Below are 55,347 nucleotides of genomic sequence, written 5' to 3' on the forward strand. Positions count from 1 at the left end.
GTGGTCGCGTGCGGGACGCAGGCGGTGCGCCTCGCGCAATTGCAGAAACCGGGCAGCCGGCGCCTGGCGGCAGGGGAATTTCTGCGTGGATTCCCGGTCAGTGCAGGCGAGCGCTTCGACGCCGCGGCGCGCTGATTCGCCGATTGAATTCCGCGGCAACCGCCCCCACTTAAAGGGGCAAATCCCCCGCAACGTCCAAGGAAGGAAAACGGAACATGTTCGGCAACTGGCTCAAGACCTCGATCCTCATGGCGGGCATCGTCGCGCTGTTCGGCGCCGTCGGTGCGATGATCGGTGGGCGGCAGGGCATGCTGATGGCACTGCTGTTCGGCGGTGCGATGAACGTGTGGGCCTACTGGTTCTCGGACAAGATGGTGCTCAGGATGTACAAGGCGCGCCAGGTCGACGAAGCCACTTCGCCCTATCTGTACAACATGGTCCGCGAACTCGCGTTCCGCGCCCAGCTGCCGATGCCGAAAGTCTACATCATCGACGAGGCGCAGCCGAACGCATTCGCGACCGGGCGCAACCCCGAGAACGCCGCCGTCGCGGCGACGAGCGGCATCATGCGCATGCTGTCCGAGCGCGAGCTGCGCGGCGTGATGGCGCACGAGCTCGCGCATGTGAAAAACCGCGACATCCTGATTTCGACGATCTCGGCGACCGTCGCCGGCGCGATCTCGATGCTCGCGCAGTTCGGCATGTTCTTCGGTGGTCGCGACGAGGACCGGCCCAACCTGGTGCTGCAGATCATGGTGATGCTTCTCGCGCCGCTGGCGGCGATGGTGATCCAAATGGCGATCTCGCGCACCCGCGAGTTCGGCGCGGACAGCGGCGGCGCGGCGATCTCGGGGGATCCGGACGCGCTCGCCGATGCACTGGCGAAAATGGAGGCGTACTCGAAAGGTATTCCGATGCACGCCGCCGAGGCGCACCCCGAAACCGCGCAGATGATGATCGTCAATCCGTTGTCCGGTGGGGGCTTGCGCGGCCTGTTCTCGACGCACCCGTCGACCCAGGAGCGCATCGCGCGACTGCGCAGCATGGTCCGCGTCTGAGCCCGAACCCCCCGTAACCTTCGACAACCAGCTCGCCCACGGGCGAGCGAAAGTCCGGAGCATGCCGCTGGCGCGTCGCGATCGTCCGGACACCTCGCTTGTCCGGTATCGTCGAGTATCATCCGTTACTGATAAAAGGGTAGAGGCCGCCGCATTAGGCGGCCGCCTGCTACCAGGAGGGAGGATGCAGCGCGACCACGCCGAGCCGGCGCTCGAGCCGGCGAGAGCCGCGGAATTCAACTGGCAGGCCCATTCGATCCTCGTCGTCGATGACGAGGAGGACACGCGTGGCTTCCTGGAACGGGCGCTGCGTCCGCGCTGCGGCCTCGTCGAGGTCGCGCGCGACGCCGAACAGGCGGCACGCCTGATGGCGCGGCTGCATTTCGACCTGCTGATCCTCGACATCGCGCTGCCGGGCAAATCGGGCCTCGCGTGGCTGCACGAATTGCGCGAACACGGTTTCACGGGCGACGCGATCCTGGTTGCCGCGTTCGCCGACCTCGACACTGCGATCGCCGCGCTGCGCGGCGGCGCCTCGGATTTCCTCCTCAAGCCGTTCCGCGTCGAGCAGATCCTCAATTCGGTCAGGAACTGCTTCCAGCGCGCTCACCTCGCCCGCGAAAACTTTGTGCTGCGGCGCGAGCTTGCCGGCTTGGGCGGCGAGGTCAGCAACGGCCTGGTGGGTCGTTCGGACGCGATGCAGCAGTTGCGTGAAGTGCTGCACCGCGTCGCGCAGACAGCGAGCACGGTGCTGCTGCTCGGTGAATCGGGCACCGGCAAGGAAGTGGCGGCGCGCGCGCTGCACGAGATGAGCCCGCGGGCGCGACGGCCGTTCGTGCCGGTGAATTGCGCCGCGATCGCCGCGGAGCTGATCGAGAGCGAGCTCTTCGGGCACATCCGGGGAGCGTTTACCGGCGCCACCGAGAGCCGCAACGGCCTGTTCCATTATGCCCACGGCGGCACGCTGTTCCTCGACGAGATCGGCGAGCTGCCGCTGGCGCTGCAGACGCGGCTGCTGCGCGTGCTCGAGGAGCGCCGCCTGCGGCCGGTCGGCTCGGAGCGGGAGGTGCCGGTCGATGTGCGCATCATCGCCGCGTCCAACCGCGATCTCGCCACCGAGGTCGCGGCCGGCCGCTTCCGCGAGGACCTGTATTTCCGTCTCGCGGTCGTCGACATCCTGATCCCGCCGCTGCGCGAACGCGCCGAGGACATCCCGGACCTGCTGCATCACTTCATGAACCTGCTGACGGTGCAGCTCGCGGTCCCGGCGCTCGCGGTTCCGGAGGCGCTGCTCGCGCGGCTGGCACACTACCGTTGGCCGGGCAACGTGCGCGAATTGCGCAACTTCGTCGAACGTTCGCTGATCCTCGGCACATTTCCGCCGGAGGCGCCGAACCTGCGCGGCGATGCGCTGCCGGTCGGCGGCGACCTGTCGCTCGGCGAAGTCGAGAAGCGCCATATCCTGCGCATGCTCGAAGCGTGCGGCGGGAACAAGTCCGAAGCGGCACGCCGGCTCGGCGTCTCGCGCAAGACGCTGGAGCGCAAGTGTGCCGAGTGGGACGAATCACTGACCTGAAAGGACCGCGCGCATGAAAGTGATCGGATTCGCCGGCTGGTCCGGCAGCGGCAAGACGTCGCTGATCGAGCGCGTCATCGCCGTGCTCGATGCGCGCGGGCTCGCGGTGTCGCTGATCAAGCACGCGCATCACCGTTTCGACATCGACCACGTGGGCAAGGACTCGTGGCGCCACCGCCGTGCCGGCTGCCGCGAAGTGCTCGTGAGTTCCGCGCGGCGCTGGTCGCTGATGCGCGAGCTGCGCGACGAGCCGGAGCTGCCGCTCGACGCGCTGCTCGGCAAGCTGTCCGACTGTGACCTCGTGCTCGTCGAGGGATTCAAGCACGCCGTCATTCCGAAGATCGAGGTCTATCGCGTCGAAGTCGGCGAACCGCTGCTGTTTCCGCACGATCCGCACATCGTCGCGATCGCCACCGATGCCGACCTCGACACGGCCCTGCCGCGCCTCGACCTCAACGATCCGCAGGCCGTTGCCGATTTCATCGTCGCTTACGCCTTCACAAACGCCTTTACAGCGGCAGCACGTGCCCCAGGGACGTGAGGTCGTAGCCGCCGAGCCGCGCGGCGAGATGGCGCAGGTCCGGCGCGCCGAGCCTCGCGAGCAGCTGCTGGAACAGGTGGCGGAAAAACACTTCCCTGGGTAACGCGACGTCGAGCGCTGCCCAGCCGAGCGCGAGGAACGCGAGCCCGGCTTCCGTCGCGGCGGCGCGGCTGCCGGGAGCGCAATCGGCGTCGTCGCGCGCGAGCAGCGCCACTGCGTCCCGTTCGCTGCGCGCAATTGTGACCGCGCTGCAGTCTTCAACGCGAATGCCGCAGTCCGTCAGCGCCGAGGCGAGGAAATGCTGCGAGCCCGATCCTGCCCGGCGCATCGCCCAGCGCATTTCCTGCCCCGCGAGCTTTTCGAGCGGCTGGCCCGCGAAGCGCGGGCGCAACAGCACGCCCTGTTCGCGCAACGCGACGCGCACGAGCGTCCAGCGCGCGTGGCCGGGATAGCCGCGCAGCAGCGTCGCATGCTGCGCCACACTGTGCTGCGCGTCGCCCCAGTGCAGCAGGCTCAGCTCGACGCGGCGCCGCACGAGCTGCTCGATGCCGGGCACTGCCCCGGTCGCACTGTAAGCGACCAGCGCCTGCGCGCCGAGATCCGGGGCGAGGGCATCGACCGCTGCGGCAAGCAGCGGGTCGCCGCTGCCGGCGATCAGCAGGCGGTCGGTGAACAGGCCTCCGTGTGCCTGTTCGAGCAGCCAGTCGTCGAGGAGCTGGCGCGGGAACAGCCATTTGCCGCCGATGCGCGCTGCCGGAATCTCGCCGCTGTTGGCGAGCTCGTAGAGTTTCTTCTCGTTCAGGTGCAGGTAGGCCGCAGCCTGCTTCGCCGTCAGGCACGGGCTTTCGAGAGCCGCGCCGCTGTCGGTCGCGCTCATCGGTCGAAGCTTTGCAGTTCGCCCCGCGTGTTGATGTTGCGGAACGCGTCTGCCTCGTCGTCGAAGCGCACTTCGACCACTTTCAGCGTCGCATACCACGCGTCGACCTTGCGGCCGCCGCCGGCGAGGTAGGCTTCCAGGTGCGGCAGCAGGTTGCGCCGGCACAGGCAGAACACCGGGTGCGGCTGGTCGAAGGTGCGCGCGACGGCGAGCTCGGCATCGGCGTCGGCGAGCCCGGCATACAGCCGCGCGACGAGGTCGGCCGACAGGAACGGCGAATCGCACGGGGCGGTGGCGACGAGCGGATGTTGCGCGCGCGCGAGGCCCGCGTGCAGGCCGGCGAGCGGGCCGACGAAGCCGCCGATGTCGTCGCCAAACACCGGGTGACCGAAGGCCGCGTAGCGCTCGGCGTTCTGGTTCGCGTTGATGATCAGCTCGTCGACCTGCGGACGCAGCCGTTCGAGCACCCAGTCGACCATCGGCCGGCCGCGCAGCGCGACGAGTCCCTTGTCGACGCCGCCCATGCGCCGGCCTTGGCCGCCGGCGAGCACGACGCCGGTGATTTTGTCGCGCGGCGCGTTCATCGCGTGAAGCGCTCTTCGCCGGTGAACAGCAGGTAGTGCCGCCCCTGCGCGCGCCCGATCATCGTCAGGCCAATGCGCTGCGCGATCTCCCAGCCCATCTGGGTGAGGCCCGAGCGCGAGACGAGAAACGGGATGCCCATCTGCGCAGTCTTGATGACCATCTCCGACGTCAGCCGGCCGGTGGTATAGAAGATCTTGTCGCTGCCGTCGAGCCCTTCGAGCCACATTCGGCCGGCGATCGCATCGACCGCGTTGTGACGGCCGACGTCCTCGACGAACATCAGGATCCCGCAGCCGTCGCCTTCGCCCGCGGCGAGCGCGCAGCCGTGCACCGCGCCCGCCTGCTTGTAGACCGACTCGTGGTGGCGCACCGCTTCCATCAGCGCATACAGCGTCGCCTGCGACAGGCGGCGCTCGGCCGGCAGGCGGATCGTGTCGATTTCATCCATCAGCCCGCCGAATACCGTGCCCTGCCCGCACCCGGTCGTCACCGTGCGGCTGCCGAGGCGCTCGTCGGCATCCTTGATTCCGGAGCGCGTCGTCACCGCGACCGCGTCGGTTTCCCAGTCGACCTGCACCGATGCGATGTCATCGAGGCTGTCGACGAGCCGCTGGTTGCGCAGCCAGCCGATCGCGAGCGCTTCGGGCGCGGCGCCGAGCGTCATCAGCGTGACGATCTCGCGGCGGTCGACATACAGCGTCAACGGGTATTCGCCGGCGATCGGCGTCGGCACGACGTCGCCGGCCTCGTTGTGCGCCGGGATCGTGACCGTCAGCGGCCGGCTGGCATGGCTGAGGATGGGACGGCGCGTGGCTTTGGCGGAAGAGCTGCTCATCGAAGGCGCAAGGTCGCACGGGAAGGTCCCATTCTAGTCTCAACGCGGCCTCCCGCCGCAAGCGCGAAGCACGATTGCCCCTGCCGATTTTCCGTGCGCCGTGACTCACGTATGCTGTGCGACATCCCGCCACGCCGGAGCAAGGCCATGGATCGCTTTCCGATCGCCGTGATCATCGAGCGCCGCCGCCTCGACAACCGCTGGGCCGACGAAGCCTGGGAAGCCGTCGGCGTCGTGCCCGCTTTCGACGATGCGCAGCCGGCGATGCGGCAGATTGTCGCCGAAACCGACCGCGACCAGTTCCGCGTCGGCGGCTTCGCGCTCGAACTGTTCCGCGACGAAGCCGCCAACTATTTCCTCAATCTCAGCTCTCCGGTGCCGAAAGTGTTCGTGATGTGGCGCATGGAAGGCGGCGTCGCGCGGCCGGCAACGGTCACCGCGAGCTACGGCGAAGCGGCGCGGCTGCTCGACTCCGGCGAGCAGGTCGATGGCGTGCCGATGTCGCGCGAGATTGCCGACTGGGTCGGGGCGTTCGTGAACCGCCACTACGAGCCTGCGCCGCGCAAGAAGATCCGGCGCAACGATCCGCTCGCGCAGGATCGCGAAAAACCATGACGACGCCGGCGCGCTTTCTCGAACGCTGGTCGCGGCTCAAGCGCCGCGGAGAGGGGGGGACGGCGTCGGCCGCAGGCGCACTCGATCAGACCGCACCGGGCGAGGAAGCCTCAACGCCAGCCCCAGGCAGTCCTCATGCCGAAGCCGGCGAGCTCGATGCGGGAGCAGCGCGCGGCGCAGACGCGCCAGTCGATCCGGCCGCCGTCCCGTCGCTGCCGCCGATCGACACGCTCGACCTCGACGCCGACTTCACCGGCTTCCTGAAGAAGGAAGTCGGCGAGCCGCTGCGCCGCGCGGCACTGCGCAAGCTCTTCAGCGATCCTCACTTCAATCGCATGGACGGCCTCGACACGTATATCGCCGACTATTCGGTTGCCGACCCGATTCCGCCGGACGTGATGAAACGACTGCGGCAGTTCCGGACTTTTTTCGGCGACGAGGCGGAAGAGGACGGCGGGCGCGCGGAGCCGATGGACCCGGTCGCGGCCGGCGCATCTGCAGCCGAGTCCGTCCCCGAGATCGGGGGCGTTGCGGCCGATGCCGAGCTCGGAACCGGAGCAGACCCCGCCCCGGCTGCTTCTGCCGACGATCCGCTGCCGGCCGACGGGCCTCCGGCTGCGAGCTGCACCACGGCAACGGCGGACGACGATACCGGCAACGCCCGCCCCGATCGCTGAACCGGCCGGCGCACGAGCGATACCGGGTGCGACACTTTGGGGCGCGAAGGACAAATTGTCGCCCGAGCGTCCGGTTCGAGTCTTCCGCCGCGGAAAATCGCTCCGTGGCGGTTCGTATTCTTTCGTGATCAGTGGTATCGCCCGTGCTTATAACGAATACCCCATCGGAAGATCTCAACGATGCCGACAGGCCGCAGGCAGATAAAACTTTGCGATTGCAATCGCAGCTCGACGCTCGACGCGGACGCGCTCGCCAGCGCGATCGGCGCCGACAAGCCGCTCCGGATTCACCATGAACTGTGCCGCCGCGAGATCGCCGTGGTCGAAGCGGCGCTTGCGGACGGCGATGTCCTGGTCGGCTGCACGCAGGAAGCCGCGCTGTTCGCGCAGCTTGCCGCGGACTCCCCGTCGCGCATCGATTTTCTGAACCTGCGCGAGAACGCCGGCTGGTCGGTCGAAGCGCCGGCGGCGACGCCGAAGATCGCCGCGTTGCTCGCCGCGGCGCTGCTGCCCCATGCCGATCCGGTCCCGGGCGTCACGCTCGCGGCCGGCAACGCGCTGCTGATCATCGGCGAAGCGGGCGCGGCGCTCGGCTGGGCCGAACGCCTGCAGACCCGTTTCGAAGCCGCGGTGCTGATGACCGGCGCAACGCCGGACGCGGAACTGCCGACCGAGCGCCGCTATCCCGTCTGGTCGGGGAGCGACGTGCGCATCGTCGGGCATCTGGGCGCTTTCGACGTCGCCTGGACGCAGGACAACCCGGTCGATCTCGACTTGTGCGTGCGCTGCAACGCCTGCATCCGGGCCTGTCCCGAAGGGGCGATCGGCTGGGACTACCAGGTCGATACGTCGCGCTGCCGGTCGCACCGCAGCTGCGTCGCAGCGTGCGGCACAGTCGGCGCGATCGACTTCGCGCGCCGCGACACGACGCGCGAAAGTCGCTTCGACCTCGTGCTCGATCTCTCCTCCGCGCCGCTGATTCGACGCGTCGAGCTGCCGCAGGGCTACACCGCGCCCGGACGTGATCCGCTCGAGCAGGCTCTTGCGGCGCAGGCGCTCGCGGAGCTCGTCGGCGAGTTCGAAAAGCCGCGTTATGTCGCGTTCGATACGCGGTTGTGCGCGCACGGACGCTCGAGAAAGCACGGCTGTTCGAACTGCGTCGAAGCCTGTGCGGCCGAAGCGATCTCGTCCGCGGGCGACACCGTGCGCGTTGACCCTTATCTGTGCCAAGGCTGCGGCAGCTGCTCGACGGTCTGCCCGAGCGGCGCGCTGGCGTCGCAATATCCGCGTGTCGAAGAGCTCGGAATGCGCGTCAGGACCGTGCTCCGAGCGTATCGCGATGCCGGCGGCGAAGCGCCGTGTCTGCTGTTCCATTCGGCCGGTGCCGGGCGGGCGCTGATCGACCGGCTCGCGCGTCGCGGCAAAGGCCTGCCGGCGCGCGTGATCCCGCTCGAGACCTGGAGCGCGGACTCGGTCGGCCTCGAGCTGCTGCTCGGCAGCATCGCGCTCGGGGCGTGCCAGGTCGCGGTGCTCGCGGCCGGCACGCATGATCCGGGCGTGCTGCGCGTTCCGGCTGTCCAGGGCGCGGCGATCCTCGCCGGGCTCGGCTACGCCGGCGAGCATTTCCGCGTCGTCGAGGCCGACGACTGGCCGGAGCTCGAGGCGGCGCTGTGGGACTGGGCGCCCGCAAGAGATGTGAGCCGGCCTGCGGCGTTCCACCTGCCGGGCCGCAAGCGCGACGCGCTGGAGCTCGCGATCCGGCATTTGCTCGGCGTCGCGCCGCAGCCGGTCGCGGAAATCCCGCTCGCCGCCGGGGCGCCGTTCGGCTCGGTTTCGGTCAGCGACGCTTGCACGCTGTGCATGTCCTGCGTCGGCGCGTGCCCAAGCGGCGCGCTGAGCGCGGCAAGCGACGCGATGCGGCTGGGCTTCATCGAGAAAAGCTGCGTGCAGTGCGGCCTGTGCGCCGCGTCCTGCCCGGAAAATGCCGTCACGCTGATGCCGCGCCTGCGTCTCGATGAGTCGGCACGGCGCACCGTGCCGCTGAAGGAAGCCGAGATCTTCCATTGCATCCGCTGTGCGCAGCCGATGGGCGCAAAGCCGCTCATCGACGCGATGTTCACGCGCCTCGCGAGCCACGCGATGTTCGCCGGCGAGGCCGAGCGCCAGCGCCTGCACATGTGCGGCGACTGCCGCGTCGTCGATCTGATGCATAGCGAAAACGGCCTCAAGGCCTGGAACATGACCGAATGAACGCACCGCAAGCCGCCATCCTTCGCGCGCCCGGGTCCGCCCCTTCCGCTTCGCCGCCCGAGAGCGCCGAGGACGCCGCCCGCGCCGAACACTATGCGCTGCTGGCCCGCCTGTTTTTCGCCGCTCCCGATGCGCCGCTGCTCGCCGCGCTCGTCGTGGCCAGCGACGTCTTTGGTGTTGGCGATTCGCCGTTTGGGGTCGCATGGGCGGAACTTGCAAACGCCGCACGGCGTACCGACGCCCAAAGCGTGCACGACGAATACGAAGCACTGTTCCAGGGCATCGGCCGGCCGGAAGTGATGCTGTACGGCTCGTTCTATCTCGCCGGCTTCCTGATGGAAGAGCCGCTCGCGGATCTGCGTGACGACCTCGCCGAACTCGGCCTCGCCCGCCGCGGCGGCGTCACGGAGACCGAGGACCATGTCGCTGCGCTCGCCGAAGTGATGTGCCATCTCGTCATCACCGGCGCCGATGCCGCCGGCCTCGCGCGCCAACGGGCGTTTTTCGTGCGCCATCTGCAGCCGTGGTACGCCCGCCTGGCCGATGCGCTGGCTGCGTCGCCGCGAGCGTCTTTCTATGCCCGGGTCGGCGCGCTGGCGCGGGCGTTCTTCGACGTCGAGCGCGAAGCTTTCGCAATGGATTAGGCCGCTTGGGTCCGCGTTCGCAGGCTCGGGATCGCGAGCCACGGATCACCGGGCGACCAGTTTTGGGAGAAAAAGACATGGAAAGCAACATGCATGACCGGAAATCCGCACTGCAGCGTCGCCAATTCCTGCTGACGCTCGGCACGGGAGGTGCCGCCGCAGCGGCCGCTGTCGCCGCGGCCGCAGGCAAGACGGTGCCCGAAGCGGCGGCAGTCGTCGATGCGGCGGCACCATCGGCGCGCGACGCCGGCGTCAGCGAACACATGCGCCGTTACTACCGCAGCGCGCGGATCTAGGGAGAACACGCGATGCTCATCAAGAAGAATGCGGCGCCCGGTAACGCTTTCCGTCAGTTAGCGAGCCCGGTTGCCCGGCATCTCGGGGAGACGATGGACCGGCGCGCGTTCCTCAGGCGGTCCGGGCTCGGCGCCGGAGCAGGCGTGCTCGCGACGCAGCTGCCGTACAACCTGATCGGCAGCGCGGACGCCGCGAGTCCGGCGGCAGCGCCGGCGACCGGCGGCGGGGAAGGCGAGGAAGTCGTGCGCCGCACCGTCTGCACGCACTGCTCGGTCGGTTGCGCGATCGACGCCGTCGTCAGGAACGGCGTGTGGGTGCGCCAGGAGCCGGTGTTCGACTCGCCGCTGAACCTCGGCGCGCACTGCGCGAAAGGCGCGTCGGTGCGCGAGCACGGCCACGGCGAGCACCGGCTGAAATACCCGATGAAGCTCGTCGACGGCAAATACCAGAAGATCAGCTGGGAGCAGGCGATAAACGAGGTCGGTGACCGGCTGCTGAAAATCCGCGAGGAATCCGGTCCGGACGCGGTGTACTGGATCGGATCGAGCAAGCACAGCAACGAGCAGGCCTACCTGATGCGCAAGTTCGTGTCCTTCTTCGGCACGAACAACATGGATCACCAGGCGCGCATCTGCCACTCGACCACCGTCGCCGGCGTCGCCAACACCTGGGGCTACGGCGCGATGACGAACTCCTACAATGACATGCAGAACGCGCGAGCGATGCTGTTCATCGGCTCGAACGCGGCCGAAGCGCATCCGGTGTCGCTGCTGCACATCCTGCACGCGAAGGAGACCGGCGCGAAGATGATCGTCGTCGATCCGCGCTTCACGCGCACCGCGGCGAAAGCGGACTATTACGCGCGTATCCGCTCGGGGACCGACATCCCGTTCATCTGGGGGATGCTGTACCACATTTTCGAGAACGGCTGGGAAGACCGGGAATACATCCGCCAGCGCGTCTACGGCCTCGACAAGGTGCGCGAGGAAGTCATGAAATGGACGCCGGACAAGGTGCAGGAAGTCACCGGCATTGCGGAAGAGCAGGTCTACACGATCGCCGAGACGCTGGCGAAGAACAAACCCTCGACAGTCGTGTGGTGCATGGGCCAGACGCAACATACGGTCGGCAACGGCAATGTCCGCGCGATGTGCATCCTGCAGCTCGTGCTCGGCAACGTCGGCGTCTCGGGCGGCGGCACGAACATTTTCCGCGGTCACGACAACGTGCAGGGCGCGACCGACGTCGGCCCGAACCCGGATTCGCTGCCCGGCTACTACGGGCTCGCCGCCGGTTCGTGGCAGCACTGGTGTCGCGTCTGGGGCGTCGATTACGAGTGGGTCAAGGGCCGCTACGCGTCCGAAGAGCTGATGACGAAGTCCGGCATCACCGTGTCGCGCTGGATCGACGGCGTGCTCGAGAACCCGGCCGACATCGATCAGCCCGGCGGCAACCTGCGCGCGGTCGTCTACTGGGGGCATGCGCCGAACTCGCAGACGCGCGGCGCCGAGATGGTCGAGGCGATGAAGAAACTCGACACGCTCGTCGTCATCGACCCGTATCCGTCGGCGACCGCGTCGATGGCCGCGATGGTCAGGAAGGACGGTGTCTATCTGCTGCCCGCGGCGACGCAGTTCGAGACCTCCGGTACCGCGACGGCATCGAATCGCTCGCTGCAGTGGCGCGAGAAAGTCATCGAGCCGCTGTTCGAGTCGAAGCCCGACCAGACGATCATGTACGCGTTCGCGAAGAAGTTCGGCTTTGCCGACGAGCTCGTGAAGAACATCAAGCTCGTCAAGGACAAGCAGGGCTGGGACGAACCGGAGCCCGAAGACATCCTGCGCGAGATCAACCGCGGCACCTGGACGATCGGCTACACCGGTCAGTCGCCGGAGCGCCTGAAGCTGCACATGCAGAACATGCACACGTTCGACGTGAAGACCTTGCGCGCGAATGGCGGACCGTGCGACGGCGACTATTTCGGCCTGCCCTGGCCGTGCTACGGCAACCCCGAGCTCAAGCACCCCGGCACGCCGAACCTCTACGACACGTCGAAGCACGTCATGGAAGGCGGCGGCAACTTCCGCGCGAATTTCGGCGTCGAGAAGGATGGCGTGTCGCTGCTCGCCGAGGACGGCTCGGCGTCGAAAGGCGCCGAACTGCAGATGGGTTATCCGGAGTTTGACGACGTGCTCCTGAAGAAGCTCGGCTGGTGGGACGAGCTCAGCGACGCCGAGAAAGCCGCAGCCGAAGGCAGGAACTGGAAGACGGACCTGTCGGGGGGCATCATGCGCGTCGCGATGCAGAACCATGGCATGCATCCGTTCGGCAACGCGAAGGCGCGCGCGCTGGTGTGGAACTTCCCCGACCCGGTGCCGCTGCACCGCGAGCCGATCTACTCGCCGCGCCCCGACCTCGTCGACAAGTACCCGACGCACGAGGACAAGATGAAGTTCTGGCGCCTGCCGACGCTGTACAAGACGCTGCAGGACAAGGTCCGCGACATCTCGAAGGAGTACCCGCTAATCATGACGTCCGGTCGCCTCGTCGAATACGAAGGCGGCGGCGAGGAGACGCGCTCGAACCCGTGGCTCGCCGAGCTGCAGCAGGAGATGTTCGCCGAGGTGAACCCGAAGGACGCGAACGACGCGGGTTTCCGCAACGGCGACTACATCTGGGTCGAGTCGCCGACGAAGGCGAAGCTGAAAGTGCGCGCGCAGGTCACGCAGCGCGTCGCGCCCGGCACGGTGTTCCTGCCGTTCCACTTCTCCGGGTGGTGGCAGGGCAGGGACATGCTCGAGTATTACCCGGAAGGCGCGGCGCCGATCGTGCGCGGCGAAGCGGTCAACACCGCGACGACGTACGGTTACGACTCCGTGACGATGATGCAGGAAACCAAGACGACGCTGTGCCGCGTAGCCAAAGCCTGATGGGGAGGGGAAGAAGATGGCACGCATGAAATTCCTGTGTGACGCCGAGCGCTGCATCGAATGCAACGGCTGCGTCACCGCCTGCAAGAACGAGCACGAGGTGCCGTGGGGCGTCAATCGCCGGCGCGTCGTGACGATCAACGACGGCGTGCCCGGCGAGCGCTCGATGTCGGTCGCGTGCATGCACTGCTCGGACGCGCCGTGCATCGCGGTGTGTCCGACGAACGTCATCTATCACACTGCGGAAGGTGTCGTGCTGCACGACAAGGACGGCTGCATCGGCTGCGGCTATTGCTTCTACGCCTGTCCGTTCGGCGCGCCGCAGTTCCCGAACGGCCCGGCAGCGTTCGGCGCGCGCGGCAAGATGGACAAATGCACGTTCTGCGCCGGCGGTCCGGAAGAAAACCACTCCGAAGCCGAGTTCGAGAAGTACGGCCGCAACCGGCTCGCCCAGGGCAAATTGCCGCTGTGCGCCGAGATGTGCTCGACGAAAGCGCTGCTCGCCGGCGATGCGGCCGAACTGTCCGACATCTTCCGCGAACGCGCGCTGCGGCGCGGCAAAGGGTTCGAGGCGTGGGGCTGGATGACGGCGTATGGCAAGGACAAGGAGGAGGCGAAATGAAGCCGCGTTTTCCGCTCCGTCTCCCGGCAGCCGTCGCGGCGCTCCTGCTGCTGGCCGGCTGCAGCGAAGAGCCGCAGGTCGTGCAGTACGAGCAGGGCAAATACCAGGGCAAGGCCGATTCGCGGCCGTGGGAAGGCGGCACGTTCAATGGCGACAAGGCGGCCTGGGAGCGCGCGCTGCACGAGCGCGTCCGCAGCCAGAACGAATACCAGCGGGTCGAGTGAGGAGAGCGCGATGAGCATGAGCTTCATGCGGCGCGACGGCCGGGGCCTGCTGCTCGCGCTCGCGCTGTGGCTGCTGGCCCTGGCGGCGCCCCCGGTGCTGGCGCAGGCCGAGCCGGGCGACGAACCGGTGCAGCGCCAGCTGCGTGAACAGACCCGGCAGCGCGGAGAGTTCCAGCCGGGCGAAGAGATCCGGGAAAGTGAACAAGTCCGGCAGCGCGAACAGGTCGGGCAGCGCGAACAGACGCGGCAGCGCGAGCGCGAGCGGGCCGGACCGCTGAACGATGCGCCGATGTGGCGGCAGGCGCGCTCCGGCGAAGCGTTCTTCACGACCGTGCGCGGCCCGGAGACCGGCGTGCTGATCCAGAGCGAAGGCAACACCTGGCGTCAGCTGCGCAACGGCCCGATCAAGCAGTACGGCAGCGCCCTGCTGCTGGTCGTGCTGCTCGCGCTCGCAGTGTTCTACGCTGTGAAAGGCATCATCAGGCTGCACGCCGCGCCGACCGGGCGCCGCATCCAGCGCTTCAGCGTGTTCGAGCGGGTCGTCCATTGGGGCACCGCGATCACTTTCGTGCTGCTCGCCGTCACCGGGCTCGCGATCCTGTTCGCCAAGCATTTCGTCGCCCCGCTGCTCGGACATGACGCGCTCGGCGTGCTGCTCGTCGTCGGCAAGAACATCCACAACTACATAGGGCCGGTGTTCCTCGTGTTCACCGTGCTGATGATCCTCGCGTTCGCGCGCGACAACCTCTGGGAGGCGAGCGACCGCGTCTGGATCCGCAAGGGAGGCGGCTTCATCAGCGGCGAACACGTGCCATCTGGGCGCTTCAATTTCGGCGAGAAAGCCTGGTTCTGGGGCGGCGTCGCGTTTCTCGGCCTGATCGTTGCCGGCTCGGGGCTGGTGCTGGACTTCCCGAACTTCGGCCAGCTCCGCGTGACGATGCAATGGGCGAACGTCATCCACGCAACGGCGTCGATCCTGCTGATCGCGATGTCGTTCGCCCACATCTACCTCGGCACGATCGGCCTCGAAGGCGCATATGGGGCGATGAGGACGGGTTACGTCGACGAAACCTGGGCGAAGGAGCACCACGCGCTGTGGTACGAGGACGTGAAGGCCGGCAAGCCGCGCCATTCCTGAATCACGACGTTGCGCGCCGACGCTCCCCGGCTCGCGCGCGATACCTGAATTCCCGTCTTTCCCATCCGCAGCATTCGCGGCTAGACTAGGTCCGCCATGACTTTGTCACCATGTCATGCTCCGTGACCGCAGGCCCCAATCCGAACAGAGGAGAGATCGATGAGCAAAGTTACCCTGGGTGGCAATCCGATCGAAGTCGCCGGCAAGTTCCCGCAGCCGGGCGACACCGCGCCGCCGCTGTCGCTGGTCGGCGCCGACCTCGCCGAGGTCACGCTCGACAACTACGCCGGCAAGCGCAAGGTGCTGAACATCGTGCCGAGCCTCGACACGCCGACCTGCGCGACGTCCACCCGCAAGTTCAATGCCGAAGCGGGCAAGCTCGACAACACGGTCGTGCTGATCATCTCGGGCGATCTGCCGTTCGCAGCGAAGCGCTTCTGCGTCGCCGAAGGCCTCGACAACGTCGTCACGCTGTCGACGCTGCGCGGGCGCGAGTTTCTGAACGATTACGGCGTCGAGATCGCGTCGGGGCCGCTGAAAGGGCTTGCCGCGCGCGCCGTCGTCGTGCTCGACGAGAACAACCGCGTGCTGCATTCGCAACTCGTCGGCGAGATCAAGGACGAGCCCGATTACGCTGCAGCGCTCGCCGCGCTGAAGTAAACATCAGGACGCCTGCCGGCGCCCGCGCAGCGGCAGCAGCCCGACGAGCGCGACGGCCGCGAACGCGGCGCCGGCGATAAAAGTCGTCGCGGAACCATAGGCGTCCCACAGCGCGCCGGCGATAACGCTCGCGGCGAGCAGCGCGAGCCCCCCGACGAGGTTGAACAGGCCGAATGCGGTGCCGCGCAGCGCAGCCGGGGCCGCGTCCGCGACCAGCGCCGCAAGCAGGCCTTGCGTCATCCCCATGTGCAGTCCCCACAGCACGAGCCCGAGTGCAAGCCCGGCGAGGCCGTCGACGAGACCGAGCGCGAGGTCGGCGGCGACCAGCAGCGCGAAGCCGAGCGCGAGCAGCCGCGGGCGGTCGAAGCGATCGGCAAGCACGCCGGCCGGGTACGACGACAGCGCGTAGACGACATTCATCAGCACGAGCACGAACGGCACGAGCGTCGCCGCGACGCCGATTTCCTGCGCGCGTAGCACGAGGAAGGCCTCGCTGAAGCGCGCGAGCGTGAACACCGCCGACAGCGCGACGGTCCACCAGTATTCGGCCGGCAGGCGCCGCAGCTCGGCGACCGACAGCGGCTGGCGCACGATATCGACTCCGGCGGGTCGCGGCGCGTCGTGCACCGCGAACACGATCAGCGCGAACGCGCCGAAAGCCGGCACGACCGCGGCCCAGAATACCAGCGGGATGTTCTCGGACGTCAGCCACATCAGCCCGACTGCGAGCAGCGGGCCGACGAAGGCGCCGACGGTGTCGAGCGATTGCCGCAACCCGAACGCGGCCCCGCGCAGCTGCGGCGGCGCGAGGTCGGCGATCAGCGCGTCGCGCGGCGCACCGCGGATGCCTTTGCCGATGCGATCGACGAAGCGTGCGGCGACGACCCAGCCGAGCGTCTCGGCGAGCGGGAACACCGGTTTCGTGAACGCCGCGAGCCCGTAGCCGATCGCGGCGAGCAGCTTGCGGCGGCCGAGCCAGTCGGACAGCGCGCCGGAGAACACTTTCGTGATCGACGCGGTCGCTTCAGCGATCCCTTCGATGAAGCCGACCGCGAGCGTCGAGGCGCCGAGAGTGGTGACGAGGTAGATCGGCAGCAGCGCGTGGATCATCTCCGACGACACGTCCATCAGCATCGACACGAAGCCCAGTGCCCAGATGCCGGGAGGAAGGCGGCGTCGCGCCGCCGCGCTGGTGCTGCTGTCGTCGCCTGTCGCCATGCCGTCCGGCTCCGTTGCGAGTGGATGAAACCGTCGGCCGGATTATGCCGCGCAAAGCGGTAGCGGCAGCGTTCGCCCCGCCCAGGCGATGCGGGCGGCGGCTCACGGCAGACGGTAACAGACTGTTTGGACGACGTTTTTCCGTGGAACAGGAGTGGGAAACACTGTGCTTTCGCGCCGCAACAGCGTAAAATCCTCGCCCTTCCCGCTCGATCGGCCTTTTCGGCGCGCACTCATGCTCTATCCCTCCCGTTTCGACGTCATCGTGGTTGGCGGCGGCCATGCCGGCACCGAAGCTGCGCTCGCCGCGGCGCGCATCGGCGCGAAGACGCTGCTCCTGACGCACAACATCGAGACGCTCGGGCAGATGAGCTGCAATCCGTCGATCGGCGGCATCGGCAAGGGCCATCTCGTCAAGGAAGTCGATGCCCTAGGCGGCGCGATGGCCGCGGCAACCGATGAAGGCGGCATCCAGTTCCGCATCCTCAACGCGTCCAAAGGCCCGGCGGTGCGCGCAACGCGCGCGCAGGCCGACCGCGTGCTGTACAAGGCGGCGATCCGCCACCGGCTCGAGAACCAGCCGAACCTGTGGTTGTTCCAGCAGGCGGTCGACGACCTTACGGTGTCGGGCGACCGCGTCACCGGCGTCGTCACGCAGATCGGCCTCGCGTTCGAAGCGCCGGCCGTCGTGCTGACCGCGGGGACGTTCCTCAACGGTCTGATCCACGTCGGCCTCGACAATTATTCGGCAGGCCGTGCCGGCGATCCGCCGGCGATCTCGCTCGGGGCGAGGTTGAAGGAACTCGCGCTGCCGCAGGGGCGGCTCAAGACCGGCACGCCGCCGCGCCTGGACGCCCGCTCGATCGACTTCTCGGTGATGCAGGAGCAGCCCGGCGACGACCCGGTGCCGGTGTTCAGCTTCCTCGGCCGTGCGGACCAGCATCCGCAGCAGCTGCCGTGCTGGATCACGCACACCAACGAGGGCACGCACGACATCATCCGCGCGAATCTCGACCGCTCGCCGATGTACTCCGGCGTCATCGAAGGGGTCGGGCCGCGCTACTGCCCGTCGATCGAGGACAAGATCCACCGCTTCGCCGACAAGACGAGCCACAACATCTTCCTCGAGCCGGAAGGGCTGACGACCCACGAGATCTATCCGAACGGCATCTCGACGTCGCTGCCGTTCGACGTGCAGCTCGCGCTCGTGCGCTCGATCCGCGGGCTCGAGAACGCGTTCATCCTGCGCCCCGGCTACGCGATCGAATACGATTACTTCGACCCGAGAAACCTCAAGAGCAGCCTCGAGACGAAGAGCTTCCACGGCCTCTTCTTCGCCGGCCAGATCAACGGCACGACCGGCTACGAGGAAGCGGCCGCGCAGGGCCTTTTGGCCGGCGCGAACGCCGCGCTGCAGGTGGCCGGCCGCGAACCGTGGTGTCCGCGCCGCGACGAAGCGTATCTGGGCGTGCTCGTCGATGACCTCATCACGCGCGGCGTCTCGGAGCCGTACCGCATGTTCACGTCGCGCGCCGAATATCGCCTCTCGCTGCGCGAGGACAACGCCGACCTGCGCCTGACCGAAAAGGGCCGCGAGCTGGGCCTCGTCGATGACGTGCGCTGGGCTGCGTTCTGCGAGAAGCGCGACGCGATCGAGCGCGAGACCGCGAGATTGAAAGCGACCTGGGCGCATCCGGCGCGCGTGCCGGCGGCGGATGCCGAGCGCGTCGTCGGCAAGGCGCTCGAGCGCGAATACCGTTTCTTCGAGCTGTTGCGCCGGCCGAACACGCGCTACGCGGAGCTGATGAGCCTTCCCGGAGCGCCGGAAAACCCCGAGACCGACCCGCAAGTCATCGAGCAGATCGAGATCGCGGCGAAATACCAGGGCTACATCGACCGCCAGCAAGGCGAAGTCGCGAAGCAGCTGCAGGCCGAATCGACGCTGCTGCCGGCCGATCTCGACTACAGCCGGGTGCGCGGCCTGTCGAAGGAAGTGCAGCAGAAGCTGAACCTGCACAAGCCCGGGACGCTCGGCCAGGCCGGACGCATCCAGGGCGTCACGCCGGCGGCGATTTCGCTGCTGATGGTGTGGCTCAAGCGCCGCGACCTGGCTGCGGCAGCGGGCGTGGACGACACCGGACTGCCGGCGCCCGACGGCGAGGGCGAGGCCGCGCCACGGATGCGTCGGGTATGAGCGCTGCAACCCTCGAGCAGGGCCTCGCGGAGCTGGGCCTGCATCTTTCGCCGGAGACGCAGGCACGGCTCGCCGCGTTCGCCGCGCTGCTGCAGAAATGGAACCGGGTGTACAACCTCACGTCGATCCGCGACGCCGGCCAGGTCGTCACGCACCACCTGCTCGATTCGCTCGCGGTGCTGCCGCATCTCGCCGGCATCGCGACGCTCGCCGATGTCGGTTCGGGTGGCGGCCTGCCGGGAATTCCGCTCGCGCTCGCCGCACCGGATTGCCATCCCGCCCTCGCGGTGACGTCGATCGAGACCGTCAACAAGAAAGCGAGCTTCCAGCAGCAGGCGAAGATCGAACTCGGGCTCGCGAACTTCACGGTCGTGAACGAGCGCGTCGAAAACGTCCGGCCGGAGGCAAAATTCGACGCCGTGATCTCGCGCGCTTTCTCCGAACTGTCGGATTTCGTCGGCCTGACCGCGCATCTCTTGCGCCCCGGCGGACGTTTCCTTGCGATGAAGGGCGTGTATCCTCGCGAGGAAATCGCGCGCCTGCCGGCGGGTTTCCGCGTCGTCGAGGGGCACCCGCTGACGGTGCCGAGGCTCGGCGCCGAACGACACCTGATCATCCTCGAAAGGAACTGAATGGCCCGAATCTTCTGCGTTGCAAACCAGAAAGGCGGCGTCGGCAAGACGACGACTTGCGTCAACCTCGCCGCCGCGCTCGCACAGGCCGGCCAGCGCACGCTGCTCATCGACCTCGATCCGCAGGGCAACGCGACGATGGGCAGCGGCGTCGACAAGCGGGCGGTGACGAAGTCGGTGTACCACGTGCTCGTCGGCCTCGCGACGCTCGACGAAGCGTGTGTCACGTCGCCTTCGGGCGGCTACGACGTGTTGCCGGCGAACCGCGACCTCGCCGGCGCCGAAGTCGAACTCGTCGGCCTCGAACGGCGCGAGAACCGCCTGCGCGACGCGCTCAGGGCCTCCGGCGCCGATTACGACCTCGTCCTGATCGACTGCCCGCCGTCGCTGTCGATGCTGACCTTGAACGGGCTGTGCGCGGCCCACGGCGTCATCATCCCGATGCAGTGCGAGTATTTCGCGCTCGAAGGCCTGTCCGACCTCGTCAACACGATCAAGAAAGTGCATTCGAACCTGAACCGCGAGCTGGGCATCACCGGCCTCTTGCGCGTCATGTTCGATGCACGGATGACGCTGCAGCAGCAGGTCTCCGCGCAACTCGAAAGCCATTTCGGCGACAAGGTGTTCCGCGCGATCGTGCCGCGCAACGTGCGCCTAGCCGAAGCGCCCAGCCACGGCATGCCGGGCGTGGTGTTCGACAAGGCAGCCAAAGGGACGCAGGCCTACATGGCTTTCGCCGCCGAGATGATCGAACGTGTCAGAACGCCGTGAGCGACCATGAAGCCGAGCGAAGCTTTGCGCCGCCACCGTGCTGAGATCCTCGCGCTCGCGACTCGTCATCGTGCGCACAACGTGCACGTGTTCGGATCGGTGAGCCGCGGCGACGACAGCGATCTCGATCTGCTCGTCGAATTCGGTCCCGACGCGAGTTTGTTCGACGCTTTTGCGCTTCAGGAGGAACTCGAATCGCTGCTCGCGCTGAAGGTCGAAGTGGCAACGCCGGACGGCCTGCACCCGTTGATCCGGACCGAAGTGATGCGCGAGGCGAGGCCGCTGTGAGCCGAAAGGAAAAGCGCGCGGTTCCGCTGCTGATTGCCGATCTCGTGCAGGCCGCGAGGGAGATCGCCGAATACGCGGCGATCGAGCGAGGGGACTTTCTCGCCAATCGCATGCGGCAGCGCGCCGTGATCCAATGCTTCGAGGTGATCGGCGAGGCGACGAAGAAGCTGCCGGCCTTTTCGGGCCGCACACCCTGCGCTTCCCTGGCGTTACATGGCGGCGTTTCGCGACAAGCTCATTCACGATTATTTCGAGGTCGACTTGGACTTGGTGTGGAACACTGCAACCCGCGAGATTCCCGCAATGATTCCGTTGCTGGAAAAACTCGGCAACCTGCCCATTAAAGACGTTTGAAGATGACCCGATCCAGACTCAAAGGCCTCGGCCGCGGCCTCGACGCGCTGCTTGCCGGGAACCAGGATGACGACGCCGAGCGCGGCGAACTGCAGGCGCTCGCGGTCGGCGACCTGCGGCCCGGCAAGTACCAGCCGCGCACGCGCATGGACCCGGGTTCGCTCGAGGAGCTCGCGGCGTCGATCAAGGCGCAAGGCGTGATGCAGCCGATCCTCGTGCGGCCGGTCAATGGCTCGGCGTACGAGATCATCGCCGGCGAGCGGCGCTGGCGCGCAGCGCAGATCGCCGAGCTCGCCGATGTGCCGTGCCTGGTGCGCGAGATCCCGGACGAAGCGGCGCTGGCGATGTCGCTGATCGAGAACATCCAGCGCGAGGACCTCAACCCGCTCGAGGAAGCGGGCGGCATCCAGCGCCTCATCGACGAGTTCGGCATGACGCACCAGCAGGCTGCCGATGCGGTCGGGCGTTCGCGACCGGCGGCGTCAAACCTATTGCGTCTGCTCAATCTCGCCCGCCCGGTGCAGGAGCTGCTGATGGCAGGCGACATCGACATGGGCCATGCGCGCGCGATGCTGCCGCTCGACGGCGCCGGCCAGATCCAGCTCGCGAACCACGTCGCGGCGCGCGGGCTGTCGGTGCGCGACACCGAGCGCCTCGTGCAGCAGACGCTGAATCCGCGCCAGAAGAAGGCCGAGCGCGAACCCGATCGCGACCTGCTGCGGATCGAAGAGGACATCGCGGACGTGCTCGGGGCGACCGTCAGGATCAAGGCGAACAAGAAAGGCGCCGGCGAAGTGACGATCCGTTTCGGCAGCCTCGACCAGCTCGACGGGTTGCTCGAGAGCCTCGGCGCGTCGAAGAGAGGCGGGTAGGCGGTCACATGGCGGGTCGGACTCGGAGGCGCAGCGAGACGGCTTCGCATTGACTTGCTTGCGGGGTGTACCAGAATGACAGGGGCACGGCTCGCACGCTGAAGCGGCGGACGGGGACGCTTCGATCGGCAGGGAGGACGGCGATGATCTTCCGGCAGCTCTTCGAACCGCTGTCGAGCACCTACACATACCTGCTCGGCTGCGAGGACACCGGCGCGGCCGTGCTGATCGACCCGGTCGTCAACGCGATCGAGCGCGACCTCGCGCTGATCGCCGAACTGCGGCTACGGCTCGAACTCACGCTCGACACGCACATCCATGCGGACCACATCACTGCGGCGCGCCACCTGAAAGAGCGTGTCGGCAGCCGCATCGCCGCGCCGGCGATCGACCGGCTGCCGTGCGTCGAAGTGCCGGTCGAAGAAGGCCGGCCGGTCGCGGTCGGCAGCATTACGCTGCAGCCGCTGCACACTCCCGGCCACACTGACGGGCATTTCGCCTACGTGTGTGGCGACCGGGTGTTTACCGGCGATGCGCTGCTGATCGACGGCTGCGGCCGCACCGATTTCCAGAGCGGCGACGCGGCGGCGCTGTACCGCAGCGTGCGCGAGAAACTTTTCACGCTGCCCGACGAGCACCTCGTCTATCCGGCGCACGACTACCAGGGCCGCCGGGTGTCGTCGATCGCGCAGGAACGCACCCGCAATCCGCGCCTCGGCGGCGAGCGCACGCTCGACGAGTTCCGCGACATCATGGCCGAACTGAAACTGCCCTACCCGAAGTTCATCGACTACGCGGTGCCCGGCAACCGCGAATGCGGCGTCTGTCCGCAGGGGCTGCCCGACGAACTCCAGGCCTACTGCGGACGCATGAGCGAAAGCCGGCAAGGCTAACCGCCGCGACACACACACTGCCGTTCCCCGGGCGGGCGGTGCCCTCCCGGGGAACGGCAGTGCCGGCGTAGCCCGCGCTCTCCGCCGGCGCTTCGCCCGCCCTTCGCCCCTCCCGCACTCCCCGCAACTCCTGCAGCCCCGGCACGCTCCGGTCGATGGCCGCCGCGTGCAGTTCGAAAAATCCCTTGACTTCCCTTCCTTGAAGGCCACAATACCATCCATATGGATGGAGAGGAGATGGTAATGAGCGTACATGAGCTGCGCCCGAAAGCGGGAGAGACGACCGAGAAGATCACGATCAATCTCGGCGTCATCGACCTCGGGCAGATCGATCTGTTGGTACAGGAGGGCTTTTATTCGAACCGCACCGACTTCATCCGCACGGCGATCCGCAACCAGCTCGTCACGCACAACGAAGTGATCCGCAGCACCGTCGCCCGCAAGGCCTTCGTCCTCGGCCTGCAGCACTACACGCGCCGCGATCTCGAAGCGGTGCAGGCAGCCGGCGAGCAGCTCGACATCCAGGTGCTGGGGCTGGCGAGCATCGCCGCCGACGTGCCGCCCGAACTCGCGCTCGCGACGATCGAATCGATCGTCGTGCTCGGCGCGCTGCATGCCAGCGCAGCGGTCAAGGCCGCGCTGGCAGACCGAATCAGGTGACCGCTTTCGCGGTCCGCAAGGAGATTCAAGCCATGAATGCCAGACTCAACCCCAATCTGCTCAATCCCGACCTGCTCGAAGCCACGCGGCTGACGCGCGCCGGTCAGCTGCTCGAAGCGACCGCGCTGATCCAGCGCGCTCTCGGCGGGCGATTCGCGCCGTCGCCTGCCACCGTGCGGGCGGCCGCCACCGCTACGCCCGCTACGGACCGGGCAGGGGAGCCCCCGCTCGAAGGCAGCTGCCGCGTCATCGACATCGGCCCGTTCGTCGCCGACGCCGAGCCGCAGCCCACGCACCGGGATCATGCCGACACGACCGCCAAAGCCGCCGAGCCGGCGGCAGAAGCGGTTGTCTCGCCCCTGACTTCACGCCTGGGGGCGGCGCTGCGCGACAAATTGTTCAAGTTTCGTGGCGCAGTCCCGGCATTCGAGCCGATCGTCCCGGGCGCGGCGCCCGAAGCGCTGCCGGACGGTGCGCGCTTCATCAGCGGCTCCTACACGAACGACGCCGGCACGCGCAGCTACAAGCTGTACGTGCCGAGCAACTATGGCGGCGAGCCGGTGCCGCTGGTCGTCATGCTGCATGGCTGCACGCAGAACCCGGACGACTTCGCCGCCGGCACACGCATGAACGAGCTGGCCGAGCAGGAGCCTTGCCTCGTGCTCTATCCGGCGCAGTCGGCGGGCGCGAACGGGTCGAAATGCTGGAACTGGTTCAAGCCTTCGGACCAGCGCGCGGGGCAGGGCGAGCCGTCGCTGATCGCCGGGATGACGCGCGAAATCGCCGCAAGCTACCACGTCGATCGGCACCGCATCTACATCGCGGGCCTGTCGGCAGGCGGCGCAATGGCGACGACGATGGCGACGACCTACCCGGATCTCTACGCCGCTGCCGGCATCCATTCGGGCCTGCCGCATGCGGCCGCGCACGATCTGCCGTCGGCGCTCGCGGCGATGCAGCAGGGAAGCGCACGCGCGGCCGGTGTCCGGGCGGCGAGCGCCGGGACGAGCCGGGAAACGCCTCACCCCGTGCCGGTCATCGTCTTCCACGGCGACCGCGACACGACCGTTCATCCGCGCAACGGCGAGCAGGTGATCGTGCAGTTTGCGCCTACAGGCGTGCGCACCGGTTCAGCCGGTGCAGGGGCGAAGCCGCGTGCGAGCATCGAACGGGGCCAGGTGCCGAACGGGCGTGCCTACACCCGGACGACCTATCACCACCCGAACGGCTCGCCCCACGTCGAGCAGTGGACGGTGCATGGCGCCGGCCACGCGTGGTCCGGCGGCAGCTCGCGCGGCTCCTACACCGACCCGCAGGGCCCGGACGCAGCGAAGGAAATGCTGCGCTTTTTCCTCGCCCATCCGGCCGGCGGCAAAGCGGCGCCGGAGCCGGGACGCGCGATGTAATCGACGACCGGGCGCTCGCAGGCCCGGCCCCTGCCAGCAATGGCCCGACGCGCCGCAATCGTCATGCGGCATGCGAGTTGGCAGGATGTTCACCGGCCCCCCGCCCGCCCGGCCGCTGACGCGCACCGGGCGGTGCTTATTCGGCGTCGGCGACTTCCTGTTTGCGTGGACGGCGGCTGCGCGATGCGGGCTTGCGCGCCGCCTTGGCGACCGTCTCGGTCGTCACTGCGGGAGCAGGCGGTTCCGCGGGAACCGGACTTTCGGTCGGCGCGCGAGCTTCCGCAGCGGCTTCGGCGGCCGGCGGCACGAGCGCTTCGGCCTTCTTTGCCGCGGGCTTGCGCGGGCCGCGTCCCTTGCGTCGTGCTTCCGGCTCGCGATGCGCTTCCACCGGCAGCGAAGTTCCTTCCGCGACTGCCGCTTCGGTCGGTTCCTGCGCCGGGATCGTCGCAGCTTCTTCAGTCACGTTGAGCGGCGGCGGCACGGCGAATGGCTGTGGCTGCACCGGTGCGGCAGGGGTTTCCGGCTCTGCAGTCTCCTGCGCCAAAGCTGGCGCCGTCGGCTTTACGGCCTGTTTGCGCCCGCCCCGACTCCGACGCCGCGGTTCGTGCTGGACGGCCGGCTCCTCGGCGGCGGGCGCCGCCGTGACGACGGGTTCGGCGGTGACAGGCTCGGCGATGGCAGGTTCGGCGACAACTTCGGGCGAAGCGGGCGCTTCGAGCGAGGGGGTGTCGGCCGGCTTGCGGCTTCCCCGCCCGCGTCGCGACTCGTGCCGGCCGCTCGCCGGCGCGCGCGCTTCGGTGACGATCTCGACGACGACCGGCGCCGGCTCCGCTCCTGCGTCGTGCGCTGCGGCGCCTCCGTTGCTGCGATAGACGTAGGCGCCGGACTTCTCGTCGCGGCCGAATTCGAGCAGGCCGCGCGCCTGCGCTTCTTCGAGCAGGTTGCCGAACGCGCGGAAGCCGTAGTACGACTCGTTGAAACCCGGTTTGCGCCGCTTGATCGCTTCCTTGAGCATCGACGCCCAGATCTTGCCGCTGTCGCCGCGTTCGGCGACCAGCGCGTCGAAAGTATCCACCGCCAGTTCGATCGCCTGCGTCTTGCGCGCTTCCTGCTCGTCCTTGCGGCCTTTTTCCTCGTCGGGCGAGCGCTTCGCCGCGGGCTGTGCTTCACGCGTGTCGCGCTTGGCCGCCGCGCGCTGGCTCTCGCGCACCAGGTCGTCGTAGAAGATGAATTCGTCGCAGTTCGCGATCAGGAGGTCCGACGTCGATTGCTTGACGCCGACGCCGATCACCTGTTTCGCGTTCTCGCGCAGCTTCGACACCAGCGGCGAGAAGTCGGAGTCGCCGCTGATGATGACGAAGGTGTTGACGTGGGATTTCGTGTAGCACAGGTCGAGCGCGTCGACGACGAGCCGGATGTCGGCCGAGTTCTTGCCCGACTGGCGCACGTGCGGGATCTCGATCAGCTCGAAGTTCGCCTCGTGCATCGTCGCCTTGAAGCCCTTGTAGCGGTCCCAGTCGCAATACGCTTTCTTGACGACGATGCTGCCTTTGAGCAGCAGCCGCTCGAGCACGCGCTTGATGTCGAACTTCTCGTAATTGGCGTCGCGCACCCCGAGCGCGACGTTCTCGAAGTCGCAGAACAGCGCCATGCTGGCGGTTTCGTGCGGTGATGCCATGATGTTCTCCAGTGAGGCCCGTGGCGGTACGGGGACAAGCGTCGTTTTTGCGATTATCTCCGAACCGGGCCCGCGGGGTGACGGCGATCGTCCGCGCGCCGGCAGGCGCGGCAGGACAGGGCTTCCGATCTGCGCTGCGGCTCGCTCAGCGGGCGCGCGTCATCCGGCGGCGACAGCGCACGGGATCAGGTGGTAAAAAACTTCCGCCGGCATCGGCCGTCCGAACAGGAAACCCTGCCCCGAGCTGCAGCCGTGGGCGAGGAGGAACTCGTGCTGCGCCCGGGTTTCGACGCCCTCGGCAAGCAGCGACAGGCGCAGGCTGCGGGCCATCGCGATGATGGCCTGGACGATTGCGGTGTCGTCGCCGTCCGCAGGAATACCTTGAATGAATGAACGGTCGATTTTCAGCGTGTCGATCGGGAAGCGCTTGAGATAGGACAGCGACGAATAACCCGTGCCGAAATCGTCGATCGCCAGCGAGATGCCTTGGCGGCGCAGGCTGGCGAGGGTCGCAGCGCTGCCGTCCGCGTCGGCCATCGCGACGCTCTCGGTGATCTCCAGTTCGAGCTGCGCGGCGCTCGCGCCGGTTTCGGCGAGGATGGTGCACACCTGCTCGACCAGGTCGCGCCGACGGAACTGGAGTCCCGACAGATTCACCGCGACTTTCAGGTCCGGCCGCCCGGCTTCGCGCCAGCGCCTGCTCTGCCGGCACGCGGCGTGCAGCACCTGCTCGCCAAGCGGCACGATCAGGCCGGTATCCTCCGCGACGGCGATGAATTCGCCCGGCAGCAGCAGGCCGCGTTGCGGATGACGCCAGCGCACCAGCGCTTCGGCGCCGGTCAGCGCGCCCGTCGCGAGGTGCACCTGCGGCTGGTAATGGACTTCCAGTTCGCCGTTGGCGAGCGCGTGGCGCAGCTCGCTTTCGATCGTCAACCGACGCCGGGCATGGTGGTCCATTTCCGGTCCGTAGAAGCAGTAGTTGTTACGGCCGCGCTCCTTCGCGCGGTACATCGCGATGTCCGCATTCTTGAGCAGGGTCTCCGGGTCGCGCCCGTCGCGCGGCGCCAGCGCGACGCCGATGCTCGCCGACAGCGGCAGTTCGACGGTGCCGATGCGCACGCTTTCGGACAGCCGGTCACGCAGCTTCCCGGCGAGGCGCGCCGCGTCCTCGACGCTCGCAAGGTCTTCGAGGAGCACCACGAACTCGTCGCCCCCGAGCCGCGCGACCGTGTCGCCGGCGCGCAGGCACGCCGACACACGGCTCGCGACTTCGCGGATCAGGCTGTCGCCGACGGCATGGCCATAGCTGTCGTTCACCAACTTGAAGCGGTCGAGGTCGAGGAACATCACCGCCGTCAGCCGTCCCCGGCTACGCGTGATCGCGTGGCTGATGCGGTCGTTGAGCAGGTTGCGGTTGGGCAGCCCGGTGAGGGCGTCGTGGCTCGCCTGATGAATCAGGCGTTTTTCGGCGCGGGTGCGGGCGGTGACGTCGTTCAGCACCCCGATGAAATGCGTGAGGTCGCCCGATTCGTTCTCGACCGGCGCGAGAAACAGCTCGACCGATTGCTGCGCGCCGTTCTCCCGTTCGAGGCTCAGCACCGTGTAGCCTTCGGTGCCGCGGCTGATCGCCTGGCAGATGTCGGTGTACCCATTGCACACTTCACCGGGCACGCCGTCGCGGCAGATGCAGGCCCTGCCCAAGGCGCTGCCGGGAGCGAAGCCGAGGATGCGCTCGAATGCCGGGTTAACGTAGATCAGCGGGTAGTCGGCGCAGCTGGCGTCGGCGATGAACACGCCGTTGACGCTGGACTCGATCGCGCGGTCGCGCAGCGCGATGCTGCGCTTGTCGGCATGGATATAGGTGTCGAGCGTCAGGCACAGGTCGAACACGACGACCTTGAGCAGCGAATCGCAGGCGGCGAGAAACCGGTCGCGCTCGCCGCCCGCCTGGTCCCACAGTGCCGGCAGCATGTCGGCGAGGTATTTGCGGAAAGCCCCGACGTACCATTTCGGTTCGAGGCCGATCTGCGCGTGCACGAGCCCGACCTTGAGGCGCCGCTGAACGTAGTCGAAGCCGTATTCGCCTTCGGTCAGCTCGGCGAAATAGCGGTCGTGCGCGGCCTTGAGCCGGCTCACCGCGTCCTCGTCGTGGAGCAGCGCGGAGAGCGGCGCATAACTGCGCAGGTAGTCGTAGAACGCGTCGGCAAATCCGCTTCGCGCTTCGGCGACGCCTGCGTCCATCGCGCGCAGGCGCACGACGTCCGCTTCGCCGAAATCGAGGAAACGCTTGCGCTCGGCGATCTCGGCGGCGTCCAGCCCCAGCTCGCGGGCGGTATTCTCCATCATCCGTGCGCGGCCGCTTCGGTCGCCGCGAGGCGCGCCTGCAGGCGGGCGTTCTCTTCGGCGAGTGCTGCCCGCCGGGGTTCGGCCGGATGGGAGGCCTTCTTGTAGGTCGCAAAAAACATGGGTTCTTCCGCGGTCGAAAAGGGATGACGCAGTAGGCGGGGTGAGGCAAGAGGCGAGCAGTCTAGTCAGCTATTTCGGGAGTGTCTTGACCACGCGCAATAATCGTCGGGCGCCGCGTGACGGAACGCACGACGGCGGAATTTGCGTCCCCCTGGCCGGGGCGCGCGAGCATCGCGAGCGCGGAAGCGATGCGACAAGTCGCCTGCAGCGCGGTCAAACGGCGTGCGCGCCTGCGTCGGGCAGCGCCGGACTGGAGCGAGGAATGCGGAAACTTTCCGAATACGTCGAGATGGCGGCCACCGAATACCTGCACGAGACGGGCAGGGTCGAACTCGATCCGCGCTGGATCGCCGAGTTCTTCCAGGACCAGGGCGTGCTCGACGACTATCCGCTGCTCGACCTCGTCGCGTTCCATGGGCTCGTGCAGAAAGCGCTCGACGTCAAGTCGGAGCGCGCGAACAAGCAGGCGCAGCGGCACATCGAGAAAGTCATGGATGTCGTCAGGCGCCGGCGGCGCAAGTGACGGCTGCGCTCGCGCGAACCCGGGCGGCGAAATGCGCTCGTAGACGACTGGAGGAAGCACGATAGACTGGCTGGAAAGCGACGCGAACCGGGTTCATGTCGCGCCAGAAGGAGATGATCGAGGGTGAGCCAATCCGGAATATTCGGACTTTTTTCTGTTTTTCTGAGTGCCCCCACGAAACGACTTTGCCGTTTCCTCCCCTCGCGGGGGGCAGGAAACGTTGGGGCGGCCCGGCGTTTTCTTGAGAACCGCGTGGCAGGATGCGGGCGCGTGGTGGTTTTCTGCGTCGCAGTGCTGGGCGCGGGCGCAGCCGCGGCCGAGCCGCTGTGGTTCGACGGCGGACGACCGAATGCGCAGGCGTGGCAGGCCGTCGAGATCCTCGCGGCGGCTGCCGAAGACGGGCTCGACGCGCGCGATTACGATGCTGAAGGGCTGCAGCGCGCGGTTGCCGATGCGGCCGATGGGTGGGCGTGGGCAGACGAGGACGTCGCGCAGCTCGATATCGCGCTGACGGCGGCGATGCAGCGGTACCTGACGGACTTGCGTTTCGGTCGCGTCGACCCGCGCCAGGTTCATGCGAATTTCGTCGCGACGGCCGGGGACGGTTTCGATCCCCTCGTCTACCTGTACGCAGCCGTGATCGAGCGCCGCCTGCCGGATGCGGTGCGTGCTGCCGCGCCGGTGCTGCCGCTTTACGCGAACGTGCGCGAAGCGCTGCGGCGCTACCGCAACCTGGCGCGCGATCCGTCCGGGATCGCGCCGTGGCTCGCCGCGCTGCCGCGTCCGCTGCAGCGCAAGCTGGAGCCGGGGCAAGCGTATGCGGGAATGGCGGTTCTCGTGCAGCGCCTGGTCGCGCTCGGTGACCTGCCGCCCGCCACGCCGGTGCCGCTGTACTACGAGGGCGCGGTCGTCGAAGGCGTCAAGGCTTTCCAGCGGCGCCACGGACTTGCCGAGGACGGTGTCGTCGGCAAGGCGACGCTCGAACAGCTCGACGTGTCGCCGGCTGCCCGGGTGCGGCAGATCGAGCTGACGCTGGAGCGCCTGCGCTGGACGCCGCTGCTGCAGGGGCCGCGCATGATCGTCGTCAATGTCCCGGAATTCGTGCTGCGGGCCTACGAGGCGCGCGATGGGCGAGTCGAAGTCAAGGCGGCCATGAAAGTCATCGTCGGCAGCGCACTCGACACGCGCACGCCGATTTTCGACGAGGACATGCGCTTCATCGAGTTCAGTCCCTACTGGAACGTCCCGCCTTCGATCGCACGGGCGGAGACGATTCCCAGGCTGCGCCAGGACGCGGCCTATCTCGATCAGCAGGGCTTCGAATTCGTCGCCGGCGACGGGCAGGTGATCACGACGTTCGCACCGGAATACCTGGACGCAGTGCTGCGCGGCGAGATGCGCATCCGCCAGCGGCCCGGACCGGCGAACGCGCTCGGTGACATCAAGTTCATTTTCCCGAACAACAACAACATCTTCCTGCACCACACTTCGACACCCCGCCTTTTCGGCAAGGATCGGCGCGATTTCAGCCACGGCTGCGTGCGCGTCGAGGAACCGGTGGCGCTGGCGAGATTCGTGCTGCAGGATGACCCGGACTGGAGCGAAGAGCGCATCCGCACGGCGATGACCCAAGGCGTGTCGAAGACGCTGCGGCTGCGCGAACCTTTGCCGGTGGTGATTGCCTACAGCACGGTCCTGGTCAAAAGCGACGGTCTGGTCTATTTTTTCCGGGACATCTACGGCCACGACAAATTGCTCGATGCCGCGTTGCGGCAGCCCGCCCGCAGCGGCCCGTCGTCTCTTGCGCAGCAGTGAGGGTGCGACACCCGATCCTGACACTGACCCTGACCCTGGAACTTTGCAGATGAAGCAGACCGTGCATTCCCGACGCCATTTTCTCCGTCAAACCGCCAAGCTGGCCGTCGCCGGCGCGGCGCTGCCTTTCGCGCGGCCGGCGAGCGCTTCGGTGCGCGACGCGCGCAGCCTCGCGTTCGACCACACCCACACCGGCGAGCGCGTCTCCGTCGTGTATGCCGTCGGCGAGCGATACGTGCCGGAGGCGCTGACGAAGCTCAACCGTTTCATGCGCGATCATTATTCCGGCGAAGTCGGCCACATGGACCCCCAGCTCTTCGATCTCCTCTACCGGCTGAAGCTCACGCTGGGCTCGCGCGAGTCGTTCCAGGTGATTTCGGGCTACCGCTGCCCGACCACCAATTCGACGCTGCGCAACACGCGCGGCGGCGGCGTCGCCAAGCGCAGCCTGCACATGGACGGCAAAGCGATCGACGTGCGCATCGCCGACACGCCGCTTGCCGACCTGCGCGACGCGGCGCTGTCTCTCGGGATCGGCGGCGTCGGCTACTATCCGCACGACCAGTTCGTGCACCTCGACACGGGCCGCGTACGCAGCTGGTGAGCCTGCGGCGATGGTGCGGCGGCGCCTCGGCCGGGAACCCGGTGGAGATTAACCCGGCAGCCAAATACCGTTCGGGCTGAGCTTGTCGAAGCCTTGGCAGCGCCCTTCGACAAGCTCAGGGCGAACGGTTGTATTTGATTGCCGCCTTGATAAGGATCCGCGACGATATTTCGGCGAAGGCGGGCCGCGACAGCGAAATGCTGCGCTGCGGTGGTTATCATGCGCCACGTCCAACGAAAGCCCGCCCATGATCACGCTCAAGAACGTCACGCTGCGCCGCGGTGCCAAGGTGTTGCTCGACACCGCTTCGGTCACGCTCAATCCCGGTGAAAACGTCGGCCTCGTCGGCCGCAACGGCGCCGGCAAATCCAGTCTGTTCGGCCTGCTCACCGGCGTGCTGCACGAGGACGCCGGCGATTATTCGATCCCGTCGCAGTGGCGCATGGCACAGGTCGCGCAGGACATGCCGGAAACCGCGCAGAGCGCGACCGACTTCGTCATCGACGGCGACACGGTCCTGCTGGCCGCCCGCGCCGAGGTGCACGCCGCCGAGGCCAGCGACGACGGCATGCGCATGGCGCACGCCTACATGGCGCTCCATGACGCCGGCGCGCACGACGCCGAAGCGCGGGCGCAGGCGCTGATTCTCGGGCTGGGGTTTCGCAGCGCCGAGCTCGCGAACCCGGTCAACAGCTTTTCCGGAGGTTGGCGCATGCGCCTGCAGCTCGCGCGCGCGCTGATGTGCCCGTCCGATCTGCTGCTGCTCGACGAGCCGACGAACCACCTCGACCTGGACGCGCTGGTGTGGCTCGAAGCGTGGCTCAAGCGCTACGCCGGCACGCTGGTCGTGATCAGCCACGACCGGGAATTCCTCGATGCGGTGACGCAGGTCACGCTGCACATCGACAACGCCCGGCTGGTGCGCTACGGCGGCAACTACAGCGCTTTCGAGGACATGCGCGCCGAGCAGCTGGCATTGCAGCAGTCGGCACTGGCCCGGCAGCAGGACAGGATCGCTCACCTGCAGAAGTTCATCGACCGCTTCAAGGCCAAGGCGAGCAAGGCGAAGCAGGCGCAAAGCCGCGTCAAGGCGCTGGAGCGGATGGAGCGCATCGCGCCGGTCCTTGCCGATGCGGAGTTCAACTTCGAATTCCAGGAACCGGCCAACCTGCCGAACCCGATGCTGTCGATGCAGGACGCGAGCTTCGGCTATCCGCCGCCGCAGGATGCGGCTGCCGGAACCGCGCCTGCCGTCATCGTGCGCCACATCAACCGCTCGGTGCACGCCGGCCAGCGCATCGGCATCCTCGGCGCGAACGGCCAGGGCAAGTCGACGCTGGTCAAGACGGTCGCCCGCACGCTCGACGTCCTCGGCGGCGAGATCACCGAAGGCAAGGGCCTGAACATCGGCTATTTCGCGCAGCAGGAACTCGACGTGCTGCGCCCGCAGGACACGCCGCTCGAGCACATGATACGGCTGGCGAAGGAAACCCTCGCCAGCGGGCGCAGCGGCTGGATCGCCGCGCGCGAACAGGACTTGCGCAACTTCCTCGGTACGTTCAACTTCAGCGGGGACATGGTCAAGCAGGCGGTCGGCACGATGAGCGGCGGCGAAAAGGCGCGACTCGTGCTGTGCATGATCGTCTGGCAGCGCCCCAACCTGCTGCTGCTCGACGAGCCGACCAACCACCTCGACCTGGCGACGCGCGAAGCGCTCAGCGTCGCGCTCAACGAGTTCGAAGGCACGGTCATGCTGGTCAGCCACGACCGCGCGCTGCTGCGCGCAGTGTGCGACGAATTCTGGCTGGTCGCGCGCGGCGGCGTCGAGCCGTTCGACGGCGACCTGGACGACTACCAGCGCTACCTGCTCGACGAGGCACGACGATCGCGCGACACGTCGGCGAGCGCGCGGCAAAAACGGGCTGCGTAGGCCGGCACGATCCCCGCATCCGCTTTGCAACCACGACAGAGGCAAGCCATGTTGATGACCACGACTCCGACCATCGAAGGCAGGACGATCCGCAGCTATCACGGTGTCGTCGCCGGCGAGGCGATCATCGGCGCGAACGTCTTCAAGGACATGTTCGCCGCCGTGCGCGACATCGTCGGCGGGCGTTCGGGCTCGTACGAAAAAACCTTGCGCTCGGCCCGCGAAACCGCTTTCGCGGATCTTGCCGAAGCGGCCAGCCGGCTCGGCGCGAATGCCGTCGTCGGCGTCGATATCGACTACGAGGTGCTGGGCGAAAAGAACGGCATGCTGATGGTCGCGGTCAGCGGCACGGCCGTGACGCTCGTGTAGACGCTTCCCGCCGCCACGCTCGAGGCGCCTGCGCGGCGTTCCCGGCATCTGCGGCGGAAAAAGCGCGGCACCCGGTTGACGCGACCGGGGTCCGCGCGGCTATAATCCGCGCCCCTTTCGCGTTCCTGGCTCCGCCTCGGCGGCTCGCACTTTCAGGACGTACCGATGCCTTGGTGGTGAAATTGGTAGACACGCTATCTTGAGGGGGTAGTGTCGAAAGACGTGCGAGTTCGAGTCTCGCTCAAGGCACCAATTCTTCGATGTCCCAAGCCCCTAAGCGGTGCGGGTCGGTCCCCGGCAGCGCAGCGTGCGGCCTTCCCGCAACTCTGAGGCAGGTCTCCTGCTGCAACACATGCAGCGATGGGCCGTCAGTTCGGCGGCAGATACATCGGGTAAAGGATTTCTTCTTCGCGGCGAATCCGGGCGGCGAGCGCCTCGCCGATCGCGTCGAGGTCCGAGCCGAACTGCGCCGCCAGTTCCGGATGGCTCCCTATCTGCCGGTATCGGTCGAGAAAGCCAACGACGGCGCGGCCGATGTCGTCCATCTCGTGACGAAAACCATGCATCAAGTCGTGGCTGACCGCATCAGTCTTCAGGAAATGTTCCAGGTAGACGTACAGCCGGACGTTTTCCTTGAGCAGGTGATCCATCAGCCCGATGCGCAACCGGTCCAGTTGCGTCTGCGCGAGCGAAAGGTTCCCCGCGTTGCGTGCCGCGACGATTGCGGTAAAGATCCCGAGCAGCTGCTGGTGATCTTTCTTCAGCGTGGTGATCAGCTGCGGGTCGTGCCGGATCTGCGTGCCGGGAGCCATCGCGGCGGCGCTCGGCGCGGCAGTCCCGGGCGCGGTCGCGTCCGGAGTTTTCGCAGTCGAGGCGACTTCCTTTTTCGCGCCGAACAACCAGTCGAATAGAAACATGTCATCTCCCGTTTCGAATAACTGCCCGCACCGTAACGCAAGCACGGCTGTTTTCCTAGGGGCGGCGGATTTTCGGACACCCGCTGCCCGGCCGAAGCGTCGGCGGTGGCAAGGGCCTTTGCAGGCGCAAAAAAGAAAGCCCGAGCGCTTGCGAGCCCGGGCTGAAATCCACACCAAAGGAGGAGGGTGGAGGAGACAGGCGAAGAATAGCCGAGAGGATTGTGCGACGCAACATAAAATTTCTGTTGGCTCGATCAGGGGAATGTATGGCGATACGAGCGGCGGGCAGTGTAAGAAGGCGGCTCGAATGCTGCACCGCAACCTGGATGCGGCCGGCTCTCTTCGGGCACAACGGTTGCCTCGCTTCCTCTGCCGATGAAGAGGAGCGAGTCACCTGGGAGACGGCCATGACAAGTCAGGCGGAAAAATCATCGGGAGCGGGACGGGCGGTCGAGATTCCGGTCGCTGCGGTGCGACTGGCGGGTGAGCTGACGATTCCGGACGGCGCCGTGGGCATTGTCCTTTTCGCCCACGGCAGCGGGAGCAGCCGCCACAGCCCGCGCAACCACTTCGTCGCGCGCTTCCTCTGTGATGCCGGGATCGGCACGCTGTTGTTCGACCTCCTGAACCTCGACGAAGAGGCCGTGGACGCACGGACGGCCGAACTGCGCTTCGACATCGGGCTGCTCGCCAGCCGTCTCGGGGAAGCGACGCGCTGGCTGCGGCGACAGGCCGACGCGGGCGATCTTCCGTTCGGCTATTTCGGCGCGAGCACCGGGGGCGCTGCGGCGCTGGTCGCGGCGGCGGTGCTCGGCGACGAAGTGAAAGCAGTGGTGTCGCGCGGCGGCCGGCCGGATCTCGCGGGCGACGCGCTCGCAGCGGTGCGCGCCGCGACGCTGCTCCTCGTAGGGGGATGGGACGAGCCGGTCATCCGCATGAACCAGGAAGCGTACGCCAAGCTCTTCTGCACGAAGGCGCTGACGATCGTCCCCGGCGCAACCCACCTTTTCGAGGAGCCCGGCACGCTCGAGGCGGTCGCGCAGCACGCGGCGACGTGGTTTCGGCGGCATTTGTCGCGACAGGCGTGAAAGGACGCACGCAGAAGGCGGGCGTTCGGACCGGCGAAGGCCAAGTTCCGGTCCTGCGATTCCCCCTCCGCCCCGACGCTGCCCACCCCGAAAAGGCCGCGAAACTCCCTGGATGCGATCGGCGCCATTATCTTGGCAAGCTGATGACCGTGCCTTCGCTTCTTTGGTCCGCGCCGCCGTATCGCCTGCCATTCTGTACGTCGACGACGACCGCCTGTACGGACCCGATCGATTCATTACAGAAAGGGACGCCCGCCCCGTCGGGCAGGTCATGACCGAGCTCGACGAGCTGCCGCAACGAATCCGGCGGCAATCCGGCCTCGCAGCGCACCGCTCCGGCTGCGGACGTGACGGACAGCCGGGACGCGTCGATCGCCTGCTGGATGTCCATGCGGTGATCGACAAGGTTCAGCGTGATGTTCAGCACCGTGTTGATGATCGTCGGACCTCCTGACGCGCCGTAGGCAACGAGTGGCTTGCCGTCCTTGAAGAGAATCGTCGGCGCCATCGACGACAGCGGCCGCTTGAACGGTCCCGCGTCGTTCGCGCCCGGATGGCCGATCGAGGCGCTGAATTGCGGCGTGAAGTTGAAGTCGGTCAACTGGTTGTTGAGCAGAAAACCGTAGCCCGGAACGAGGATGCCGGTTCCCCACGTGTACTCGGTCGTGCTCGTGTAGCTGACGAAGTTGCCGGCCGCGTCGAGGACCGAGAAGTGGGTCGTGTGCATGCCTTTCTCTTCCTCCACCGGCACCTGCGGCAGCCGGCTGGGAGAAGGGGCGGCCGGCGAATCGCACGCGCGGGGGTCACCGGGGAGCGGGGCGGCCATGCGTGAGCCGGAGTCGATGAAGGCGCGCCGCGTCGCGAGAAAGCATTCGGACAGCAGTCCTTTCACCGGCACCGGAACGAAGTCCGGATCGCCCATCCATACCGACCGGTCGGCAAAAGTCAGCCGCATCGCCTCGATCATCACATGCAACGCGTCGCGTCCGCCAAAGCGCCAGCCGTCGCCGCTGCCGATCGGGAACGGCTCGAGGAGCTCGAGCATCATGAGCAGCGCCAGGCCGCCGGACGAGGGCGGGGGCATCGACTTGATCGTGTACCCGCGGTAGTCGCCTTCGACCGGCTGCCGCACGGCGATGTCATAACCCGCGAGATCGCTGGCCGTCATGCGCCCTGCGCCGGCAGGGCCGATCTGCGAACGCAGCTGCACGTCGAGGATGGCGCGGGCGATGTCCCCCGTGTAGAACGGATCGATGCCGTCGCGGGCGATCAGGCGGAACGTCTGCGCCAGCGCCGGTTGGACGAGCAGATGTCCTTCGGGCAGCGGGCTGCCGTCCGGCAGGCGGAAAATCGCGCGCGTCTCCGGCTGCAGCGTCGTGCGCACGTTGTACGTGTCGGCCGCGAGGAACCGGTTGATGCGGAAACCCTCTTCCGCGAGCCGGATCGCCGGCGCGAGCGTGGCGGCGAGCGGCATGCTCCCCCACTGGCGCAGTGCGTAATCGATCCCTTTCAACGTGCCGGGAACGCCGATCGAATGCCCGCTCGTGGACGCGGCCAGGAAAGTCTGTCCAAGGAACATGTCGGCGCTTGCCCCTGCAGGAGCTTTCTCGCGCGAGTCGACGATGAACGTGCGGTTCTCCGCGGCGAGATGCACCATCATGAAACCGCCACCGCCGATTCCGGAAAATTGCGGTTCGACGACATTCAGCGCGAACTGGATCGCGGCCGCCGCGTCGATCGCGTTGCCGCCCGCTTCGAGAATCTGCGCGCCGGCGGCGGCGGCGAGTGGATGCGACACGGAAACGACGCCGCGGGAACCGGCGTTTCCCGCCGACGAACCGACAGCCTGCGCGGCGTCGATTTGCGGCACGCCGATCGACGCCGCATACCCTGATCCGCCTTCCGCCGCGAGCGCCAGCAGGGGCAGCACCGCGATGGCGATGAACAGGGCGGCGCCGAGTCGGGCCAGGTACATCGCCAGGTTCATTCGCTGCATCGTTTCCTCCTCCGCCGGCTGCCGCGGCCAGTCCCGACTCGAAATGGACGCCGTTAAAGAGTAGCCCGTCAGTGGAGAAGCGGAAGCGGGCCTTGCGTTGTTGCGACGGTCGGAAGTGAAACGCGCGTGCCTGGAGTGGTAGCGATGAGCCGATCCAGGCATTGGGGGATATAGGGCCGCTTTTTTTCGACTGTGATTGCACAGACCGGACACCGCTCCTCGAACTGTTCGCCGTTACCTCACCGTTTGGCCTCCGACAGCGGTACTGTCACCGCCTTCAACCGCGATCGATGCGGCTTCAAATCCTCGTTTTTTCAATGCCTTGCCTGGATCTCCCGGTGCTTGCGGCGACGCCCTGGCCCGCTTTGTGCAATAGGAGTGGCGAGCGCAGCATCGGGCTCACAACCTACCGAAACGCGACGCACTTTTCAGGAGAACCGCCATGGCCCACCTCACTATCCACGATTTGCCCGTCACCGAGACCCTCGACGCCAAGGCCATGAGCGGCGTGCGCGGCGGCATATGGGACTATTCCAACCGACTCGGCACGCTCGGTCAGATGTTGGAGGATCAACAGGATCGCAACTACGGCGATCCGTTCGGTCCGAAGACCCTGGACGAGGCGGCCAACCAGGCGCTTGAAGGCTGGGTCTCGGTTCCTTGATCTGACAGGGGAGGTGGGGCTGGTAAAGCCGACGCAGGTTCATCAAGACCGCCCGCTTCGGGCCGCGCCTGTGCTTCCTCCTCGTCGAGGCGTTTCGGGATGAGGGCGGCCCGTCCAAGCTCGGGGGGCGATGCAGTTTGTAAGCCTTTCTCCACCATGAAGAATCGCGCCTGCAGGGACGGCCGTGGCGGCCGCTTCCCTTGCCCTTCGGGGCTCGCGGCGAGAAAACCCCGGGCACGGCGCTTGAACGCGCGCTCCGCAGACCGAGCCGGGCCGCGGCTCGGGATCTGCAAATTCCGCCTTTGAGGAAACGCGATGAACGAAGCCGATGAAAGGATGACAGGGACGGTGCTGCTGGTGCAGGAACACCGTTTCCGGCTTTTGCGTCCGGACGGCGAGCATTGCTGTGCGAACTCGGTCTTGCCGTACCCGCCGGACCTGCCGACTTGCAGCGCATCGTCGCGGAAAATGCAACCGTCGAATCGGTGCTCGAGGCTTCACCCAGCACGCGAGCGCAGCGTTCGCGGCAGCGGGCGAGCTCGTCCGCAGCCTGTTGTGGCGCGGCGCGCTTCTGCTGGGCGGGCAGGCGTCCGCCGAAACGGCCGCCGACGCACTGTTGTTTGCGAGCGTCGCCAAGCACTGACTCGCCGCGATGGGCGTGCGGCTCCTTGTGATTGGAGGTTTCCATGACGTCGAAGCCTTGCGCTGCATTTTGCCCGACCCGCGGAGTTGGTGCGCTTGGTCGGCTCGGGGGATTGAGCGTGTTCGCGCTATGTGTGCTCGTTGGGTCCGCTCACGCGGCGGGCGAAGGCGAGCGGGCGAAACCGGCCGTGAGGCTCGACGCAGGCGCCGAAGTGGCGAAGAGCAAGGCCGAGACGCTGGAGGAGAAGGCGTCGAGCGACGGCGCAGGCGTGCGGCCCGGGCCGCGCGAAGCGATCACGCCCGGCGAAGCGCAGGCGGTCGATCCGAAGGGCAAGGAAGCGATGGACGACCCCTTGACGTGCCTGGCGAGAAGCATCTACTGGGAAACCAAGGGTGAAGACGTGGCGGCGATGCAGGCCGTGGCCAACGTGGTGATGAATCGGCTCGGACAGCATGAATTTCCCGACACGGTTTGCGGCGTCGTCAAACAGGGTCAGGAAAGCGGCGCGTGCCAGTTCTCGTGGTGGTGTGACGGCCGCCCCGACGACGTGGCGGAACCGAAGCCCTACGCCGTGGCCAAGGAGGTCGCCCGCAAGGCGCTGAACGGTCAGCTCCTCGACCGCACCCACGGCGCGACCTACTTCCATCACAAGCGCGTGACGCCTCGCTGGTCGACGATTTACACGAGGACGGCGACTATCGGCGCGCATCACTTCTACAAGCCGCCTGAGGCGGTCGACAAGCCGCGGCGCCGAAGTGCCCTGCTGGGCGGCTCAAATTAGCGGTCCGACAGGCGTATTTCCGAGAACGCGCGTTTTGGACCATGAAGGCGCTAAAGCAGGAAAGCTCCGTCTTGGGCTGGCCTCAGAACGCGCAGCCCCTTGCTTGGTTGAACTGAACTTCAGACGTCGATATTCCTCGCATACAACGCATTCCCCTCGATGAACGCCCTTCTCGGCTCGACGTTGTCGCCCATCAGCGTCGTGAAGATCTCGTCGGCGGCGATTACGTCGTCGATCTGGACTTTCAGCAGGCGGCGCACGGCAGGGTCCATCGTCGTTTCCCACAGCTGCTCGGGGTTCATTTCGCCGAGGCCCTTGTAGCGCTGCTTCGTCAGGCCGCGCTCGACTTCACCGAGGAGCCAGCGGATCGCTTCGGAGAAACGCGTGATCGGGTGGCTCTTTTCGCCGCGGCGGATTTCGGCGCCGGGGCCGATGAGGTCGGAGATCGCTTCGGCGGCGGTGCGGATGCTGCGATAGTCGCCGGTGACGAGGAATTCCTCGTCGATCCACGCGAGGCGCAGGTTGCCGTGATGCATGCGCTCGATCGCGAGGCGCCAGCTTTCGGCTTCGTCGTGGTATTCGGGCCGGATCGTCACGCTGGCCGGCACGTGCGGCTGGATGCGGGCAGCGGATTCGCGCGCGGCGGCTTCGTCGTCGAGGCTGACGGCGAGATTCTGCGCGAGCATCGCGTGCAGCACCGCGGGGTCGACGTAGCCGGCGAGGCGGTTGATGACGGCTTCGGCGAGCAGGTAGCTGCGCGCGAGGCCGCCGAGGGCTTCGTCGGCGATCGGCTGCGCGCCTTCGCGCGGCAGCAGCACTGCGCCGTCGAGCGCGAGCTTCAGAAGGTGCTGGTTGAGCGCGTTCTCGTCCTTGATGTACATCTCGTTCTTGCCGTGCTTGATCTTGTACAGCGGCGGCTGCGCGATGTAGATGTGGCCGCGCTCGACCAGTTCGGGCATCTGGCGGTAGAAGAAGGTCAGGAGCAGGGTGCGGATGTGCGCGCCGTCGACGTCCGCGTCGGTCATGATGATGATGCGGTGGTAGCGCAGCTTCTCGGGCTTGTAGTCGTCCTTGCCGATGCCGGTGCCGAGCGCGGTGATCATCGTCGCGATCTCCTGGCTCTGCAGCAGCTTGTCGAAGCGCGCTTTCTCGACGTTGAGGATCTTGCCTTTCAACGGCAGGATCGCCTGGAACTTGCGGTCGCGCCCCTGCTTCGCGGAGCCGCCGGCGGAGTCGCCTTCGACGAGGTAGATTTCGCACAGCGCGGGGTCTTTTTCCTGGCAGTCCGCGAGCTTGCCGGGCAGCCCCACGCCGTCGAGCAGGCCTTTGCGGCGCGTCATTTCGCGCGCCTTGCGCGCGGCGTCGCGCGCGCGCGCGGCTTCGACGATCTTCGCGCAGATCGTCTTCGCGTCGAGCGGGTTTTCCTGCAGGAAGTCGGTGAGCTTGTTGGCGACGACTTCCTCGACCGCCGGGCGCGCTTCAGACGAGACCAGCTTCATCTTCGTCTGGCTGGCGAACTTCGGGTCGGGCATTTTCACCGACAGCACGCACGCGAGGCCTTCGCGCATGTCGTCGCCGGTGATATCGACTTTCGCCTTCTTCGCGATCTCGTGTTCTTCGATGTACTTGTTGATGACACGCGTCATCGCCGCGCGCAGACCGGTGAGATGCGTGCCGCCGTCGGCCTGCGGAATGTTGTTGGTGTAGCACAGCACCTGTTCGGCGTAGCTGTCGTTCCACTGCATCGCGACTTCGACGCCGAGCTCGGCGTCGTGGCCGTGGCCGGTCGGGATGCGCGTCGTGCCCGCGGCGTAGAACACCGTCGGATGTAGCACGGTCTTCGTGCGGTTGATGTATTCGACGAAGCCTTTGACGCCGCCGGCGAAGGCGAAGTCCTCTTCCTTGCCGGTGCGCTGGTCGACGAGGCGGATCTTGACGCCGTTGTTGAGGAACGACAGCTCGCGCAGGCGCTTGGCGAGGATGTCGTAGTGGAACTCGATGTCGCCGAAGATTTCGTCGTCGGCGAGGAAATGCACTTCGGTGCCGCGCTTCGTCGTCTCGCCGGTGACGCGCATTGGGCTGATCTCGACGCCGTCGACGATCTCGATCAGGCGGTCCTGTGCGACGCCGCGGTGGAACTCGATCTGGTGCTTGCGCCCGTCGCGGCGCACCGTCAGGCGCAGCCACTTCGACAGCGCGTTCACGCACGACACGCCGACGCCGTGCAGGCCGCCGGACACCTTGTAGCTGTTCTGGTTGAACTTACCGCCCGCGTGCAGCACGCACATGACGATCTCGGCCGCCGAGCGCTTCGGCTCGTGCTTGTCGTCCATTTTCACGCCGACCGGGATGCCGCGGCCGTTGTCGGTGACGGAAATGGAGTTGTCGGAGTGGATCGTGATGACGATGTCGTCGCAATGGCCCGCCAGCGCCTCGTCGATCGCGTTGTCGACGACTTCGAACACCATGTGATGCAGGCCGGTGCCGTCGGAGGTGTCGCCGATGTACATGCCGGGGCGCTTGCGCACCGCTTCCAGCCCTTCGAGCTGCTGGATGCTGGATTCGTCGTAGGCGCCGGGTTCGGGAGTGTGCGGTAGGACTTGCAGTTCGGCCATGGTCATCTCAGTGATTCATCAAAGAACGCGCCCCCGGACGCATGGGGGCGAAAAAGTCTGCGGGCGGTGCGCCAATTCGGTCAGATCCGCATCGGCATGACGACATACTTGAACGTGGCGTTGCCCGGCAGCGTCACGAGCGCGCTCGAGTTGCCGTCGTTGAAGCGCCACTCGATCTTGTCGCTGGTGACGTTGTTCAGCACGTCGAGCAGATAGGTGACGTTGAAGCCGATGTCGAGCGGGTCGCCGTGGTAATCGACTTCGAGCTCTTCGAGCGCTTCTTCCTGTTCGGCGTTCGTGCTGACGATCTTCAGGCTGTCGTCGCCGAGCACGAGGCGCACGCCGCGGAACTTCTCGTTGGTCAGGATCGCGACGCGCGACAGCGTCGCCAGGAGCGGCACGCGGTCGAAAGTCAGCAGCTTCGGGTGGTTCTGCGGGATCACGCGCTCGTAGTCGGGGAACTTGCCGTCGATCAGCTTCGACACCAGTTCGATCGGGCCGAAGCGGAACACGACCTGGTTGCCGGCGAGAATCACTTCGAGCGGGTCCTCGCTATCGGCGAGCTGGCGCGCGAGTTCCATGACCGTCTTGCGTGGCAGAATCACTTCGGTGTGCGGGACGTCGCCCGCCAGCGGGTTCGACGCGAACGCGAGGCGGTGGCCGTCGGTCGCGACCATGCGCAGTTCGCTGCCGCTCGCGATCAGTAGCAGGCCGTTGAGGTAATAACGGATGTCCTGCTGCGCCATCGCGTAGGCGACCTGGGCGAGCTGGCGCTTGAAGCTCTTCTGGCTCACCGAGAAGCGCGTCGCGTCGCCGTCGGGCAGGTTCATGCGCGGGTAATCCGCAGCGGGCAGCGTCTGCAGCGCGAAGCGGCTGCGGCCGGCTTTGACGGTGAGGCGCTTGTCGTCGAGCGTGACTGTCACGTCGCCTTCGGGTACTGCGCGCAGGATATCCTGCAGCTTCCTCGCGGCGACGGTGATCGATGCGTCTTCGCCGCCGATGTGGCCGGCCGTGGTCGTGCGGATCTGGATCTCGATGTCGGTCGCGAGCAGCGTCAGCTGGTCGCCGTGTTTCTCGATCAGCACGTTCGACAGGATCGGCAGGGTGTGGCGCTTTTCGACGATGCCGGCGACCGACTGCAGCGGGGCGAGGAGCGCGTCGCGGGTGGTGGTGAGCAGAAGCATGGCGTCAGAGTCTTTCCGGTTTGGATTAGGTTGTTCCGGGCTTGGCGCGAGGCGCAATCAAAAGAGCTGGGGCTGCGTTGCTCATCCCCTGAGGACCTGGGTGAGCACGTGGACGTCGTGGTTCAACTGGTGATCGCCGAGGCGCAGCTCGGCGATCGTCCGGCACGCGTGCATCACCGTCGTGTGGTCGCGCCCGCCGAACGCCTCGCCGATCGCCGGCAGCGACATCGGCGTGAGGTCTTTCGCGAGCCACATCGCAACCTGGCGCGGACGGGCGATGACCCGCGTGCGCTTTTTCGAGTGCATGTCGGCGACCTTGATCTTATAGTAGTCGGCGACCGTCTTCTGGATGTGCTCGATCGTCAGCTGGCGGTTGTGCGCGTTCAGGAGATCCTTCAGCGCGTCCTTCGCGACTTCGAGCGAGATGCCGCGGCCGTGGAAGCGCGCGAACGCGACGACCTTGTTCAGCGCGCCTTCGAGCTCGCGCACGTTCGAGCGCAGGTTCTTCGCGATCAAAAACGCGACGTCGTCGTGCAGATCGACGCGCAGCGCCTCGGCTTTTTTCTGCAGGATCGCGACGCGCATCTCGAGCTCAGGCGGCTCGATCTGCACGGTGAGACCCCAGTCGAAGCGCGAGATCAGCCGGTCCTCGAGGCCCTGGATGTCCTTGGGGTAGGTGTCACAGGTGATGACGATCTGCTTGCGTGCCTCGGTCAGCGCGTTGAACGCGTGGAAGAACTCTTCCTGCGTGCGGTTCTTGTTGTTGAAGAACTGGATGTCGTCGATCAGCAAGAGGTCGAGCGAGCGGTAGTAGCGCTTGAACGCGTCGAAGCTTTTCTGCTGATACGCGCGCACGACGTCGGCGTAGTAGTCCTCGACATGCACGTAGCGGATCACCGCGCGCGGATTGTGACGGTAGACCGCGTTGCCGATTGCGTGCACGAGGTGGGTCTTGCCGAGGCCGACGCCGCCGTAGACGAACAGCGGGTTGTACGACGTGCCGGGGTTCTGCGCGACCTGCATCGCGGCGGCCCGCGCGAGGTCGTTGGCGCGGCCGGTGACCAGCGTGTCGAACGTGAAGTCGGCGTTTAGGCGCGTCTTCTCGTAGGCGAGTTCCGACGCGGTGGCGACGGCGGATTCGGGCTCGGCCGGGCGCGTGATGACGGCCGGGGCGGCAGCCGCGGCTGCAGGCGCCTGAGAGGGGGCCGGGGCAGTGGCGGGCGCGCTGCCGACGACGGGGCGCGCCGCCGGGCGCGGCGCGCCGGCAGCCGGCAGCACGAGTTCGACTTCGATCGGGGCGCCGTGGAATTCGGCGCCGAGTTCGCCGATCCGGCGCAGGTAGCGCTCCCGCACCCACTGCAGCACGAAGCGGCTCGGCGCGACCAGCCGCAACGCAGCGCCGTCGCCCGCCTGTTCCTCATCGGCGTGCAGCGTCTTGATCCAGGTGTTGAACTGCTGCTGCGGCAGTTCGTGTTCCAGGCGCGACAGGCAGAAGGACCAGAGATCTTGGCTCACGGGTTCGACGGTTTGGGCTTGCGGCACGGTTTTCAAAGCGTACCCTCTCCACTGTTCACCAAGGCGGCGAAAAGACGGCGGCAGCTTGATGTGGGTTATAGGGACGCTTTCGCGGAAGTGATGCAGAGCGCGGTGCAGGGATGCCGCTCCTGCTCTGTGATCGACCGAAAGCGGAAACGCGGATTCTACCCCCCGGCGCAAAAGTTATCCACAGGTCTGGGCAAAAATTGTGCTTGACAAACAGTGCATTATCCAATTAAATCTCGCGTTTGACCCAAATACTGGCAGACCGAAATGAAACGCACCTATCAGCCTTCCGTCGTCCGTCGCAAGCGCACCCATGGATTCCTGGTCCGCATGAAGACCCGTGGCGGTCGCGCAGTGATCCGCGCCCGTCGTGCAAAGGGCCGCCACCGTCTCGCCGTTTGAGGTGAGCAGCCGGCCGGGCGTTGACCAGCGATTCCTCGACGCCTACAGGTTACGAAAAACGGATGAGTACTCATCCGTTTTTGCTTTTCGGCGGGCGTTCAAGGGGCGGTTTTTCATCGCCCATTATCGCCCCAACGAACTCGGGACGGCGCGCCTCGGAGTCGTCATCGCGAAGAAGCTCGCGAAGCGGGCCAACGTGCGCAACCTGCTGAAACGCATCGTGCGCGAACAGTTCCGCAAGGCGCGGCCCGCGCTTGCGCACCATGACCTCATCGTGCGGCTGCAGGCGCCGGTCAAGATGGCGACGCGCGCGATGCTCAACGACGATGTCGTGAATCTGCTCGGCCGGTTTCGCGAGTGATGAAAGCGCTGGTGCTCGCTCTGCTGCGTGTGTACCGGTACGGGATCAGCCCCATGCTGGGCCGTAACTGCCGCTTTCATCCGTGCTGCTCCGAGTACGCGCAGGAAGCTGTCGAGCGCCACGGCGCGATGCGCGGCGGCTGGCTTGCGCTCAAGCGGGTGGGCCGTTGCCACCCATTCCATCCCGGCGGGTATGATCCCGTCCCCTGAACAATTTCAGATCGAACAATAATCCGATGGATCAGCGCCGCCTCGTACTCTTCCTCGTCTTCTCCCTTTCCCTCGTGATGCTGTGGAATGCCTGGCTGAAGCAAAGCCAGCCCGCGCCGGTCGCCGTCACTGCCACTACGGATATCGAAGGGGCCGGCGTGCCGACGCCGACGACCGGTGTGACGCCCGGGGCGGCCACTGCGGTGCCGGGCGCGCCTGGCGTGGCGACCGCTTCGACGGCGCCCCGCATGGTGGTGCGCACCGACCTGATGGTCGCGGAAGTTTCGGCGCAAGGCGGCGACATCGTCCGGCTCGAACTGACCCAGCACAAAGCGACAGCCGACAAGACGAAGAACTTCGTGCTGTTCGACGACGGCGCGATCCATCTGTATGCGGCGCAGTCCGGGCTGATCGGCGAGAACCTGCCGACCCACAAGACGACGTTCAACCTGCCGCAGGGCGAACAGGTCATGAAGGAAGGGGAGGACCGTCTCGTCGTGCGGCTCGACGCGCCGGAGCAGGATGGCGTCAAGGTCACGAAAGTGATGACGTTCCATCGCGGCAACTATCTCGTCGACGTCGCCTACGAGATCGAGAACAGCAGCGAGCGCGCGCTTTCGCCGCACGCGTATTACCAGCTCACGCGTGACGGCAAGCCCGCCGAGTCGGTCGAGGCGTTCGGCGTCACGACGTTCACTGGTCCGGCGTTCTACACCGAGGCCGAGAAGTTCCAGAAAGTCCAGTTCGAGGAAATCGCCGAAGGCAACGCGAAGTTCGTCAAGCAGGCGAGTGACGGCTGGATCGCGATGGTCCAGCATTACTTCGTCAGCGCGTGGCTGCCGCAAGGCGGGACGGAACGGGAGTTCTTCGCGCAGAAAGTCGGCAACGACCTGTATTCGGCCGGGGTGATCGTGCCGGTGGCGGCGATCGAGCCGGGGCAGAGCGGACGCGTCGAGGCGAGCCTCTACGCCGGCCCGCAGGAACAGGACAAGCTCGAAGACATCGCGCCGGGTCTCGACCTGGTCGTCGATTACGGCTGGCTGACGGTGATCGCCGCGCCGCTGTTCTGGGTACTGTCGTGGATCCACAGCCTGGTCGGCAACTGGGGCTGGGCGATCATCATCGTGACGATCCTGATCAAGCTGATTTTCTTTCCGCTGTCCGCCGCGAGCTACAAATCGATGGCGAAGATGCGGGTGCTCGGCCCGCGCATGCAACGCCTGAAGGAGCTGTACGGCAACGACAAGGCGAAGATGCAGCAGGAAATGATGGAGATGTACCGCAAGGAGAAGATCAATCCGCTCGGCGGCTGCCTGCCGATCCTGGTGCAGATTCCGGTGTTCATCTCGCTGTACTGGGTGCTGCTCGGCAGCGTCGAGATGCGGCAGGCGTCGTGGCTCGGCTGGATCCAGGACCTGTCGGCGAAAGATCCGTACTTCATCCTGCCGGTGATCATGGGCGTGTCGATGCTGATCCAGATGAAGCTCAACCCGACGCCGCCGGACCCGATTCAGGCAAAGGTCATGATGGCGATGCCGGTCATCTTCACCTTCATGTTCCTGTGGTTCCCGTCAGGCCTGGTGCTGTACTGGGTCGTGAACAACATTCTGTCGATCGCACAGCAATGGCAGATCACGCGGATGATCGAAGGTGAAAAGTCCGGCGCCAAGCCTGCCTGACACCATCGCGGCGGCCGCGACCGCGGCCGGCCGCGGCGGCATCGGCGTCGTTCGCGTCTCCGGTGCGGCGCTCGCGCCGTTCGCCCGTGCGCTGACGGGGAGGGAGCCGAAACCCCGGCACGCGGCGTTCACGCATTTTGTCGACGCAGTCGGCAAGCCGATCGACGAAGGCATCCTGCTCTATTTCCCGGCGCCCCATTCGTTCACCGGCGAGGACGTCATCGAACTGCAGGGGCACGGCGGGCCGGTCGTGCTGCAGCTCGTGCTTGCGCGCTGTCTCGAACTCGGCGCCCGGCTCGCCGAGCCCGGCGAATTTTCGCGACGCGCGTTCCTCAACGGGAAGATGGACCTCGCCCAGGCCGAAGCGGTCGCGGACCTGATCGAGGCGTCGACGGTGGCGGCGGCACGCTCCGCGGTGCGTTCGCTGTCGGGTGTGTTCTCCGACGAAATGCACCGCCTCACCGACGCCCTGATCGACCTGCGGATGCTCGTCGAAGCGACGCTGGATTTTCCCGACGAAGACGTCGAGTTCCTCGAAAACGCCCGCGCGCTGGAGCGTCTCGACACGATCCGCGTGAAGCTCGAAGGGGTGCTCGAGCGTGCGCGCCAGGGAGCGCTGCTGCGCAGCGGGATGAATGTCGTCCTGGTCGGTCAGCCGAACGTCGGCAAGTCCAGCTTGCTGAACTGCCTCGCTGGCGAGGAGCGCGCGATCGTCACCGACATCGCCGGCACGACGCGCGACGCCGTGCGCGAGACGATCGCGATCGAAGGCATTCCGATCCATGTCATCGACACCGCTGGGCTGCGGGAAACGGCCGATCCGGTCGAACGCCTGGGGGTGGAGCGGACTTGGCGTGAGATCGCCCGCGCGGACGTGATCCTGCGCATCGTCGATGCGCGAGTCGGCCCGCAACCGGGCGACGATGCGATCGATGCGGCGCTGCCGGAAGGCGTCGAGCGGATCACGATCTTCAACAAGATCGATCTGTGCGGGCTCGAACCGGCGCGGCTGCAGCACGACGACGGCGTTGCGATCCATCTCTCCGCCCAACTCGCACTCGGCGTCGATCTGCTGCGCCGCGAGCTGCTCAGAGTGGCGGGCTGGCACGCGCATGGCGACGACGTCGTGCTTGCGCGTGAACGCCATCTGGTCGCGTTGCGCGAGGCGCTGACGCATGTGGTCGCTGCGCGCACCCAGTGCGGCGCACTCGAGTTGTTCGCCGAGGAACTCCGCCTGGCCCAGGTCTCTATCGGCGAGATAACCGGAGAGTTTTCGTCCGACGATCTGCTGGGGGTGATTTTTTCGCGGTTTTGCATCGGAAAATAGCGAGGCTTCCGCGACCTTCCGAAGTGTCATGCAATCATCCATAAAGCCCGCGTAAATGCGGGTTTTTTGTTCCTGCGCCGTCTTGCGAGTTCCGCGAACTACCGCCTAGAATGTGCCCAGATCAGTGCCCGAACGATGGGCACACGTGTTTTGAAAATGGGCACAGCTACCCATTAACTAGACCTAAAGTGCGGGAAACAAGCCCGTCAGGATGGGCACGCCGGGCACAGGATGAGCCGAAGGCTACGTCAGTTAAGGGATTCAGGCATGTTGGCGATCCTTTTCCGGTGGGCACAAATTATCCAAATCTCGTATTTTATGGGCACAAGGACAGAACGAGGTGAGACATGGCACTGACCGATGCGAAGCTGAGAAGCCTGAAACCGACCGACAAGTTGTTCCAGGTATCCGACGGTGGCGGGCTGTTCGTTGAGGTAATGCCGGGCGGCGCGATGCCGTGGCGGCTGCGCTACCGCCTGTATGGCAAGCAGGAAAAGGTGACGCTTGGCGACTACCCGGCCTACTCCCTAGCCGACGCTCGTCACTGGCGCGAGGACTGCGGGGCGCTGGTGGGGCGAGGCGTGTCTCCGATGGCGCTCAAGCGGGGTGACGCGATTCCGGATGACGTGGCCGTGGCAGTGAAGGAGCGGGCGCAGAAGTTTATCGACGACTGGTGCATGCACGTTCGCAAGAAGATCGAGGCGAAGGAGGCCGAAGCCCGAGCGGCCAGCACAGTGAAGGCGTTTGCCGAGCGGTGGTTCAGTGAGGTGGCCGGGCCGAGCAACAGCAACCCGCGCAACATCCGACGCATTCTCGACAAGGACGTGATTCCCGGAATGGGTGAGAAACAGGTTGCCGACGTGACCGCAGATGACGTGCTGGCGATCACGGACAAGATCAAGGCGCGAGGAGCCGATCAGATGGCGCTGGCAACGCGCAACGTGCTCAAGCGCCTGTTCGCTTATGCTATTGCTCGCGGCCTGACGAAGTTCAACCCGGCTGCGGCAGTGGAGGCCAAGTACATCGCCACCGCCAAGAGTCGGGAGGTTGCGCTGTCGTCGGATGAGGTGGGCAGGCTGCTGCGGTCGATCTATCAGTCGTCGATGAAGCGTGCCAACAAGCTGGCGCTGCACCTGTTGATCCTATGCATGGTGCGCAAGTCTGAGCTGATCGAGGCGCGGTGGGATGAAGTCGACTTCGATGAGGCGGTCTGGTCGATCCCTGGCGAGCGGATGAAGAAAGACCGGGCGCACATCGTCCCGCTTTCCCGGCAGGCACTAGCGATGTTCGATGAACTGAAGGGGCTCTCCAGCGGTTCCGAGTTCATCTTCCCAAGCCGCAACACACTGAAGAAGCCGATTGCTCACAGTACACTGAATGTCGCCGTTCGCACGCTCGAGCTCGATGTGCGGGACTTCGTGCTGCATGACTTCCGGCGCACGGCATCCACGCTGCTGCACGAGGCCGGGTTCAACTCCGACTGGATCGAGAAGTGCCTTGCGCACGAAACCAAAGGCATCCGGGGGGTGTACAACCGGGCCGAGTACATCGGGCACAGGCGCGAGATGCTTCAGTGGTGGGCCGACTTCGTTGATGCGCAGATCGAAGAAGGCCGGAAGGTCATCATCGGGCGCTTCGGGAAGGCGTACCGGGCTGCGTGATCTGAGAAGACCTGAGTTTTGCCGCGCCTACTCCGACGGGAGGAAAACCGGGTTCCCTTGCCCGGCTGGCGCGGCGCCTATTTCAAGGGAAAGCATGAAAGGGGATGTTGTGGGAATCCGGGAAAGGCTCCAGGCGCGTGATGCACTCTTCATTTCATTTGCCGATCTGCTGGTGGAGGTCGCCAAGGCGGAAAAGGTGACTGAACAAGAGGCCGCTATCGGGCTATGCCATGCTGAGGCGCTTTCGGGAGTCAGTACGCGCCTACGCATGCACGGCTACGGCGATATCACTGAAGGCGGCAATGATGCGCTCGCCTATGAAATGGATTGCGCCGTACATGGCCGTCCGCATTCATACCTTCGGGATGCTGCGCAGCATGACCTGAATGCGGGTGAAGTGGGCTTTCTTTGCGAGGAGATAGCGCCAGCACTGGCGGCTGCGGGAATCGCTGTGCCTGAGCGGCTGCGCAGCTGGCTGCCACCGGGTGCAGGCAGTGAAGCCGGGATGACTGCAAGCACCAGTCCGAAGGCAGACCGATCCTTCGTCACGTACATTCCCCGGCAGTGGATTACCCTGACAGACGCTTCCAGTCTGCTGTTCGAGTACAACAAGGGTACGCAGTATGGGGAATGGTGGGCTGCCTTGGTCGATGCTGCCGACAGCCAGCAAATCCAAAGCGGGACATGGCACATGGACCGTGGCGAGCAGCCGCTGTCCCACGCTGATATTCGGACGTGGTGCAAGGCCAGTGGGATCGCGTGGCCGGTCCCGCTTCCTGAAGGCTGCGAATCCGGCGCGTCTGCTCTCGCCGCCGACCTGAGGGCCGAACTAGACGTGGCGCGAGCGCGGATTGCAGAGCTTGAGCATGAGCGTGCGGAGCTGCGGAGGAAGATCGAGGCGACCGCAGCGGCGGCAGAGGCGAGCGCGATCAACAGCCCGACGATTCAGCGCATCATTGAAGCCGTTGGGCAATACCCCGCATGGCGAGCGACAAAGCAGCAAGAGCCGAATCTGAAGTCGGTGCTTGATTGGCAAGAGAAGCAGCAGCGTGACAAGGGCAACGGTTCCCGCGTTGCCCACGTTGCGCACCACGTCATTGCGGAGCATTTCGGCCTGAAATCCTGATGATCTTCTGACGCCTCAATCCGCTGCAACGGCGCGGCTGTCAGTCCCGTAACGGGAGATGACAGCCGTTTTTCTGTCAGAACTTCGCGCTGGCTGTCAGTTTGCCGACGCCGTTTGAATGCGAGCCCTGCCGATGCAGAACACATCGGCTTCCTTCACTACCACGAGGAAGAAAATGGCCGCTATCAAACAGTCCGCGCCCACCATCCTGAGGCGCAACCAGGTCGAAACTCGCACCGGGCTTTCCCGATCCACGATCTACGCCAAGATGCGCCCGAACCCCAAGAGGCCGGGCGGCTTCGATCCCACCTTTCCGAAGCCCATTGCTGTCGGCGCTCGCGCCGTCGGCTGGATCGAGGCCGAGATTGACGGCTGGCTGGCGGCACAGATCGAGAAGAGCCGCCCACAGGCCAACGAGGCCGAGCAAGCCCGGTGCGGCGGCAAGCGCACCGATGAAGTTGGCGTGATCCGGTAAGGGGGCGCGTCATGCACTACAAGAAAACGGGCCGCAACCATGGCGACGGCGCGACCCGCAAGAGCTTGCTTCAGCAGATTCACGCCGATTTTCCGGGCAACAGCACCGAAGCGCAACGGGCGCGACTGCTGGCCGCGATGCGCAAGGCCGAGCACGTCATGACGACTGAGGCGCGGCTGTTCCTCGAAGTGATGAACCCGTCGCAGCGTGTGACCGAGCTGCGCAATCAGGGCGCGAAGATTGACACCGCATGGACGCTTGAGCCGTCCGAAGCCGGGCGCGATCCACATCGCCAAGCGCGTTATGTGCTGATCCCGAACCAGGGCGGCATTGCAGCCGATCTGCTCGGCCTGCTGGCAATGGCGACCGTCGCCGGGGTGCTGCGGTGATCCGGGCGCTAGTGGCTGGCGAGCTGCGTGCCGATCCGCAGCAACGCATGAGCAAGAATGGCAAACCCTATGCGCTGGCGCGGCTCTCTGTGCCGATGGGCGACGAAGGCCGCGTGTCCTGCGCCCTGATCGCCTTTGAAGCCGAGGCCGTGACCCGGCTGCTGCAACTGCGTGCCGGCGCATCCGTGGCGGCGGCGGGCACGCTGAAGGTGGGAACGTTCGAGGGCAACGACGGCACGGTCCGCCCGAGTCTCGACATGGTGGCCGATGAGATCGCGGCGACAACTCCGCGACCGAAGAAGCCGAAGCCTGCGCCAGCGCATCGCGGGCACCAAGGCGGCGGCGATCCGTTTGACGATCTGCCGGGCGCGGGTGATATCGACTGGACTAGGGCGTGACCATGCTCATTCACGACACCATCGACCAGTTCCGCACCGCCATGCTCTATGCGGGCGAGTTCCCGCCTGACGTGATCGAGGCGGACGGGCAACTGCATCGCTTCTACAGGGAAGGCGACAAGCGCGGCACCTTGAACGGCTACTACGTCCTGCACCTCGACGGCCGGGCTGCCGGCATGTGCGGCAACTGGAAAACCGGGCTGCGCTCGACGTGGGTGGCGGACGGCAAGCGCATGAGCGACACCGAGCGCGAGGCGTTCGCCAAGCTGATCGAGGCGGCGAAGATCAAGGCGCAAGCCGAGCGCCGGGCCGAACACGAGGCGTGGGCCATCAAGGCGCGGACCGAATGGACTGCTGCGGCACCGGCTGACCCGGCGCATCCGTACCTGACCGGGAAGGGCGTGAAGCCGCACGCCCTGCGCCAGCGTGGCGGGCTGCTGATCGTTCCGCTGTTCGATGCCTTCGGCCTGCTGTGGAACGTGCAGCGCATCCAGGCGGACGGCGGTAAGCGATTCAAGCCGGGCCGGGCCGGTGGCCTGTTCTCCCCGATTGGCGACTTCGGCAACCCGGCAACGATCCTGATCTGCGAAGGATGGGCGACCGGTGCAACGCTCCACCAGGAGTCCGGGCATCCGGTGCTGTGCGCGATGAATGCGGGCAACCTGCTGCCGGTGGCGAAGGCGGCGCGCACCGCCTGGGCTGGAGCTGATCTGGTGATCTGCGCGGACAACGACCGCCAGACCGAGGGCAATCCAGGCGTGACCCATGCGACCGCTGCGGCAAAGGCGATCGGGGCGCGACTAATCGTGCCCCAGTTTCCCGAGGGCGCAGCCGGTTCCGACTTCAACGACTTGGCGGCGATCCGTCGCAAAGGGGGCCGCCATGAGTGACCAGTTCGACACCATGACCGCCGATCTTTTCGGGGCAGACGTGGCAGCCGTTCCGGCGAGCGTGCCGAATCCCGCGCCACTACTGGCCGGAACGGGAGAACGTAACGCACATGAATTCAATAGCTCGCTGAAAAATGATTCCGGGCTGGGCGGCGCGGCGGCTGATGCTGACCCGCTTCATCCGTTTGCCGACGTTCCAGCCGTTTCAGCCGTTCCGCCGAGTAACGGCGCGGGTTTGAGCGGAACGGCACACGGAACGGTAGACGTTACAGCCGTTCCGGCACTGGCCGATCTGATCGAAGCGGCGACCGCTGGCGCGGGCGACGGCACCGATCACAAGGCGGTTCCGTCCGTGCCGGAGGATGAACGCCCCTGCTTCAAGGTGTATGACGACTTCACGGTGCTCGACACCGGACGCAAGCTTCGGCCGGGCGTGTGGCATCACACCCTGAGCGCACCAAAGGGCGGCGGTGATCCGGTTCCGGTCGATACCTGGGTGTGCGGGCCGCTGCACATCGAGGCGCAGACCTTCGACGGCACCGGCAACAACTTCGGGCGGCTGCTGCGCTTCAAGAACACGGCGAGCCGGTGGCGCCCCTGGGCGATGCCGATGGAACTGCTTAAGGGCGATGGTTCCGACCTGCGCGGCGAACTGTTGGCGATGGGGCTGGAGCTTGATCCGTCCGCCCGCCAGACGCTCACACGCTACTTGCAAGAGCGCACGCCGAATAAGCGCATTCGCTGTGCGCTGCAAGTCGGATGGTGCGGGAGCGTGTTCGTGCTGCCGGACGCCGTGAT

Annotated in this window: 55 protein-coding genes, 1 tRNA gene and 1 pseudogene (2 of these 57 cut by a window edge); 45 read left to right on the plus strand and 12 right to left on the minus strand. The window is 66.5% G+C overall.

Features of this window, described 5'->3' with window-relative positions; translation table 11 throughout:
* The 4 genes from fmt to mobB all read left to right on the plus strand — a co-directional run.
* Nucleotides 1-135 carry the end of a methionyl-tRNA formyltransferase gene (gene fmt, locus GO608_RS03225; protein WP_169197834.1) on the plus strand. It extends 816 nt beyond the left edge of the window, so only the last 135 of its 951 coding nucleotides appear in the window; the start codon falls outside the window, past its left edge; the stop codon is at nt 133-135.
* A gap of 80 nt (nt 136-215) precedes the next feature.
* Nucleotides 216-1,058, plus strand: coding sequence for a zinc metalloprotease HtpX (htpX, locus tag GO608_RS03230; protein WP_169197835.1), 843 nt, complete (start codon nt 216-218; stop codon nt 1,056-1,058).
* 184 nt (nt 1,059-1,242) lie between these two features.
* A complete protein-coding gene (locus tag GO608_RS03235; protein ID WP_169197836.1) occupies nt 1,243-2,634 on the plus strand; it encodes a sigma-54-dependent transcriptional regulator in 1,392 nt (463 codons plus the stop codon).
* A 13-nt stretch (nt 2,635-2,647) separates the two neighbouring features.
* The gene (mobB, locus tag GO608_RS03240; RefSeq protein WP_169197837.1) at nt 2,648-3,175 is read left to right on the plus strand and encodes a molybdopterin-guanine dinucleotide biosynthesis protein B; all 528 of its coding nucleotides are present in this window, start codon (nt 2,648-2,650) and stop codon (nt 3,173-3,175) included.
* On the opposite strand, the gene GO608_RS03245 is transcribed toward mobB, so the two are convergent.
* Genes GO608_RS03245 through GO608_RS03255 form a run of 3 tightly spaced genes read right to left on the minus strand, consistent with a single transcriptional unit; the run spans nt 3,144 to nt 5,472 of the window.
* Nucleotides 3,144-4,052 carry a helix-turn-helix transcriptional regulator gene (locus GO608_RS03245; protein ID WP_169197838.1) on the minus strand — a complete coding sequence of 303 codons (909 nt, stop codon included), beginning with the start codon at nt 4,050-4,052 and terminating at the stop codon, nt 3,144-3,146. The two genes, mobB and GO608_RS03245, sit on opposite strands and share 32 nt — an antisense overlap.
* Nucleotides 4,049-4,636 (minus strand): molybdenum cofactor guanylyltransferase MobA, encoded by a 588-nt coding sequence (gene mobA / locus GO608_RS03250; protein WP_169197839.1) that lies wholly within the window; start codon nt 4,634-4,636, stop codon nt 4,049-4,051. Before mobA ends, GO608_RS03245 begins: the two co-directional genes overlap by 4 nt.
* Nucleotides 4,633-5,472 (minus strand): formate dehydrogenase accessory sulfurtransferase FdhD, encoded by an 840-nt coding sequence (locus GO608_RS03255; RefSeq protein WP_169197840.1) that lies wholly within the window; start codon nt 5,470-5,472, stop codon nt 4,633-4,635. Before GO608_RS03255 ends, mobA begins: the two co-directional genes overlap by 4 nt.
* Nucleotides 5,473-5,619: 147 nt before the next feature.
* On the opposite strand from GO608_RS03255, the gene GO608_RS03260 reads away from it, so the two are divergent.
* The 10 genes from GO608_RS03260 to tpx all read left to right on the plus strand — a co-directional run bounded on the left by GO608_RS03260 (nt 5,620) and on the right by tpx (nt 15,529).
* On the plus strand, nt 5,620-6,087 hold the full coding sequence (locus tag GO608_RS03260) for a DUF3305 domain-containing protein (RefSeq protein ID WP_169197841.1): 468 nt from the start codon (nt 5,620-5,622) through the stop codon (nt 6,085-6,087).
* The gene (locus GO608_RS03265; RefSeq protein ID WP_169197842.1) at nt 6,084-6,764 is read left to right on the plus strand and encodes a DUF3306 domain-containing protein; all 681 of its coding nucleotides are present in this window, start codon (nt 6,084-6,086) and stop codon (nt 6,762-6,764) included. The genes GO608_RS03260 and GO608_RS03265 overlap by 4 nt, the downstream gene beginning before the upstream one ends.
* 180 nt (nt 6,765-6,944) lie before the next feature.
* On the plus strand, nt 6,945-9,014 hold the full coding sequence (locus GO608_RS03270) for a 4Fe-4S dicluster domain-containing protein (RefSeq protein WP_169197843.1): 2,070 nt from the start codon (nt 6,945-6,947) through the stop codon (nt 9,012-9,014).
* On the plus strand, nt 9,011-9,658 hold the full coding sequence (locus GO608_RS03275) for a TorD/DmsD family molecular chaperone (RefSeq protein ID WP_169197844.1): 648 nt from the start codon (nt 9,011-9,013) through the stop codon (nt 9,656-9,658). Before GO608_RS03270 ends, GO608_RS03275 begins: the two co-directional genes overlap by 4 nt.
* A 77-nt stretch (nt 9,659-9,735) precedes the next feature.
* Complete coding sequence (locus GO608_RS03280) at nt 9,736-9,954, plus strand: hypothetical protein (RefSeq protein ID WP_247002814.1); 219 nt, start codon at nt 9,736-9,738, stop codon at nt 9,952-9,954.
* Nucleotides 9,955-9,966: 12 nt separating this feature from the next.
* A complete protein-coding gene (locus GO608_RS03285) occupies nt 9,967-12,885 on the plus strand; it encodes a formate dehydrogenase subunit alpha (RefSeq protein WP_169197845.1) in 2,919 nt (972 codons plus the stop codon).
* Between the two features lie 16 nt (nt 12,886-12,901).
* Complete coding sequence (fdh3B, locus tag GO608_RS03290; RefSeq protein WP_169197846.1) at nt 12,902-13,507, plus strand: formate dehydrogenase FDH3 subunit beta; 606 nt, start codon at nt 12,902-12,904, stop codon at nt 13,505-13,507.
* A complete protein-coding gene (locus GO608_RS03295) occupies nt 13,504-13,731 on the plus strand; it encodes a hypothetical protein (RefSeq protein ID WP_169197847.1) in 228 nt (75 codons plus the stop codon). Before fdh3B ends, GO608_RS03295 begins: the two co-directional genes overlap by 4 nt.
* 10 nt (nt 13,732-13,741) lie before the next feature.
* Nucleotides 13,742-14,869, plus strand: a complete 1,128-nt coding sequence (locus GO608_RS03300; protein WP_169197848.1) for a formate dehydrogenase subunit gamma — start codon at nt 13,742-13,744, stop codon at nt 14,867-14,869.
* A 159-nt stretch (nt 14,870-15,028) separates the two neighbouring features.
* The gene (tpx, locus tag GO608_RS03305) at nt 15,029-15,529 is read left to right on the plus strand and encodes a thiol peroxidase (RefSeq protein WP_169197849.1); all 501 of its coding nucleotides are present in this window, start codon (nt 15,029-15,031) and stop codon (nt 15,527-15,529) included.
* 3 nt (nt 15,530-15,532) lie between these two features.
* Here the strand turns inward: tpx and GO608_RS03310 are convergent, their stop codons facing one another.
* A complete protein-coding gene (locus GO608_RS03310) occupies nt 15,533-16,747 on the minus strand; it encodes an MFS transporter (protein ID WP_169197850.1) in 1,215 nt (404 codons plus the stop codon).
* Nucleotides 16,748-16,982: 235 nt separating this feature from the next.
* Here GO608_RS03310 and mnmG point away from each other — a divergent pair, with 235 nt between their 5' ends.
* From mnmG to GO608_RS03355, 10 genes and pseudogenes are all read left to right on the plus strand, one after another.
* The gene (gene mnmG, locus GO608_RS03315; RefSeq protein ID WP_169197851.1) at nt 16,983-18,941 is read left to right on the plus strand and encodes a tRNA uridine-5-carboxymethylaminomethyl(34) synthesis enzyme MnmG; all 1,959 of its coding nucleotides are present in this window, start codon (nt 16,983-16,985) and stop codon (nt 18,939-18,941) included.
* The gene (gene rsmG, locus GO608_RS03320; RefSeq protein ID WP_169197852.1) at nt 18,938-19,573 is read left to right on the plus strand and encodes a 16S rRNA (guanine(527)-N(7))-methyltransferase RsmG; all 636 of its coding nucleotides are present in this window, start codon (nt 18,938-18,940) and stop codon (nt 19,571-19,573) included. Before mnmG ends, rsmG begins: the two co-directional genes overlap by 4 nt.
* Complete coding sequence (locus tag GO608_RS03325) at nt 19,574-20,344, plus strand: ParA family protein (RefSeq protein WP_169197853.1); 771 nt, start codon at nt 19,574-19,576, stop codon at nt 20,342-20,344. It begins immediately after the preceding gene.
* Nucleotides 20,345-20,350: 6 nt separating this feature from the next.
* A complete protein-coding gene (locus GO608_RS03330; protein ID WP_169197854.1) occupies nt 20,351-20,632 on the plus strand; it encodes a nucleotidyltransferase family protein in 282 nt (93 codons plus the stop codon).
* Between the two features lie 44 nt (nt 20,633-20,676).
* Nucleotides 20,677-20,796: pseudogene (locus GO608_RS19660) on the plus strand (HepT-like ribonuclease domain-containing protein); the annotation flags it as partial.
* Between the two features lie 49 nt (nt 20,797-20,845).
* Nucleotides 20,846-20,986: a HepT-like ribonuclease domain-containing protein gene (locus GO608_RS19665; protein WP_211159286.1), complete on the plus strand. Its 141-nt coding sequence runs from the start codon at nt 20,846-20,848 to the stop codon at nt 20,984-20,986.
* A 2-nt stretch (nt 20,987-20,988) separates the two neighbouring features.
* Nucleotides 20,989-21,858 carry a ParB/RepB/Spo0J family partition protein gene (locus GO608_RS03340; RefSeq protein ID WP_169197855.1) on the plus strand — a complete coding sequence of 290 codons (870 nt, stop codon included), beginning with the start codon at nt 20,989-20,991 and terminating at the stop codon, nt 21,856-21,858.
* Nucleotides 21,859-22,001: 143 nt separating this feature from the next.
* A complete protein-coding gene (locus GO608_RS03345; protein WP_169197856.1) occupies nt 22,002-22,751 on the plus strand; it encodes an MBL fold metallo-hydrolase in 750 nt (249 codons plus the stop codon).
* 243 nt (nt 22,752-22,994) lie between these two features.
* The gene (locus GO608_RS03350) at nt 22,995-23,411 is read left to right on the plus strand and encodes a CopG family transcriptional regulator (protein WP_169197857.1); all 417 of its coding nucleotides are present in this window, start codon (nt 22,995-22,997) and stop codon (nt 23,409-23,411) included.
* Nucleotides 23,412-23,443: 32 nt separating this feature from the next.
* On the plus strand, nt 23,444-24,817 hold the full coding sequence (locus GO608_RS03355; protein ID WP_169197858.1) for an extracellular catalytic domain type 1 short-chain-length polyhydroxyalkanoate depolymerase: 1,374 nt from the start codon (nt 23,444-23,446) through the stop codon (nt 24,815-24,817).
* A gap of 136 nt (nt 24,818-24,953) precedes the next feature.
* On the opposite strand, the gene GO608_RS03360 is transcribed toward GO608_RS03355, so the two are convergent.
* The 3 genes from GO608_RS03360 to GO608_RS19490 all read right to left on the minus strand — a co-directional run bounded on the left by GO608_RS03360 (nt 24,954) and on the right by GO608_RS19490 (nt 28,960).
* Nucleotides 24,954-26,495 (minus strand): NYN domain-containing protein, encoded by a 1,542-nt coding sequence (locus GO608_RS03360; RefSeq protein WP_169197859.1) that lies wholly within the window; start codon nt 26,493-26,495, stop codon nt 24,954-24,956.
* 159 nt (nt 26,496-26,654) lie between these two features.
* Nucleotides 26,655-28,841: a putative bifunctional diguanylate cyclase/phosphodiesterase gene (locus tag GO608_RS03365; RefSeq protein WP_247002818.1), complete on the minus strand. Its 2,187-nt coding sequence runs from the start codon at nt 28,839-28,841 to the stop codon at nt 26,655-26,657.
* The gene (locus tag GO608_RS19490) at nt 28,838-28,960 is read right to left on the minus strand and encodes a hypothetical protein (protein WP_281505702.1); all 123 of its coding nucleotides are present in this window, start codon (nt 28,958-28,960) and stop codon (nt 28,838-28,840) included. Before GO608_RS19490 ends, GO608_RS03365 begins: the two co-directional genes overlap by 4 nt.
* 263 nt (nt 28,961-29,223) lie before the next feature.
* On the opposite strand from GO608_RS19490, the gene GO608_RS03370 reads away from it, so the two are divergent.
* The 6 genes from GO608_RS03370 to GO608_RS03395 all read left to right on the plus strand — a co-directional run bounded on the left by GO608_RS03370 (nt 29,224) and on the right by GO608_RS03395 (nt 34,454).
* Nucleotides 29,224-29,484, plus strand: a complete 261-nt coding sequence (locus tag GO608_RS03370) for a hypothetical protein (RefSeq protein ID WP_169197860.1) — start codon at nt 29,224-29,226, stop codon at nt 29,482-29,484.
* Between the two features lie 270 nt (nt 29,485-29,754).
* On the plus strand, nt 29,755-31,299 hold the full coding sequence (locus tag GO608_RS03375; protein ID WP_169197861.1) for a L,D-transpeptidase family protein: 1,545 nt from the start codon (nt 29,755-29,757) through the stop codon (nt 31,297-31,299).
* Nucleotides 31,300-31,348: 49 nt separating this feature from the next.
* Nucleotides 31,349-31,903, plus strand: a complete 555-nt coding sequence (gene mepK, locus GO608_RS03380; RefSeq protein WP_169197862.1) for a peptidoglycan L,D-endopeptidase MepK — start codon at nt 31,349-31,351, stop codon at nt 31,901-31,903.
* 247 nt (nt 31,904-32,150) lie between these two features.
* Complete coding sequence (locus tag GO608_RS03385; RefSeq protein ID WP_169197863.1) at nt 32,151-33,833, plus strand: ABC-F family ATP-binding cassette domain-containing protein; 1,683 nt, start codon at nt 32,151-32,153, stop codon at nt 33,831-33,833.
* Nucleotides 33,834-33,881: 48 nt separating this feature from the next.
* On the plus strand, nt 33,882-34,202 hold the full coding sequence (locus GO608_RS03390; RefSeq protein WP_169197864.1) for a heavy metal-binding domain-containing protein: 321 nt from the start codon (nt 33,882-33,884) through the stop codon (nt 34,200-34,202).
* A 167-nt stretch (nt 34,203-34,369) separates the two neighbouring features.
* Nucleotides 34,370-34,454 (plus strand) — tRNA-Leu (locus tag GO608_RS03395).
* A 116-nt stretch (nt 34,455-34,570) separates the two neighbouring features.
* Here the strand turns inward: GO608_RS03395 and GO608_RS03400 are convergent.
* Nucleotides 34,571-35,119, minus strand: a complete 549-nt coding sequence (locus GO608_RS03400; protein WP_169197865.1) for a hemerythrin domain-containing protein — start codon at nt 35,117-35,119, stop codon at nt 34,571-34,573.
* A 407-nt stretch (nt 35,120-35,526) separates the two neighbouring features.
* Between GO608_RS03400 and GO608_RS03405 the strand changes: the two genes are divergently transcribed.
* Nucleotides 35,527-36,207: a dienelactone hydrolase family protein gene (locus GO608_RS03405; RefSeq protein WP_169197866.1), complete on the plus strand. Its 681-nt coding sequence runs from the start codon at nt 35,527-35,529 to the stop codon at nt 36,205-36,207.
* Between the two features lie 127 nt (nt 36,208-36,334).
* Here the strand turns inward: GO608_RS03405 and ggt are convergent, their stop codons facing one another.
* Entirely contained in the window at nt 36,335-38,203 is a 1,869-nt protein-coding gene (gene ggt, locus GO608_RS03410) for a gamma-glutamyltransferase (RefSeq protein WP_169197867.1), read from the minus strand.
* A 442-nt stretch (nt 38,204-38,645) separates the two neighbouring features.
* On the opposite strand from ggt, the gene GO608_RS03415 reads away from it, so the two are divergent.
* A complete protein-coding gene (locus tag GO608_RS03415; protein WP_169197868.1) occupies nt 38,646-38,867 on the plus strand; it encodes a hypothetical protein in 222 nt (73 codons plus the stop codon).
* Nucleotides 38,868-39,721: 854 nt separating this feature from the next.
* Nucleotides 39,722-40,291 carry a cell wall hydrolase gene (locus tag GO608_RS03420; RefSeq protein ID WP_211159287.1) on the plus strand — a complete coding sequence of 190 codons (570 nt, stop codon included), beginning with the start codon at nt 39,722-39,724 and terminating at the stop codon, nt 40,289-40,291.
* A 119-nt stretch (nt 40,292-40,410) separates the two neighbouring features.
* Here the strand turns inward: GO608_RS03420 and gyrB are convergent, their stop codons facing one another.
* The 3 genes from gyrB to dnaA all read right to left on the minus strand — a co-directional run bounded on the left by gyrB (nt 40,411) and on the right by dnaA (nt 45,605).
* Entirely contained in the window at nt 40,411-42,906 is a 2,496-nt protein-coding gene (gene gyrB / locus GO608_RS03425; RefSeq protein ID WP_169197870.1) for a DNA topoisomerase (ATP-hydrolyzing) subunit B, read from the minus strand.
* 80 nt (nt 42,907-42,986) lie between these two features.
* On the minus strand, nt 42,987-44,090 hold the full coding sequence (gene dnaN, locus GO608_RS03430) for a DNA polymerase III subunit beta (RefSeq protein WP_169197871.1): 1,104 nt from the start codon (nt 44,088-44,090) through the stop codon (nt 42,987-42,989).
* 81 nt (nt 44,091-44,171) lie between these two features.
* The gene (gene dnaA / locus GO608_RS03435) at nt 44,172-45,605 is read right to left on the minus strand and encodes a chromosomal replication initiator protein DnaA (RefSeq protein ID WP_247002820.1); all 1,434 of its coding nucleotides are present in this window, start codon (nt 45,603-45,605) and stop codon (nt 44,172-44,174) included.
* Between the two features lie 294 nt (nt 45,606-45,899).
* Here dnaA and rpmH point away from each other — a divergent pair, with 294 nt between their 5' ends.
* The 12 genes from rpmH to GO608_RS03495 form a co-directional block, all read left to right on the plus strand.
* On the plus strand, nt 45,900-46,034 hold the full coding sequence (gene rpmH, locus GO608_RS03440) for a 50S ribosomal protein L34 (protein ID WP_002926183.1): 135 nt from the start codon (nt 45,900-45,902) through the stop codon (nt 46,032-46,034).
* 1 nt (nt 46,035) lies between these two features.
* Nucleotides 46,036-46,395 (plus strand): ribonuclease P protein component, encoded by a 360-nt coding sequence (rnpA, locus tag GO608_RS03445; RefSeq protein WP_169197872.1) that lies wholly within the window; start codon nt 46,036-46,038, stop codon nt 46,393-46,395.
* A complete protein-coding gene (gene yidD / locus GO608_RS03450; RefSeq protein WP_169197873.1) occupies nt 46,395-46,604 on the plus strand; it encodes a membrane protein insertion efficiency factor YidD in 210 nt (69 codons plus the stop codon). Before rnpA ends, yidD begins: the two co-directional genes overlap by 1 nt.
* A gap of 26 nt (nt 46,605-46,630) precedes the next feature.
* The gene (gene yidC / locus GO608_RS03455; RefSeq protein WP_169197874.1) at nt 46,631-48,283 is read left to right on the plus strand and encodes a membrane protein insertase YidC; all 1,653 of its coding nucleotides are present in this window, start codon (nt 46,631-46,633) and stop codon (nt 48,281-48,283) included.
* On the plus strand, nt 48,255-49,610 hold the full coding sequence (gene mnmE / locus GO608_RS03460) for a tRNA uridine-5-carboxymethylaminomethyl(34) synthesis GTPase MnmE (RefSeq protein ID WP_169197875.1): 1,356 nt from the start codon (nt 48,255-48,257) through the stop codon (nt 49,608-49,610). The genes yidC and mnmE overlap by 29 nt, the downstream gene beginning before the upstream one ends.
* A gap of 347 nt (nt 49,611-49,957) precedes the next feature.
* Entirely contained in the window at nt 49,958-51,271 is a 1,314-nt protein-coding gene (locus GO608_RS03465; RefSeq protein ID WP_169197876.1) for a tyrosine-type recombinase/integrase, read from the plus strand.
* A gap of 94 nt (nt 51,272-51,365) precedes the next feature.
* Nucleotides 51,366-52,397 carry a hypothetical protein gene (locus GO608_RS03470; RefSeq protein WP_169197877.1) on the plus strand — a complete coding sequence of 344 codons (1,032 nt, stop codon included), beginning with the start codon at nt 51,366-51,368 and terminating at the stop codon, nt 52,395-52,397.
* A 175-nt stretch (nt 52,398-52,572) separates the two neighbouring features.
* Nucleotides 52,573-52,872: a helix-turn-helix transcriptional regulator gene (locus tag GO608_RS03475; protein WP_169197878.1), complete on the plus strand. Its 300-nt coding sequence runs from the start codon at nt 52,573-52,575 to the stop codon at nt 52,870-52,872.
* 11 nt (nt 52,873-52,883) lie between these two features.
* Complete coding sequence (locus GO608_RS03480) at nt 52,884-53,261, plus strand: helix-turn-helix domain-containing protein (protein ID WP_169197879.1); 378 nt, start codon at nt 52,884-52,886, stop codon at nt 53,259-53,261.
* A gap of 47 nt (nt 53,262-53,308) precedes the next feature.
* Nucleotides 53,309-53,659, plus strand: coding sequence for a hypothetical protein (locus tag GO608_RS03485; RefSeq protein WP_247002823.1), 351 nt, complete (start codon nt 53,309-53,311; stop codon nt 53,657-53,659).
* 2 nt (nt 53,660-53,661) lie between these two features.
* Complete coding sequence (locus GO608_RS03490) at nt 53,662-54,549, plus strand: toprim domain-containing protein (protein ID WP_169197893.1); 888 nt, start codon at nt 53,662-53,664, stop codon at nt 54,547-54,549.
* Nucleotides 54,542-55,347, plus strand: the beginning of a protein-coding gene (locus tag GO608_RS03495) for a DUF927 domain-containing protein (protein ID WP_247002825.1). 1,285 nt of this gene lie beyond the right edge of the window; 806 of the gene's 2,091 nt are visible here — the first part of the coding sequence; it begins with the start codon at nt 54,542-54,544; its stop codon lies beyond the right edge, outside the window. The genes GO608_RS03490 and GO608_RS03495 overlap by 8 nt, the downstream gene beginning before the upstream one ends.

It is taken from the genome of Aromatoleum buckelii (genome assembly GCF_012910785.2).
In the GTDB taxonomy this organism is placed as follows: Bacteria; Pseudomonadota; Gammaproteobacteria; order Burkholderiales; family Rhodocyclaceae; genus Aromatoleum; species Aromatoleum buckelii.

Coding starts and splice junctions, on each gene's coding strand:
- htpX (WP_169197835.1), top strand. CDS start 216: ATGTTCGGCAACTGGCTCAAGACCTCGATCCTCATGGCGGGCATCGTC.
- GO608_RS03235 (WP_169197836.1), top strand. CDS start 1,243: ATGCAGCGCGACCACGCCGAGCCGGCGCTCGAGCCGGCGAGAGCCGCG.
- mobB (WP_169197837.1), top strand. CDS start 2,648: ATGAAAGTGATCGGATTCGCCGGCTGGTCCGGCAGCGGCAAGACGTCG.
- GO608_RS03245 (WP_169197838.1), bottom strand. CDS start 4,052: ATGAGCGCGACCGACAGCGGCGCGGCTCTCGAAAGCCCGTGCCTGACG.
- mobA (WP_169197839.1), bottom strand. CDS start 4,636: ATGAACGCGCCGCGCGACAAAATCACCGGCGTCGTGCTCGCCGGCGGC.
- GO608_RS03255 (WP_169197840.1), bottom strand. CDS start 5,472: ATGAGCAGCTCTTCCGCCAAAGCCACGCGCCGTCCCATCCTCAGCCAT.
- GO608_RS03260 (WP_169197841.1), top strand. CDS start 5,620: ATGGATCGCTTTCCGATCGCCGTGATCATCGAGCGCCGCCGCCTCGAC.
- GO608_RS03265 (WP_169197842.1), top strand. CDS start 6,084: ATGACGACGCCGGCGCGCTTTCTCGAACGCTGGTCGCGGCTCAAGCGC.
- GO608_RS03270 (WP_169197843.1), top strand. CDS start 6,945: ATGCCGACAGGCCGCAGGCAGATAAAACTTTGCGATTGCAATCGCAGC.
- GO608_RS03275 (WP_169197844.1), top strand. CDS start 9,011: ATGAACGCACCGCAAGCCGCCATCCTTCGCGCGCCCGGGTCCGCCCCT.
- GO608_RS03280 (WP_247002814.1), top strand. CDS start 9,736: ATGGAAAGCAACATGCATGACCGGAAATCCGCACTGCAGCGTCGCCAA.
- GO608_RS03285 (WP_169197845.1), top strand. CDS start 9,967: ATGCTCATCAAGAAGAATGCGGCGCCCGGTAACGCTTTCCGTCAGTTA.
- fdh3B (WP_169197846.1), top strand. CDS start 12,902: ATGGCACGCATGAAATTCCTGTGTGACGCCGAGCGCTGCATCGAATGC.
- GO608_RS03295 (WP_169197847.1), top strand. CDS start 13,504: ATGAAGCCGCGTTTTCCGCTCCGTCTCCCGGCAGCCGTCGCGGCGCTC.
- GO608_RS03300 (WP_169197848.1), top strand. CDS start 13,742: ATGAGCATGAGCTTCATGCGGCGCGACGGCCGGGGCCTGCTGCTCGCG.
- tpx (WP_169197849.1), top strand. CDS start 15,029: ATGAGCAAAGTTACCCTGGGTGGCAATCCGATCGAAGTCGCCGGCAAG.
- GO608_RS03310 (WP_169197850.1), bottom strand. CDS start 16,747: ATGGCGACAGGCGACGACAGCAGCACCAGCGCGGCGGCGCGACGCCGC.
- mnmG (WP_169197851.1), top strand. CDS start 16,983: ATGCTCTATCCCTCCCGTTTCGACGTCATCGTGGTTGGCGGCGGCCAT.
- rsmG (WP_169197852.1), top strand. CDS start 18,938: ATGAGCGCTGCAACCCTCGAGCAGGGCCTCGCGGAGCTGGGCCTGCAT.
- GO608_RS03325 (WP_169197853.1), top strand. CDS start 19,574: ATGGCCCGAATCTTCTGCGTTGCAAACCAGAAAGGCGGCGTCGGCAAG.
- GO608_RS03330 (WP_169197854.1), top strand. CDS start 20,351: ATGAAGCCGAGCGAAGCTTTGCGCCGCCACCGTGCTGAGATCCTCGCG.
- GO608_RS19665 (WP_211159286.1), top strand. CDS start 20,846: ATGGCGGCGTTTCGCGACAAGCTCATTCACGATTATTTCGAGGTCGAC.
- GO608_RS03340 (WP_169197855.1), top strand. CDS start 20,989: ATGACCCGATCCAGACTCAAAGGCCTCGGCCGCGGCCTCGACGCGCTG.
- GO608_RS03345 (WP_169197856.1), top strand. CDS start 22,002: ATGATCTTCCGGCAGCTCTTCGAACCGCTGTCGAGCACCTACACATAC.
- GO608_RS03350 (WP_169197857.1), top strand. CDS start 22,995: ATGAGCGTACATGAGCTGCGCCCGAAAGCGGGAGAGACGACCGAGAAG.
- GO608_RS03355 (WP_169197858.1), top strand. CDS start 23,444: ATGAATGCCAGACTCAACCCCAATCTGCTCAATCCCGACCTGCTCGAA.
- GO608_RS03360 (WP_169197859.1), bottom strand. CDS start 26,495: ATGGCATCACCGCACGAAACCGCCAGCATGGCGCTGTTCTGCGACTTC.
- GO608_RS03365 (WP_247002818.1), bottom strand. CDS start 28,841: ATGATGGAGAATACCGCCCGCGAGCTGGGGCTGGACGCCGCCGAGATC.
- GO608_RS19490 (WP_281505702.1), bottom strand. CDS start 28,960: ATGTTTTTTGCGACCTACAAGAAGGCCTCCCATCCGGCCGAACCCCGG.
- GO608_RS03370 (WP_169197860.1), top strand. CDS start 29,224: ATGCGGAAACTTTCCGAATACGTCGAGATGGCGGCCACCGAATACCTG.
- mepK (WP_169197862.1), top strand. CDS start 31,349: ATGAAGCAGACCGTGCATTCCCGACGCCATTTTCTCCGTCAAACCGCC.
- GO608_RS03385 (WP_169197863.1), top strand. CDS start 32,151: ATGATCACGCTCAAGAACGTCACGCTGCGCCGCGGTGCCAAGGTGTTG.
- GO608_RS03390 (WP_169197864.1), top strand. CDS start 33,882: ATGTTGATGACCACGACTCCGACCATCGAAGGCAGGACGATCCGCAGC.
- GO608_RS03400 (WP_169197865.1), bottom strand. CDS start 35,119: ATGTTTCTATTCGACTGGTTGTTCGGCGCGAAAAAGGAAGTCGCCTCG.
- GO608_RS03405 (WP_169197866.1), top strand. CDS start 35,527: ATGACAAGTCAGGCGGAAAAATCATCGGGAGCGGGACGGGCGGTCGAG.
- ggt (WP_169197867.1), bottom strand. CDS start 38,203: ATGCAGCGAATGAACCTGGCGATGTACCTGGCCCGACTCGGCGCCGCC.
- GO608_RS03415 (WP_169197868.1), top strand. CDS start 38,646: ATGGCCCACCTCACTATCCACGATTTGCCCGTCACCGAGACCCTCGAC.
- gyrB (WP_169197870.1), bottom strand. CDS start 42,906: ATGGCCGAACTGCAAGTCCTACCGCACACTCCCGAACCCGGCGCCTAC.
- dnaN (WP_169197871.1), bottom strand. CDS start 44,090: ATGCTTCTGCTCACCACCACCCGCGACGCGCTCCTCGCCCCGCTGCAG.
- rpmH (WP_002926183.1), top strand. CDS start 45,900: ATGAAACGCACCTATCAGCCTTCCGTCGTCCGTCGCAAGCGCACCCAT.
- yidD (WP_169197873.1), top strand. CDS start 46,395: ATGAAAGCGCTGGTGCTCGCTCTGCTGCGTGTGTACCGGTACGGGATC.
- yidC (WP_169197874.1), top strand. CDS start 46,631: ATGGATCAGCGCCGCCTCGTACTCTTCCTCGTCTTCTCCCTTTCCCTC.
- GO608_RS03465 (WP_169197876.1), top strand. CDS start 49,958: ATGGCACTGACCGATGCGAAGCTGAGAAGCCTGAAACCGACCGACAAG.
- GO608_RS03470 (WP_169197877.1), top strand. CDS start 51,366: ATGAAAGGGGATGTTGTGGGAATCCGGGAAAGGCTCCAGGCGCGTGAT.
- GO608_RS03475 (WP_169197878.1), top strand. CDS start 52,573: ATGGCCGCTATCAAACAGTCCGCGCCCACCATCCTGAGGCGCAACCAG.
- GO608_RS03480 (WP_169197879.1), top strand. CDS start 52,884: ATGCACTACAAGAAAACGGGCCGCAACCATGGCGACGGCGCGACCCGC.
- GO608_RS03485 (WP_247002823.1), top strand. CDS start 53,309: ATGAGCAAGAATGGCAAACCCTATGCGCTGGCGCGGCTCTCTGTGCCG.
- GO608_RS03490 (WP_169197893.1), top strand. CDS start 53,662: ATGCTCATTCACGACACCATCGACCAGTTCCGCACCGCCATGCTCTAT.